We start from the raw sequence: 50,240 nt of genomic DNA, 5'->3' as shown, positions 1-50,240 counted from the left end.
ATGAAGCCCTCAAAGAAGGCCCACTCATCGTCGGATATCAGGTTGCGCGCCAAGCCCATCTCCCAAGTAGAGATGAGCTTGAATCATAGGACGCCTGCCAGCGGAATCCCTTTTGTCAACATAACCTAGCAATGACGGCCACCCGGTTCCAGACAGCAGGCTTTTGTCCATACCAGTGCTCGTCGACAATGACAGGGCAGCTGTTTCGCCAGAAAATCGTCTTTTTGTTGACGTGATCCATACCGCGCTTGTCAGAGCGTTCGAAGGGCAAACCCCGCTCGCCCCTGACGCATTCGTCGTGAACCTCTCGATTGGCATCGTGAACGGGCACTTTAACGGTCGCTTGAGCGCGTTGGCCCGATTGCTCGATTGGTGGGCCTATCGCGCGGGAGTCCTCTTTGTCGTATCGGCTGGAAATGTAGACAGCCTACTGACTATCCCCGGAATCAACGCGACCGCGTTCGAAGATTCAGTAATTGAAGCCCGACAGGCTTTAGTCAGCGAGGCTCGGCTGGCTCAACGACACAGTCGTACGCTGTTGGCCCCCGCAGAGGCCATGAACGTCCTGACAGTGGGCGCCGCGTCGATCACTGGTGGCACAGGGCGGGCGGGCGCTCTGCCTACCGGCGTACTTCCCGTCCATGATCAAGCCGCGATGGTTCCTGCGGTTTCGTCAGCCGCTGGTCCGGGAGCCTACCGAGCGATCAAGCCCGATGTATTGGCTGTGGGCGGGCGTCATGATGTGCGCATTTCTTCCGCCGGCGGGGACCTAAATCTGCGCGTCGCAAGCGCGCTTCCCACGTCCGGCCTGCTTGTTGCCGCGCCAACACAAGCCGGCGGGGCTACGGGACTTCGAGCTTGGGCGTGCGGCACAAGTTGCGCCGCTGCGATGACCACGAGATCCATTTTACATGCGGCCGCAGCCCTTACGGGGCCGGACGGTGCCTACAATGGGCAGGAGATTCCCCGGCGTGACATGGCGCTTCTGACGCGAGCCCTCACAGTGCATTCGGCACGCTGGCCGGAAAGCGCGCGCACACATCCCAGCTCTCAAATGGCGTCTGGCCGTCATTTCGAACATGCCGACGCGGAGGTGCTTTCTGCATATGGCTATGGCCTCGTAAGCGATGACCTTATGAGCGAAGGGCCTCCGAAGGGTACGACGCTAGTAGGTCTTGGGACTGTTCGTAAAGATGGCGCCCGAGTATTCGAGCTGCCGCTTCCACAGTCATTATCGAATGACCGGGTCCACCGGTCCTTTTTGGTTACGCTGGCTTGGTTCTCTCCCGTAGATATTTCGCGCGCTAGGTATCGTCTCGCTCAACTTGAGGCCGTCGCCGCAGATGATAGCGATGAACCTGATACTGAATGGCGCCTCAAGATGAAGGGTGATGCGCCAAGTTCGAATGCCATTGCCAAAGGAACCGTGTGGTCGCGTCGGTTGAAGCACGCGCGGGTATTGGCACCCACCTTCGGTGCTGACGCAATCATACCGATCCGCGTACAGTGCAGCGACTCATCTGGCGGCGGGTTAAGTCCTGACGATGATATTCGTTTTGCAATCGCAGTAACACTACAGCTGGCGATCGATACTCGATACGACATACAAGCAGAGATTGAGAACCGCCTACGAATACGGCAAGCCCAATAGACCTTGGGATACTGGACACAATAGGTGCCGGCCGGCGCGTCTCGCTAGACGAATGTCCGATCCGATGAAATGCTGCGAGTGCCACGTCGCACCGCCATCAGACGGCCGTCCGCCCTCGGCTACCGGCGTGGCCGTATGCCTCGACCGGCCGCCTTCCACCCTGCATGCCTAAACAACCGGCCATCGCACTACCCCCAAACCGCCAGATTCGGCTGCACCACTTCATCGCAGAACCGCCGGAAGGTCAGCACGTTCGCGTGTCCGGCGTATTCGGTCTCTTTGGTGTCCATAAGGCTCTCGGGGATCACCAGTTGTACGCCGATGCCTGCCATGTCCTGAATGGCATTGCCCGCGATGTTTTCATCGACCGTGGTCAGGTAGAGCCTGCGCTCGCCTTTCTCCCGCTCAACCTGCTTCCAGCGTTCGCGCAGGGTGGTCTTCGCACTCAGTATCAGACCGGTTGCGGCGATGACTTCGCCGCTGCTGATGAAGGCCAGTGAGGGAAGAATGAAATCAGGGCGCTTCTTCGCCTCGATTACGACCTGTTTTTCGAACGGGATTTTTCCCCCACTCAGCATCGCTTCAATATGGTGTTCGTAGGAGGAGCCAGCCCTGGATTTCCGCTGCTGGCTGGCCGACAGCATCAGCGCGTCGATCCGGGGCAGTTCATTGATCAGCTGACGGATGATATCCGCGATGGTCATGTCGCGCGGTGCGTCGCCAAGGACGATGCGTACCAGCTCGACGGCCCTCTCGCGGCGCTGGAAGTCTCGGAACATATCCCATTCGATACTGCGGCTGATCTCGCGGAGCGCATTGCCCGGGCGTTCGATGGCAAAGGGATCGAGGCTGTTCAGTCCGTAGATCTCGAGGTAACGGTCGCGCGCCAGCCCGGCCAGTTCTTCGGTTTTCGGCATGGCAGCACGGGCAAGGCCGAACTCGACGATCGTACCAGCCTTCCAGGCCGCGATCAGTTCTTCCGCGAAATCAAGAACCCGGTCCTGTTCCTTTGCCCTGACCTCAGCGGGTTCAAACTCACCAATCAGGAAATCCGGTGTGATGTCGAGCTGCAGGAGAACCAGATCCGCTTCCTCGCTGGCGGAATCAATGGTCAGGCATTCGTAAACAGTATCTTCGCCCTGCCGATACCGCCCCAACATCAGGAAAGAAGCCGGCGAGAGATGCTCAAAGCACTCTTTCGGCAGGCGCGTCATATGCGTCTCAGGGCCCTTACTCGTATAGTGTACGATCCGGGTATGTTTATTGCGCTCATCGCCTGAAGCCTGTGGCCAGAGCGTATCGAACCAGGCCTCCCGGATCGGGGCCGCATCCGGGTCTTTGCGCGGTTTGACCTCCAGCGGTGGAAAAAATCCGCCCTCGCGCTGTTCCGCCGGAATATAAACCCCGGCCTGGTGCTTGTTGGCATAACGCGCCCAGTCACGATCATTGTTCGAGAGCTTCTTGACTAAAACCCGCTCAGCCCGGCTCAGCAGGTCCGTCAGAAGCCCGGCCTGACCGCCGCCGTCCTCGTCAAAATCGAAAATACCTTGCTCGCTCAAATCTGGCCGCCTGTTTCTGTATGCTGACCTTCGAGATCCAGCCGTTGGTCGCCAGAACATATCCATAGGGCGAGGGAGTCAATCACCGCCTCCGACGGCAACCTGCCGCGCCCCTTCAGCGCACATTCCCAGACCGTCGCAACACGCCAGCCGGCAACAATCAGCATGTCGATATTCCGGGCGTCCCGCTCGATGTTGCCGGTGATCTTGGCGCGCCAAAAATCCTGCCGTGTTGCGGGCCATCGAAAAAGTGGGCAAGCGTGCCCATGCCAGAAGCAGCCGTTCACAAAGATCACCGCATCATGCTTTGCCAGCACGATGTCTGGTCTGCCCCGCAGTTTCCGGTCGTGGAGACGGTAACGGTAACCAAGTGCATGAAGCCCGCGCCGGATCAGCATTTCCGGTTTGGTATCAGCCCCCTTGATTGCCGCCATGTTTCTGCTGCGGGTTCTGCTGTCGTGAACGTCAGCCAACTTTCTTAAGCGGTTCAGCTCTCGTCAGTGCGAGGATATGTGGTGCCATGACTTTTGCCACCTCGGCAAATACAGGCACGGCCACCGAGTTGCCGAATTGCTTGTAGGCCTGAGTGTCAGACACCGGAATCCGGAAGTCATCGGGGTAGCCCATCAGCCGCGCACATTCACGAGGCGTGAGGCGTCGCGGATTGTTGCCTTCGCCCCGACTGATCAGAATCTCGGAACCGTCTTTGTAATAGCGGGCCGACAACGTGCGCGAGATACTGTCACCATCGACCATGCCAAAGCCGAACCCATTCCCCTTGGCCTTATGCTTTGCAGCATAGCCTTGCAGATAGGCCCAAAGTTTGTCGGTCAGGGTGTATTTATCGCTGACCACAGCATCCGGCCCGACGGTGAAATGCCCCTCGGGCTGTTCCGTGCCATTTTCAGGGTGCAGAACATGGCGCATCCGCTTGGTCCCGTAGGTCGGAAGATGCACGTCATCGAAGCTGAACCCGGTCGCTTCACGGAAGCCGACCATCACAATCCGTTCGCGATGTTGCGGTACGAAATGCCCGGCATCAATGATCCGGGTCTCCAGCGTGTAACCGAGTTCCTCGGTCAACTTGCGACGGATCACCTCGAAGGTGCGGCCTTTATCGTGGCTTTTCAGGTTCTTGACGTTCTCCAGCATGAAGGCCGCAGGACGGTGGTGCATGAGGATGCGTAGCACATCGAAGAACAGCGTTCCCTGGGTCTCATCGTTAAAGCCATGCGCGCGGCCGAGTGCGTTCTTCTTGGACACCCCGGCGATCGAGAAGGGCTGGCAGGGAAAGCCCGCAACCAGCACGTCATGCGCAGGGATGTCCTCGGCGTCTACCTCCCGGATGTCGCCCACCGGAAGCCGGTTGTCAGGAAAATTCGCCATATAGGTCTGCTGGGCGTATTTGTCCCATTCAGAAGTGAAGATGCAGCGCCCACCCGCGCTCTCCATTGCCCGCCGCAGGCCGCCGATCCCCGCGAACAGGTCGATGAACGTAAAGGTCTTTTCCGCATCGCCTGCATCCCTCCGCCGCTCGATCTCCAGGTTCAGAAGGCGGATCACGCTGTCACGGGGGATTTCCTCACCGCGTTTCCAACGATAGATGTGTCCTTCTGAATAGCCAAGCACGCGCGCAGCCTCAGGGACAGAGTATCCGGCCTGCGCCAGAAGTGTGGAAAAGTCAGCCTGCATATGTCAATGCACCTCCGGGAATTATTCTGACACAGTGTCTATATGAGTCACCTTAATCAAGAACAAACGACGAATTTGTACGGCTTTTCTCGCTGTCCAGCCCGTCGGATTGCTCCGATCAGGCCTATGCCTCCTGCGGGGCGGGTTCGCGCTGCAAATGCCGGGAACTCCATGTCCTGCCATCAGGGATAGCGACTGCCACCCCTGCCTTCCCCTACTAGGGGGGTACCAAGCGTTCCCTGCGCAGACCGGACTTAGGCGCCAGGCGCAGTGAATAACAATTCTCCGCCCTTTTAGCCGATCTGAAGAAAAGCGTCACACAGGGGCAAACCGTCGCCCGCTATGAATGCTTCGCTCCCAGCAGCATCGTGAGGCGTGATACGGCGGTCCAAGTCAATAGTCGACGAGGTAACGCTTCTTTAGAGGCCACAGGCCGCGCGCGGCACTATCACTTTTCAATTCAATAGTTTGGATGGAGAGGGTTCGTTGCAAGAGGCAATTTCTGTGATCAAAAAGGCAGAACTATCTGCTTCTTTTCAACTGACTTGACACCCGTCGCTGCGCCGTTTAGCGACGCCGACCCTGCGGAGCACAAGGAATTTCAGCATGGCGCAAAGATCGCTAGGGCTTGGGGTGGATTTCGGGACCTCAAACACCGCCGCAGGCTACTTCCGCGATGAGCGTCCGCATCTCATCCAGTTCGCGCCGGGCCAGAACACGATTCCGACGACCTTCTTCTTTGACTATGACGCGCGCCGGATGCTGATCGGCGAAGCCGCCAATCACGCGCTGCTCGCAGGCGCCGAAGGGCGCTTCATGAGGGCGCTGAAGCGCATCCTTGGCACCAGCCTTATGCATGAGCGCCGCCAGATCCTGAATGAGCGGGTCACCTTTGTTGACATCATCGCCCGCTTTCTGGCCGAGGTTAAAATGCGGGCCGAGGCCGAGGCTGGCGTCACCTTTGATCGCGTCCTCTCGGGGCGGCCCGTGGTATTTCACGGTGTCGGCGATCCCCGCGAAGCCGCAGCCGAGGCGGATCTTCGCGCCTGCTATCTCGCGGCTGGTTTCCGCGAGGTCGAGTTCATGCCAGAACCGCAGGCCGCCGCTATCGCCAGCGGCGCTTTGGAACAGAAGGGATCGATTGGCCTGATCGTTGATGTGGGCGGCGGAACCTCTGACTTCTCGTTGTTCCAGTCCGACCACGACGGTCTCACCATCCTCGCCAATCACGGCGTGCGCATCGGCGGGACGGATTTCGACCGCTCAATCAGCATCGACCGGATCATGCCGCATCTGGGCAAAGGAACCGAGCTGCGCAAGACCATGGGTCCCGGAAGTTCGCCCGCGCCGAACGCCATCTTCAACGATCTGGCGACATGGGAGAAAATCTCGTTTCTCTACACGCCGCAAAACCGTCGGCTGGTGGCCGAGATGGTTCGGCTGGCGCAAGAGCCAGTAAAGATGGCCCGCTTGGCAAGGGTTCTGGAGGACGAGCTTGGCCATGATCTTAGCTTCGCGGTGGAACGCGGCAAGATCGCCGCCAATGCCGGAGCTGATAAGGCCTCTATCCTGCTTGACGACATAGAGCCAGGCTTGGCAATCCCCCTGTCAGCAGAGGCCTTGGCCGACAGCCTCGCCAGGCATGCTGAGGCACTGGCAGAGGGCGCGCGTGAAACGCTGAAGATCGCTGGCCTGGACATCACCCGTGTTGAGACGGTGGTTTATGTCGGGGGCTCCAGCCTGATGTCGATGGTTTCGAACACCATGAGAGAGCAGTTCCCACATGCCGTTCACTCGTTCAGCGAAGTTTTCACCGCTGTAGCAGACGGGCTGGCCATCGCCGCACAGGCGCCAAGGTAAAAACTGCCGGTTTGGTCTGAGAAATTAGGCGATTTCTGGCAGCTTAGTCCAAGCTGAGCATTAGAGGCCGACTGTGATTCCGCGCTTTTCGTTAAGAAATTCGCGAATGAGGTTGGCAGGTGACGCCGCTACCCCTCACCCCCGCGCTGCATCTTCCACCAGCGGCGATAGGGGCCGTTTTCGCGGATCAGGGTGTCGTGCGGGCCGCGGGCGGTGATCTGACCTTGATCCAGCATCAGGATCTCGTCGGCGGCCTGAACCGAGCTTAGCTTATGGGCGACCATGATCAGCGTGCGGCCCTCTGCCAGACGCGCAAGGGCAAGGCGCAGGGCGCGGTCGGTATGGGGGTCGATGGCCGATGTCGCCTCGTCCAGCAGCACAATCGGTGCGTTTTTCAGGATCGCGCGGGCAATCGAGATACGCTGACGCTCGCCGCCAGAAAGCGTGGTGCCTCCTTCTGCGACCGGCGTGTCGTAGCCCTGAGGCAGAGCTGCGATGAAATCATGCGCCTGTGCTTGGCGCGCGGCGGCGATGATGGCTTCGTCGCTAGCATCCACTGACCCCAAGGCGATGTTGTCGCGGATCGTCCCTGAACAAAGCCACGCGTCCTGAAAAACCACCGTCACCAGATCCGTCAGTTGCGCGGCATCCAGATCGCGCAGATTGACGCCGCCCAGCAAAATCTGCCCCCGTTCCACATCCCAAAAGCGGGCGATCAGGTTCAGGATGGTGCTTTTGCCCGCACCCGAGGGGCCGACAATTGCAGTCGTGGATCGTTCCGGCACGGTGAAATTCGTGTCCCTCAGGGTCGGGCTGCCCGGCGTATAGCCAAAGCTCACTGCTTCGAACCGCAGTGCGAATCCCTCCGGGGTCCGGGGCGTTACAGGTTGCGGCAAAGGTGTCGCGTCCAAGATACGGTCCACGCGGATCAGCGCGGCCTCGGCCAGACGGGCCAGTTCCATCACCGACAGCATCGCCATCAGCGGTGCGTAGAGCGACAGGATCAGCACCAGAACCGCGATCAGCGCCATCGGTTCAATCGCCCCGGCATGAAGCCGCCAGCCGCCAACCGCGATGACCAATGGCACGCCCAGCATCAGAACGACACCCACCAGCACCATCGGCCTGACCAGTTGCACCGTCAGCGTGATCGAGATGTCACGAAATTCCGTAAGCGCCGTGTGAAACCGCGATTCCGCATCAGCCGTGCGGTTGAATGCACGGATCACCGCAAGACCCTGCACATATTCGATCATATCGGCAGAGGCCTGCGCCTGCCGGTCCTGCCGGATCAGGCCCAGACGCGCAAGCCGCTGGCTGGACAGCACGAAAAGCGGCAAAGCCAGCAGGATCGTCACCGTCGCAGTCAGCGCAAGAACCCAATCCTGCAACGCCAGAAAGGCCAACATCGCCAGCGGCAGGCCCAGCGATTGGGCAATCTGTGGCAAGGCGTCGGACATGAAGGAATCGATCACCTGCATATCGGATGTCACGGCGGCCACGCTGTCGCCGTTATGGCGCGACAGATGAAACCCCATCGGCAACCGTCCCAAATGTCGCAGCAGCGTCAGCCGCAACGAATGCGCAGCGCGAAAGCTGGACAGCCATGCAAGCCGCGCCGACAGATAGCCAAAGCCGATCTGTGCCATCAGCGACACAGCCAACGCCAGCGTGATGCCCCCTGCCCGCTCTACGCTGATCGTCCCGCCCGCCGCCAGTTCGGTGATGACCGCAACGACGATAGCGAAGGCTGCCCCAAGCGCCAGTGATTGCAGGAACCGCAGCCCAATGCCTGCCAGCATCATCGGACGCGACGGGCCAAGCAGCGACCAAAGCCTGCACAGACTGCCCCAGTCAGAGCGTGGGATCACAGGGTCGCTCATCCATGCCTCCGTTGCGTCAATTGCGGGTCTTCGTCATCGGATCGGTAATCGCGCCAGAGGCGTGCATAGGCACCGGTCCCCGCCGACAGGCTTGCGTGATCGCCGCGTTCCACAATCCGACCACCTTCGACGACCAGGATTTGATCGGCATGGCGGATCGTGTGCAGGCGGTGGGCGATCACGATCAACGTGCGGCCGCGCGCCAGCGCCGACATGGCCGCGTGAATCGCTGCTTCGTTTTCCAGATCGGTGGCGGCGGTTGCCTCGTCCAGCAAGATCACCGGCGCGTCCTTCAGAATGGCGCGCGCAATTGCCAGACGCTGCCTCTCGCCGCCAGACAGCATGCGGCCCTGCGCACCGATCCGGGTCGCATAGCCTTCGGGCAGCGCCTGAATGAAATCATGCGCCTGCGCCGCGCGGCATGCCGCGATCAGTTCGGCCTCTGTCGCCTGCGGTTTTGCCAGACGCAAATTCGCCTCGACCGTGTCCGAGAACAGGAACGTCTGTTGAAAGACGACGGCAACGGTCTGCATCAACTGATCCACCGCCATGTCACGGATATCGACGCCACCGATCAGGATCTGGCCGTCCTGAATGTCGTGGGTGCGCAAGATCAGCCCGGCAATGGTGCTTTTGCCCGCCCCCGAAGGCCCGACCAGCGCCGTGACCTCGCCCGCCGGCGCGGTGAAGCTGACATCGTGCAGCACCGTCCGGTCGTCATAGCCGAACCGGACATTGCCAAAGGTCACCGAATGATCGCCTAGCGGAAGATGCCGCCCCGTATCGGGCTGGGCAGGTGCGCGCATCAGGCGCAGCACCTCGACCGCGCCCAGCGAGATATGGGACAACTGATGCAGCAGCCCGAACAGTTTCAGCAGCGGGCGGCTGTAATTCGCACCGACGATGACGAAAAACGCAAGCGTCGCCAGATCAAGCTGCCCTGCCTGCATCAGCCAGACACCCACGGTCAGGATCACGCAGATCGACGCCATCGCCAGCGGTAACGCACTGCCGCCCAGCGGCAGATAGCGCAGCGCCCATGCGGTCTGTGCAGCGGCTTGTTCGCGCACTGCATCGCTGGCCCTTGCAAGCGTCAGATCGGTGCGGTTGAAAATCTTGGTAACCGCCATTCCCGCCAGATATTCGACCACCGCCGCGTTCATCTGCGCCTGACTTTTGCGATAGCGTTCGGTCTCGGCCCGCGTGCGCGACATCGCATAGGTGATCGCCACCGCCGCCAGCGGCGTCAGGATGATCGAGGCCAGCGCCATCCGCCAATCGATGACGAACAGCCAGACCGACAAGGCCAGCCAGTTGACGGCGGCGCTTGTGCCTTCGGGAATGGCATGGGCGATCAGCAGTTCAAGCTGTTCAGGCTCATCAATGACCAGCTTCTTTGCCATGCCCGTCGGGCAGTCGGCGAACCAGCCCAAGGGCAGCATCGCCATATGCCGCGCCATCATCAGCCGGATCCGCAGGATGCTGTCAAAGGCCAGTCTGTGCGACAAAGCCATCGCCAGCCCAAAGGTCAGGCCATAAAGGGCCACTGCTGCCAACCCGCCAACCGCAGCCTGAAAAAACAGGCCCGGACTTGCCCGCCCCTCGATCAGCGACAGAACCAGCCGCCACGTGATCCAGACCAGCAACAGTTGAAAAAACACCGATGCCGTCGCCAGCGCGACCGAGGCTGCCAGCTTCCGCCAGTCGCCGCCCAGCCCAAAGCCGATGAGCCGCAGCGCCGCCATCCGTTCGGGGAAGACGCTTTTGTCAGTGCCGGTCTTAGCCATGCCCATAAGCCACATTCCTGCTGGCTGAGGTAACGACCACATGCGGCCGTTGTGCATGTTCCGTGCCCAGATCCACCACCTGCGCGGCGACGCCGAACAGGTTCTGGATCAGCGCAGGCACCACCACCTGATGCGGCGGGCCGTCCGCGCAAACCGCGCCGTCCTTTATCGCGACGATCCGGTCGGCATAAGCGGCGGCGTGGTTCAGATCGTGCAGCACCATGACGATCCCCAAACCGTCCTGCCGGTTCAGCCTTCGCAGCAGCTCCAGAACCTCGATCTGGTGGCCGATATCCAGCCATGTCGTCGGCTCATCCAGAAGCAGCATCCCGCTTTGCTGCGCCAAGGCCATCGCGATCCAGCCACGCTGACGTTCGCCGCCCGACAGGCTGTCGAACGCCCGTCCGGCAAGTGCCGTCAGCCCGGTTTGCTCCAGCGCGTGATCGATCGCGGCTTGATCGCCCCTGCCGGTCCGAAAGAAGCCCCTATGCGAAAACCGCCCATGCGCGACCAGATCGCGCAGCGTCAGCCCATCAGGCGCTTGCGGTGATTGCGGCAGAAAGGCCAGCCTGCGCGACAGCTTGCGGGCGGGCCAGTCGCGGATCGCGCGCCCATCCATGCTGACGCTGCCCTGACTGGGCGCACATAAACCCGCCAGACAGCGCAGAAGCGAGGATTTCCCCGACCCGTTTGGCCCGACGATCCCGGTGATCCCGGTGGGGTCGAAATCCAGACCGACATCCCGCAGGACGGCGCGTCGGCCATATCGCAAGGTCAGATGGCTGGCTTGCAATGTCATGCCCGTCTCCTCGATTGTCGTTGAAGCAGCAAGAGGAAGATCGGGACGCCGATCAGCCCGGTAACGGCCCCGACGGGGATTTCCAGCGGCGGGGCGATAGCGCGTCCGACAACGTCCGCCATCAATGTCACGGCCGCTCCGCTCAGCGCCGTGACCCAGATCAGCGGCGCAATGGCCGCCCCCGTCAAAAGCCGGGCGAAATGCGGCACGACCAGACCGACGAAGCCGATGGGACCGGCTGCGGATACGGCGCTGGCCGCCAACGCCATCGCCAACAGCAGCGCCGCTGGCCGCCAGATCCGCACCTCAAGCCCGGCGCTGCGGGCCTGATCGTCGCCAAAGCGCAACAGGCCCAGCGGACGCACGAAGGCGGGCAGCAGCAGCGCCGCAACGCCGCCGCAAGCCAGCACCGGCCAAAGCTGATCATAGCCCCGCCCGTAAAGCGAACCCGTCAGCCACAGCAATGCCAGCTCGGCCCGACCCGCGCCGAAGCCCACGATTACCGCCATGACCAGCGCATTCAGCGCCATACCAAAGACCACACCGCCCAGAACCAGACGCCGCGGATCGCCGCTGCCTCCGCAGAGCCACAGGATCGCCGCGCCTGCGGCAACCGCACCGCCAAACGCCACCAGCGGCACGCCAAGGCTGACCGACAGCGCGCCATGCGACAACAGCAGCGCCGCGACGACCGCAAGGCTTGCCCCGGCGGACACGCCCAGGACGCCCGGCTCGGCCAGCGGGTTGCGCAGAACGATCTGCACGATCAGCCCGGCCAGCCCGAAATTCGCCCCGACCGCCAGCGCCAGGAACAGGCGTGGCAGACGTAAATGCCAAAGGATTTGCAGCGCCGCCGGATCGCCCCTGCCGGTCAGCACCGCGAACGGGTCCACGGAAGCCGCGCCCAATGTCAGCGACAGGATCGCCAGAAACGCAATCAGGACCAGCAACGAAAGGCCGATCAGAGCAACGCGCCCGCTCATCGCCCGACCCTCAGGCCGTTGCGGAAGAGCAGCAGGAACATTCCCGCGCCGATCAGGATGGCGGGGATGCCGGTCGGAATCTCGGTCGGGAAGATGAGACGTGAGGCAGCCAGTGCATCGGCCACCGACAGGATCGCCGCCCCGGCAAGCGCACTGGCCGGGATGAGCAGACGATGCGAAACCGCCCCACCAAGCCCCATCCGCGCCACATGCGGGGCCAGCAGACCGATGAAGCCGATCGGCCCGCAGGTCGCAACGCAACCCGCCGTCAGCACGACGCTGCACAGCCCGAAGATCAGCCGCCAGCGCCCGGCATGAAGCCCGATCCCCCGCGATGTATCGTCATCCAGCAGCAGCAAATCCAGCCGCCGCGAGGTGAGCCAGACCAAGACCAGAACCGGCAGCACCATCGGCCACAGATGACCCACATCCTGCCATGTCCGATTGGCCAGACCGCCCACCAGCCAGAACCACGCGCTGTTCATCGAGGTCGCGCCCAGAAGCAGCAGCACATTGATCCCCGACAGACAGAAGGCCGCAACCGCGACACCCGCCAGAATCAGATGCGCCGGATTGAACCCGCGCTGCGCGGCAAGGGCGAAGGTCAGCGCTCCGCTTAGCGCCCCGCCGACCGTGCCCAGAACCAGCAATCCCGCCTGCGAAACGCCCAGCAGCGTAAAGCCCAGAACCACCGCGAAGGCCGCGCCTGCCGTCACCCCGGTCAGCCCCGGATCGGCCAGCGGATTGCGGGTGATCGCCTGCATCAACGCCCCGGCGACACCAAGCGCCGCACCCGCCAGAACCGCCATCACCGCGCGCGGCAGACGCAACTGACGCACGGCAAATCCGGTATCCGTCACCTCGGCCCGGTCCAGCAACGCGGTGGGCAGATCGGCCAAGCCTGTCGCGAACCGCCCCTGTGTCAGCGTCAGCACCGCGCAGACAAGGATCAGCAACAGGGTCAGCAGAAAAAACGGCAGTATCAGGCGCTGTTTCGGATCGTCCGGCGTCATGCAGGGTCAGTTCTCGAAACGCAGCGGCTCGGCGCGGACCTGATCGGGAAGGGCGGGATCTGCGAAGACATCAGGATACAAAAGATGCGCCATCTCCTGCAAAATGATCTTGCGCGCGACCGGCCCTGCGGGTTGCGAATACTGATAGCCTACATGCCACGCCCGCCCTTCGCGCACGGCGCGCAAACGGCGCAAGGCGGGGTGATCGGGATAGGCGTTACCCTCGGCCCGGAAGACGATCAGCACATCGGGATCCTGCGCCAGAATGTCTTCATAGCTGACCGGACCGCCAAAATTCTCGGGCAATTCCGGCGTCGGATTGCTGCCCATCGTGTTTCGCACCTTCAGGGGGCTAAAGAACGACGCAGGCATGACGTGGTCGTAATAGGCGTAAAGCGTGTCCTGCCACAGCCAGACGAAAACCGCCGAAACGCCCCCCGGCGCCTGTTCGGCCATCTGCGCCTTCATCTGCTCGAACTCCGCATTCAGCTTTTCGCCCGTCCCAACAGCGCCAAGCGCCACCGCGACTGACGACACCGCCCGCGTGGAATCCGCCTCGGTCAGCATGTCATAGGCGATATAGGGGGCAATCGGAGCGAAGGAATCCGCCCAGGGCTCGGTATAGCGGCGGATGCCGATGATCAGGTCGGGCTGAAGTTCGGTCAGACGCTCAAGATTGGGCTGCGGCTCGATCCCCAGATCGGCCATCGTGTCGGGGCGCGCGCCCAGATAGGCGGGCAACTGGCCGTTATAGGTCGTCGTCCCCACCGCGCTTTTGCCCAATGCCAGCATCATATCCGCACCGAACACGCCCAGCGACGCGACGCGCTGCGGTTGCTGGGCGATCTGAACCACCTCACCGCGATCATCGCGCACTTCGGCAAAGATATCTTGTGCCGAAACCGGCAAAGCCAGCCCCACCAAGAGGGCTGATAGAAGAATGCGAATAGGGGATGACATCTTGGCCTCTGAACAACGGATGGGACGGGGCGACCCGCCGCGACGAAACAGAGGAAAGAGCGGGTTTTCAAGCCCCCGCCCAAGGATCGGGCAGAATACTGATAATAATAGTCAGAATCTCGAAAGCCTTCGCGGAACCGTGCTGATATTCCATGCGGACAGGCGCTTGTGGAACTGTGTCCTATTGCCATGCCCTTGCACGAAACATATAGTCTCCGCAGGCAGATCCAGATGCGTCCGATGCCGCTCGGCTGGTCCGAAATGACCACGAAAAGCTGATCCGGGCCACCAGACAGCCCTTCCCATGACACACAGGAGGTCGGCTTGGAGACCATCAACTATCGCGGGTTGGAAGTCGTTCTGGCAAAACTGGATCTGGATCAGGGCGCAAGCTGGACCAGCGCCCCGAAGCCCGGATTGTGGGCATCGGTGCTGGTTCAGGGTGAAATCGATATCACGTCCGAGAATGTCGGCAGCGGCACATTCCGCAGCGGCGATTGCCATTGCCATTTCGTCGATTCGGCTGCCGAAACGCGGCACCTGACCGAACAGAAAACCAATCTTGCGGGCATCTTCATCCGCGTCCACCCCGATGAAATCGATGCCCTTCTGGGCGAGGAATGGGCCGCCAGCTATATCAGCCATCCGTTCCGGGACCACGTCTGCAACGGCGATCCCACGATTTCGGCGCTGGCGTGGCAGATGCTGGGCTGCCCGATGACATCGACGCGGCGACAGCTTTACATCACCGGCAAGGCGCTGGAGCTTCTGTCCCTGCTCACCCCGCATGACACGGCGGAGACGACGGGCAACTCTCCGCTGGCCGCCCGCTCGTTCGAGGTCAAGCGCGTCCACGACGCCCGTGCGATGCTATTGGCGGATCTCCAAAACCCGCCCGCGATCCCGGACCTTGCACGTGAGGTCGGCCTGAACGCCCGCCGCCTGAGCGAGGTGTTCCGCGAAGTGTTCGGTGCCACACCCTATGCCTTGCTGAAGGCCACCCGGCTGGATCATGCGCGCCTGTCGCTGGAATCGGGCGCGCTGACCGTCGCGCAGATCGCCCATCGCTACGGCTATCAGCCCGCCCATTTCTCGACCGAGTTCAAACGCCGCTTCGGGGTCGCCCCGGCAGCCCTGCTGCGGCGCGGACGCCCGGCGGGAATGCGCCACTAACAGGGGCCGCACAGGGGCGTCAGAGACCCTTCGCGCAAATCCGAAAGAAATAGTCGGAAATACCGAACGCTGCCACATTGCGGCCCCAATCCCCGACGTTATCAATGTTCGCACTGTCTCCGATCTCTGTTCGGAGAGGCTTACCCTGCATCCTCCGGCCGCCAGTCGATTCCTCCGATCAGCCCGTCGCCCAACTTCGCCTGTCAGGCGGGGCATTGCCGGACCCGGAACCAGAATGAAGAAGGAAGGTGCGCAATGACCGCCTTAGAAAAAGATGGGTTCACGGCTTGGCCGGACGATTTTGCGGAACGATACCGCGAACTGGGTCACTGGCAGGACGAGACCTTGGGCGGGCTGCTGGCGCGGCTGGCCGCGACGCATGGCAACCGAACCGCCATCACCGACCAGAATGGCACCACCAGCTACGCCGCGCTGAATGAACAGGCCGACCGGCTGGCCGGTGGGTTGCAAGGGCTTGGCATCCGCAGGGGTGATCCGGTTCTTGTGCAACTGCCGAACGGCGCAGCCTTCGTCGCGGTCAGCTTTGCCCTGTTCCGGCTGGGCGCGCTGCCGATCTTTGCGCTGCCCGCGCAACGGTTGCACGATCTGGACGCCCTGTCGCGGCTGGCACAACCCGTCGCCTATATCTGCCAAAGCAGTTTCATGGGCTTCGACTATCGCGCGATGGCGGAAGAGCTTCAGTCGCGCAACGATTGCCTGCGCCACATCATCATTGACGGCGATCACGGCACGCATATCGACCTGTCCACGCTGGAAGGCCGCTTCGATCCGTTGAACCCGCCCGTCCCTACAGACATCGCCTGTCTGCTTCTGTCCGGCGGCACCACCGGCACGCCGAAGCTGATCCCGCGCACCCATGCCGATTACGCCTATAATGCGCGGATGGCCGCGCAGACTTGCGGCGTCGATGCGAACAGCGTCTATCTTGCCGTCCTGCCTGCCGCGCATAACTTCACCCTGTCCTGCCCTGGCATTCTGGGCACTCTGACCAATGGCGGTCGAGTGGTGATGTCGCAATCGCCATCCCCGGACGAGGCTTTCCCGCTGATCGAAGCCGAAGGCGTCACCATTACCGCGCTTGTCCCGGCTTTGGTGCCGCTGTGGCTGCAACAACGCGAATGGGACAGCAGCGATCTGTCCAGCCTGAAGCTGCTGCAGGTTGGCGGCGCGCGTCTTGACCCGGTCACCGCAGAAAAGGTCACGCCGCTTCTGGGATGCGGGCTGCAACAGGTCTTTGGCATGGCCGAAGGTCTGATCTGCATGACCCGCCCCGACGACCCGGTCGAGGTCGCGATCAACACCCAAGGCCGCCCGATCAGCGCCGATGACGACCTGCGCATCGTCGATCAGGATGGCAATGATCTGCCCGATGGCGCGGTCGGCGAATTGCTGGTGCGCGGTCCCTATACCATTCGCGGTTATTTCCGCGCCGCGACCCATAATCTGACCGCCTTCACCGGCGAAGGCTATTACCGCTCTGGCGATCTGGTCCGCCGCCGCGCCGATGGAAATCTGGTGGTCGAGGGGCGCGCCAAGGAACAGATCAACCGCGCGGGCGAAAAGATCGCGGCGGCCGAGATCGAGGATCTGCTGCGTGAATATCCGGGCGTCGCCGATGCCGTGGTCATGGGTGTGCCTGACCCGATTCTGGGTGAGAGAAGCTGCGCGGTCCTGATCGTCAACGGCGAACGCCCGACGCTGGCACAACTGCGCGATGCCCTGCGCGCCCGCGATCTTGCGCAATTCAAGCTGCCGGACGAGTTGCGCTTCGCATCCTCGTGGCCGTTAACGCCGATCGGCAAGATCGATCGCCGCAAACTGGCACACATCACTGCACCTGCGACAGCGAAACAGCAAGCTTTTCTGGAACGAACCGTATCGCTTGATACCGACCCGCTTGCTGTCGCAGCGGCGCTTGCGGCGACCGCCGGGGCAGAGAACGCAACCGTCTATGAACATCAGGGCGAGTTCAGCGTCGGTCTGGGCGAGTTAGCCCGGATCCAGTTGAACGGCGAAAAACTGACCCTCCAGCAGAAGGATGACCGGCGCGACTGGCCCGCATCCGATGCAATCGACCTGCTGGAAACCGTGCTGCAAGACATCGCGGTGCAGGGCTGGCGCGCCTATGGGATGGCGGAATTCGAGCTGACCCGACATTTCCATGACCTGCCGTTACAGGATGACAGCCGCCCGCTGCTGATCCTGTCGGTCCCCCGCGCCGAATATCGCCTGCGCGCCGATACCGCAGTCCTGCGCGCATTGGACGAAGACGAATTACAACGCATGGCCCGCATTCTTGAACAGGTGCAGGCATCCGTGCGTCAGCCTGGCAGCCAGAAGACGAAACCCACCGACATCCTTGCAGGCGCGGAAGATTACAAACACAGCGTTGCGCGCGGCGTTGCAGAGATCCATGCGGGCGATTACCAGAAGGTGATCCTGTCGCGCCCGGTTCCGCTGCCATTCCCGCTGGACATGACAGCCACCTATGTCGCCGGTCGCAGGGCCAACGACCCTGCTCGCTCGTTCCTTGTCCTTAGGCAAGATTTCCAAGCCGCAGGCTTCAGCCCCGAAACCGTGGTCGAAGTGACCTCAGACGGCGTTGTCGCCACCCAACCCCTCGCAGGCACCCGTGCATTGCTGGGCGAGCCGATGGCCGATATGGCCTTGGGCCGCGAACTGCTGTCCGATCCAAAGGAAATCGCGGAACACGCCGTCTCGGTAAAGCTGGCGCATGAAGAGCTGATGCCGATCTGTCAGCCGGACTCAATCGGGCTCAGCTATTTCATGGACATTATCCATCGCGGCTCGGTCCAGCATCTGGCATCGCGGCTTGGCGGCCGACTGACCGGCGATACGAACCGCTGGCATGCCTTCCGCGCCCTGTTCCCCGCCGTCACCGCCTCGGGCATTCCAAAGCGTGAAGCGGTGGACGCGATTGGCCGTCACGAACAGGGGCCGCGTGGGCTTTACAGCGGCGCCGTGTTGATCGCCGATCAGGATGGATTGCTGGATGCCGCGCTGGTGCTGCGATCGGCCTATCAGCAGGACGGTCAGGCATGGCTGCGGGCGGGCGCGGGCATCGTCGCCCTGTCCGATCCTGAACGCGAACTGACCGAGACTTGCGAAAAGCTGGCAAGCGTCGCCCGCAATCTTGTGCCCGCGATCCCTGTCGATGCCGCGCATGATCCTGCGCCCGCCCAAGCAGCCGCCGAAGAGACCACGGCGACCGAGCCCGCAGAATAGGTTTGCAGATGAACAAAATGATCCCTTCCTCCGCCGCTCGTCCGAATGCACTGCCCGACCGGCAACAAATGCGCGACCAGATCATCAGTCTTATTCCGGCGATGGATCGCGAACTGCGCGACAGTGACAACCTGTTGGAATGCGGTCTGGAATCGCTGCACATCATGCGACTGGCGGGAACATGGCGGCAGGCAGGGGCCAAGGTCACCTTTTCACAGTTGATCGCCGATCCAACCATCGAAAGCTGGGATGCGCGCCTGCAAAGCGCGCCCCCCGCGCCTTCGCAACCCGTGATCCCGACGCCGGTTCCGCCACAGCGCGACGATCAGCCTTTTGATCTAAGCGATGTCCAATATGCCTATTGGATCGGCCGCCGCGATGATCAGCCGCTGGGCGGCGTTGGCTGTCACGCCTATCTGGAACTTGACGGCCAGAATGTCGAACCCGCGCGCTTGCAGGGCGCTTGGCAGACCCTGCTGGACCATCATCCAATGCTGCGCGCCGCCTTCGATGAGAATGGCCAGCAACGGATCACCCCCCGCGCCGCGTCCTTTGACCTGCCGGTTCACGACCTTGCCACGTCCTCGCCCGAGGCGGTGCAGACCGCGCTGACCGCAACCCGCAACCGGCTGGACCATCGCAGGCTGCGGGTGGAGCAGGCAGAGGTTGCGGGCATCGAACTCAGCCTGTTGCCGGGTGGCGCGACGCGCATTCATCTGGATATCGATTTGCTGGTCGCCGATGTGCAAAGCCTGTCGATCCTGCTGCGCGATCTGGCGACCGCCTATCGCGGCGACCCCCTGCCCGCCCCGCCGGTGGATTGGAGCTTTGCAACCTACCTTCAGCAACAGCGCGACCGCCGCGCGGCGGATCGCGACCGGGATCGCGATTACTGGCATCAGCGGCTTTCCGATCTGCCCGAAGGCCCGGCCCTGCCGCTGGCGGTGCATCCCGACCAGATCGGCGCGCCGCGCTTCAACCGCCGTCAGCACCGCCTGGACGCCGAAACGTGGTCGCAGCTTCGCCGATTTGCCGCGACCCACCAACTGACCCCGGCCATCGTTTTGGCAAATGCATTTGCAACCGTCCTGACCCGGTGGAGCGCGCAGGACGACATCCTGCTGAACCTGCCGCTATTCGACCGCGAGATCACGCAGCCCGGCCTTGATGACGTCATCGCCGACTTCACCAATCTTCTGCTTCTGCGCGCCGATCAAAGCCAAGGCGACAGCTTCGTCGATCACGCAAGCAAGCTGCAATCGCAACTGCATGCCGACATTGCCCATGCCGGGTATTCCGCCGTTCAGGTTCAACGCGACATCGCCGCCCGCCGTCAGATGATGGGCGGCATCGCCCCGGTCGTCTTTGCCTGCAATCTCGGCTCGCCTCTGGTCGGTGATGATTGCCGCGCGACCCTTGGCCGGATGGACCACATGATCTCGCAAACCCCCGGCGTCTGGCTCGACCATCAGGTCTATGAAGAAGACGGGGAATTGCTGCTTTGCTGGGACGTTGTTGAGTCTCTTTTCCCTGCCGGTGTGATTGACGCGATGTTTGCGGCTTATGGCAGGCTTTTGTCGTGGCTTGCAGGGGATGCGGCACGGTGGCGTTTGGCGGTGCCGGATCTGTTGCCTGATACTCAGGCGGCGGTGCGGGCAGAGGTCAACGCGACCACGGCACCCCGGCCCGATGGTCTGCTGCATGACGGCTTCTTCCGGCAGGCGGCGGAACGGCCAGACCGTCCGGCCTTGCTGGGACATGGCGGGCCGCAAAGCTATGGCGATCTGGCCCAGCAGGCGCTGTCCGTGGCCGCGCTGTTGCAGGATCAGGGCGTGGTACCCGGCGATCCCGTCGCCATCACCCTGCCGCGCGGGCCGGAACAGATCGCCGTCGTGCTGGGCGTGCTGGCCGCAGGCGCGGTCTATGTCCCGGTCAGCCCGGAACAGCCTGCCGCCCGCGCCACCCGCATCCGCGCCGCCGCAGGCATCCGCCACGTGCTGACTACTCCGGCCCATGCCACGCTGGCCGAAGGCGCCACGCTGATCGACATCACCCGCGCCGCAGATCACGCAGCCCTGCTTGCGCCGGTCAGTCTGACCCCCGACGCCCCCGCCTATGTCATCTTCACCTCGGGCTCGACCGGAGAGCCGAAGGGCGTCGAGCTCAGCCACGCCGCTGCGCTGAACACCGTGGCCGATATCAATGCCCGCTTCGCCATCACCGAGGATGACCGGGTGCTGGCCGTCTCGGCGCTGGATTTCGATCTGTCGGTGCAGGACATCTTCGGCACGCTGGCTGCTGGCGGCGCGCTGGTCCTGCTGGACGAAACCGAACGGCGCGAGGCGACCCGCTGGCACGACCTGATCGATGCCCATCGGGTCAGCATCTGGAACTCGGCCCCGGCGCTGCTGGAGATGCTGCTGGCGGTGCCGGGCGGGCTGCCCTCGCTGCGGCTGGCCATGGCCTCGGGCGACTGGATTGCGCTGGACCTGCCGCAAAGGCTGCGCGAGCGCGCCCCCGATTGCCGCTTCATCGCCATGGGCGGCGCCACCGAGGCCGCGATCTGGTCGAACCTCTGCGAGGTCGGCAACGTGCCCGACCACTGGCGCGCGATCCCCTATGGCACGCCCTTGGCGAACCAAAGCTACCGCGTCGCAGATGCACGTGGCCGCGACTGTCCCGATTGGGTGGCGGGCGAGCTTTGGATCGGCGGGGCGGGTTTGGCGACCGGCTATCGCGGCGATCCGACCCTCAGCGCGCATCGCTTCGTCGAACATGATGGGGGGCGCTGGTATCGCACCGGCGATATGGGCCGCTACTGGCCCGATGGCACGCTGGAATTTCTGGGCCGTCAGGACATGCAGGTGAAAGTCCGCGGCCACCGGATCGAGCTGGGCGAGATCGAGACCGCTCTGGAAGCTCATCCCGCCGTCACCCAGGCCGTGGCGCTGGCCTTGGGCGAACGTGGCCGCCAACGGTTGGCCGCCTTCATCGTGGCTGCCGATGATCTACCGGACCTGCCGCAACATCTGGCGGCGCATCTGCCGTCACATGCGGTGCCGCCGGTCATCGAACGGCTGGACGCTCTGCCGCTGACCGCCAACGGCAAAATCGACCGCAAATCCCTTGCCGCCCGTGCCACCGAACCTGCGCACACCACCACCAGCGCCGACGACGACACTCCCCAAGGCGAAGTCGAAGCCGCCATCGCGCAAATCTGGGCGGACATTCTCGACCTCGACAAAGTCGGACGACAGGATTCGTTCCTCGCCCTCGGTGGCGACAGCCTCATGGCAACGCGGGCGATCACCCGGTTGCGGCAGGCGGGGATCGACAATGCCAGCCTCAGCGATCTGTTCGCCCGCCCGGTTCTGCGCGACTTCGCGAACGGCCTGACCATCGGCGAGATCCGCCCCGATTTCGCCATCCAGCCCGATCCGGCGAACCGTCATCTGCCGTTCCCGCCGACCGAGGTGCAGCAGGCCTATCTGATGGGTCGCGGTGACGATTTCGATCTTGGCGGCGTCAGTTGCCATTTCTACACCGAATTCGAAGCCACCGATCTGGATCTGCCGCGTCTGGAAGAGGTCTGGAACCGCCTGATCGCCCGGCACGAAATGCTGCGCGCGGTCTTTGACGATGCGGGACAGCAACGCATCCTGCCCACGGTGCCCCGCTTCAGTATTCCCGTGACCCATACCGCAGCCGACGAAGCGAACAAGGCGCTGGCCGGATTGCGTGATGCCATGTCCGATCAGGTGATTGACCCGACGCACTGGCCCCTGTTCGATGTCCGCGCAGTCCGTTACGGCAACCGCACGCGGCTGGGCGTCAGCCTTGACAGCCTGATCATCGACGCCCTCAGCACCATGATCCTGTTCACCGAGGCCGAGACGCTTTACGCGGATCTGGACGCCCCGCTGCTCCCGGTCGGCGTGTCGTTCCGCGATTATGTGACGCAGGTGAAACCCGACCCCGAACGGCTAGAGACCGACCGCGCCTATTGGCGCGATTGCGCCAGCGATATGCCCGCCGGTCCGCGCCTGCCGCTGGCCCGCGACCCCTCTACCATCGGCAAGCCGCAGTTTACCCGCCGCGAAACCGTGCTGGCCGCTGATCCCTACAGCAACCTGACGGCGCTTGCGCGGCAACATGGGCTGACAGTGTCGTCGGTGCTGGCGACCGCCTTTGCTGAGGTGCTGGCGGCGTGGAGCGCCGATCCCGATTTCACCATCAACCTGACCCTGTTCGACCGGCAGGAAGTCCACCCGGATATCAACAATATCCTTGGCGACTTCACCTCGCTGATGCTGCTGCCCTATCGGACGCAAGCGGGCGATGACTGGCTGACACGGGCGGGCAAGCTGCAAGCGCGATCGGCCGAAAATATTGCGCATGGCAGCGTTTCAGCCGTCTGGGTCATGCGCGAGATGTCGCGGCAAAGCGGCGCGATGACAGCGAATATGCCGATCATCTTCACTAGTGTGATCGGCATGGCTGACGCGCTGCCGCCGATGCCGGAAAATCCGGTCCTGCAACGGGAATGGGGGATTTCGCAAACACCTCAGGTCTGGCTGGATTGCCAGATCGTCGAGCGCGATGACAGGCTATCGATCACATGGGACGTTGTTGAGTCTCTTTTCCCTGCCGGTGTGATTGACGCGATGTTTGCGGCTTATGGCAGGCTTTTGTCATGGCTTGCAGGCGATGCGGCACGGTGGCGTCTGGTGGTGCCGGATCTGCTGCCTGATGCGCAGGCGGCGGTGCGGGCAGAGGTCAATGCGACCACGGCGCCCCGGCCCGATGGACTGCTGCACGACGGCTTCTTCCGGCAGGCGGCGGAACGGCCCGAGCGACCGGCGCTGCTGGGACATGGCGGCACGCAAAGCTACGGCGATCTGGCCCGGCAGGCGCTGTCCGTGGCCGCGCTGTTGCAGGATCAGGGCGTCGCCCCCGGCGATCCCGTCGCCATCACCCTGCCGCGCGGGCCGGAACAGATCGCCGCTGTGCTGGGCGTGCTGGCCGCAGGCGCGGTCTATGTCCCGGTCAGCCCGGAACAGCCCGCCGCCCGCGCCGCCCGCATCCGCGCCGCCGCAGGTATCCGCCACGTGCTGACCACTCCGGCTCATGCCGCGCTGGCCGAAGGCGCCGCGCTGATCGACATCGCCGATGCCGCAGATCACGCAGGCCTGCTTGCACCGGTCAGTCTGAGCCCCGACGCCCCCGCCTATGTCATCTTCACCTCGGGCTCGACCGGCGAGCCGAAGGGGGTCGAGCTCAGCCATGCCGCCGCACTGAATACCGTGGCCGACATCAATTCCCGCTTCGCCATAACCGAGGATGACCGGGTGCTGGCCGTCTCGGCGCTGGATTTCGATCTGTCGGTGCAGGACATCTTCGGCACGCTGGCCGCAGGCGGCGCGCTGGTCCTGCTGGACGAGGCTGAGCGGCGCGAGGCGACCCGCTGGCACGACCTGATCGATGCCCACCGGGTCAGCATCTGGAACTCGGCCCCGGCTTTGCTGGAGATGCTGCTGGCGGTGCCGGGCGGGCTGCCCTCGCTGCGGCTGGCCATGGCCTCGGGCGACTGGATCGCGCTGGACCTGCCCGCACGGCTGCGCGACCGCGCCCCCGATTGCCGCTTCATCGCCATGGGCGGCGCCACCGAGGCCGCGATCTGGTCGAACCTCTGCGAGGTCGACACCGTGCCCGACCACTGGCGCGCCATCCCCTATGGCACGCCCTTGGCGAACCAAAGCTACCGCGTCGCGGATGCCCGTGGCCGCGACTGTCCCGATTGGGTGGCGGGCGAGCTGTGGATCGGCGGGGCGGGCTTGGCGACCGGCTATCGCGGCGATCCGACCCTCAGCGCGCATCGCTTCGTCGAACATGACGGGGCGCGCTGGTATCGCACCGGCGATATGGGCCGCTACTGGCCCGATGGGACGCTGGAATTTCTGGGCCGTCAGGACATGCAGGTGAAAGTCCGCGGCCACCGGATCGAATTGGGTGAGATCGAGACTGCTCTGGAAGCTCATCCTGCCGTGACCCAGGCTGTGGCGCTGGCTTTGGGCGAACGTGGCCGCCAACGGCTGGCCGCATTCATCGTGGCTACGGAAGATCCCGCCGATCTGACCATACATCTGGCGGCGCATCTGCCATCCCATGCGGTGCCGCCGGTCATCGAACGGCTGGACGCCCTGCCCCTGACCGCCAATGGCAAGATCGACCGCAAATCCCTTGCCGCCCGTGCCATCGAGCCTGCGCACACCACCACCAGCGACGACGACACTCCGCAGGGCGAGGTCGAAACTGCCATCGCACAAATCTGGGCGGACATTCTCGACCTCGACAAAGTCGGACGACAGGATTCGTTCCTCGCCCTCGGCGGCGACAGCCTTATGGCGACCGAGATGGTCGCCAGTGTCGGCAGCAGGCTTGGGGTTGATATCTCGCTGCGCCAAATCTTCGCGGAACCGACCATTGCCGGGCTTGCCGGGGTGGTCGCCGCCAAACTTGCCGAACATCACGAAGACCTTATTGAGGAGGGCGCATTGTGACCGCGACCGAGCTCGTTACCGAACTGGAATCCCTTGGCGTTCAGATCTGGGAGGAAGAAGGCGAACTGCGCTTTCGTGCGCCACGCGGCGTGATGAATGACGAACGCCGCGCCGCGGTGAAGGCCAATCGCGATCAGGTCATCGCCCATCTGCGCAGACAGGCCGAGGCCGCCGCGATCCGCCCTGCGCCGCAGGATCGCAACCAGCCCTTCCCGCTGACGGATGTGCAATCCGCCTATCTGCTGGGCCGTCAGGATCTGTTCGCCTATGGCGGCGTCGGCTGTCAGGTCTATGCCGAATTGCGGCTGGACGATATCGAGCCGGAACGGCTTGAGGCCGCGTGGAACCGGATCATCGCTCGCCACGACATGCTGCGCGCCACGATCCATGCTGACGGTTTTCAACAGGTCGCGCCAGAGGCGCCGCATTACGCGGTGGAACTGCACGATCTGCGAAATGCGGACGCGGGTCAGGTGACCGCTTCGGTCGAGGCGCGGCGCGAGCGGATGGCGCAACAAAGCTTTGCGCCGGATCGCTGGCCGCTGTTCGAACTGGCCGTGACCCGCACCGCAGATCACGCGCTGATCCATTTCGCCATCGATTTTCTGATCGCCGACTATATGTCCGTCCAGCTTCTGCTGAGCGAGCTTGCGCGGCTATACCGCGATCCCACAGCGCCCGCCGACCCGATCGAGCTGTCTTTCCGCGATTACGTGCTGGCCGAACGGGGTCTGCGCGAATCCGGGCAGTATCGGCGTGACCGCGACTATTGGATGAACCGGCTGGACCTTCTGCCCGAAGCGCCTGCTTTGCCGGTGCTGCCCCATGCGGCCGATGGCCCTGCCCGGTTCCGCCGCCTGCAGGACATCCTTGACCGCAAGGACTGGTCCGGGTTCCGCAGCAATGCCGCCCGCCACAACCTGACGCCATCGGTCGCGGTGCTGGCGGCCTATTCGGCGGTCGTTGCCCGCTGGTCGCGCAATGACCGCTTTCTGCTGAACCTGACGCTGCTGAACCGCCAGCCGCTGCATGCCGACGTGCAGGCACTGGTGGGTGATTTCACCACTGTCGGACTGCTGGCAATCGAGACCGAACCCGGTCGCGGCTTCGCCGATGAGGCGAAGGCTGTGCAGGCGCAGTTGTGGTCCGATATGGATCACCGCCTGTTCTCGGGGGTCGAGGTGATGCGCGAACTGTCCCGCCGCCGGGGGCAGGACGCCGCGATGACGCCGGTGGTCTTCACCAGCACCATCGGCCTGAACGAATCCGGGATCGAATTGGGCGAGCCTGTCTTCGGGCTAAGCCAGACGCCACAGGTCTGGCTGGATTGTCAGGCGATCGAACGAGAAGACACTCTGGTTCTGCAATGGGACATCCGTGACGGCGTTCTGCCCGAGGGCATGGCTGACGATATGTTCGCAGCAATGTCCACCTTCCTGAAAGATCTGGCCCGCAATGCGGAGTTGTGGGTCCATACCGATCCCGTGCCGCTGCCCGCCGCACAAGGCACGCAACGGCGTGTGGTCAACGCGACCGAAGCGCCTTTGCCGGAAGGTCGGCTGCACGATGCGTTCTTCGCGCAAGCGGCGGATGCAAGAATGGCGGATCGGGTGGCGGTCATCGATGCCACGGGCCCCATCAGCTATACCGCGCTGGCCCGCGCTGCTGGCGGCATCGCACAGGCCCTGCGCGATGCCGGTTGCCAACCGGGCGATAGCGTGGCGATTGCCCTGCCGACAGGCTGGCATCAGGTCGCCTCGGTTCTGGGGATCCATCTGGCGGGGGCGGCCTATCTGCCGCTTGACGTGAGCCAACCTGCCTTGCGCCGAGACCGAATTCTGTCGAACGCCAATGTGCAGATCGTTCTGGGCCAGCCGGGCGGTGATTGGCCCGCGACGATCACTCTGATCGATCCCGCCACGACCCAGCCAGCCGAACCGCAGGACAGCGGCGCGACGGTGCCTTCATCGCTGGCCTATACGATCTATACCTCCGGCTCGACCGGTGAGCCGAAGGGCGTGATGGTCTCGCATCAGGCCGCGCTGAACACCATCGCCGACATCAATCGGCGGATGCAGTTCGGGCCGGATGATCGGATCTTCGGTCTGGCGAACCTGAACTTCGATCTGTCGGTCCATGATATTTTCGGCCCGTTGGCCGTGGGCGGCTCTTTGGTCCTGCCCGATCCGGCGCTGCGCCACGATCCGGCGCATTGGTGCGATATGGTGATGCAGCATCGGGTGACGCTGTGGAATTCGGTGCCTGCGCAGATGCAGATGCTGCTGCATGTACTGGATGCCGATCCCTCGCTGGAACTGCCCCTGCTGCGCCGCGCCATGCTTAGCGGCGACTGGATCCCGCTCAGCCTGCCGCCGCATTTGCAAAAGCGCCTGCCGCAACTTGAACTCTTCAGCCTTGGCGGCGCGACCGAGGCGGCGATCTGGTCGATCATCCATCCGATGACCGAACTTGCCGCCGATTGGACCAGCGTCCCCTATGGCAAGCCGCTTGCCAATCAGAGTTTCCACGTTCTGGACAACCGGATGCGCGATTGTCCAGAATGGGTCACGGGCGAGCTTTTCATCGGCGGCGCCGGGCTTGCCATCGGCTATATGGCCGATCAGGCGCGCACCGATGAACGCTTCATCACCCATCCTGAGACCGGCGAGCGACTGTATCGCACCGGCGATATGGGCCGCTATCGTCCGGGCGGCGTGATCGAGTTTCTGGGACGCGAGGATTCGCAGGTCAAGATTCGCGGCTACCGGATCGAACTGGCCGAGATCGAGGCGGCGTTGCTGGATTGCGACGGCGTGGCTGCGGCGGCGGCACTGGTCGATGGCGACGATCCGATGGACCGCCGCCTTGCCGCCTTCGTGCAACCGGAAAAACTTGGGGCGATGCCTGCCGCCTGTCAGGTCAGCATCCCGGCCCATGATCCCAAGGCAAGCCGGTTGGCTTTGGCCTATACCGAGGCGCTGAATGATGCCGCCCGTTACGGCTTCCACGACGCCTTGCGCCGCGCGGGCGGTCTGCCCGCGAAAGGCGCTTGGGGCACGGCGGAGGACATCTGCCAGCGGATCGGGATCATCCCCACCTATCGCCGCCTGCTGGGCCGCTGGCTGCATCTGTTGGCCGAGGCGGGCTTGCTGACGATCGCCGAGGACGGTCTGTGTTCCAGTCCCGGCGGCACCTATATCCCGGGTGTCTGGCAACGGGTCCGGGACGCGCGGATCGCGGCGGGCTATCCCGACACGATCGAGCGAAATCTGGAACGCTCGCTTGCGCAGGCAGGCGCGATGCTGCGTGGTGATGCGACGCCAACGGATGTGTTCTTTCCCGGTGGTGATACCAGCTTTGCCTTGGCGGCCTATGCCGACACATTGGTCGGACAGCGTATCAACAGCGCGGTGATTGCGGCGGTGCGCGGCGCTGCGGGTCCGGGCCAGAAGCTGCGGGTTCTGGAAATCGGCGCAGGCGTTGGCGGGACCAGTGCGGCATTGATCCCGGCACTGAAGGATCTGGATTGCGACTACCAGTTCACCGACATCTCGCGGTTCTTCCTGAACCGTGCGGAACAGCAATTCAGCGATTATCCCTTCGTCCGATATGGTCTTCTGGACATCAACCACGACCTGCGCGGGCAAGGTTATCTGCCCAACAGTCAGGACGTGATCGTCGCCTGCAATGTGCTGCACTATGGCCGCGATCTGCCCGCATTGCTGAAAGAGCTGGGACAGGTTCTGCGCCCCGGCGGGCGGCTGGTCGTGGTCGAAACGGTCGAGGAAATCGCCTGGACGATGGGGTCGCTGGAATTTCTGGTGGGCGAAGGCGAACAGGCCGATGATGAGGGCTTCTTCCAAAGCGAAGAGGTCTGGGCCCGGCTTCTGTCGGACGCGGCGGGTGAAGACGCCATCGTCTTGCCCGGCCGTGACGATCCGCTGCATGCCATTGGGCAGCGCGTTTTCACCATCAGGTTCAAGGCCGGACTGGCCCAGATCGACCCGACCCGTCTGCGCCAGCAGCTTCAGGATCGGCTGCCCGCCTATATGCTGCCCCAGCAGATCGAGGTGGTCGATGCCCTGCCGTTGACACCGAATGGCAAGATCGACCGTAAGACGATGCGCGGCTGGCTCAACCGGGCAGAGGTGGGTGCGGATAGTGGCCCCGCCGATCTGCTTGACCCGCTGGAACAGAGGCTGGCTGATCTTTGGTGTTCGCTTCTGGGCATCCCACGCGTCGGGCGGCACGACAACTTCTTCAATATGGGTGGCGACAGCCTGCTGGTTTCGCAGCTTTCAAGCCGGTTGCACGAACAGTTCGAGGAAACCAAGAGCCTGCAATTCACCCAGACGATGCGGCAGCTTCTGCGCCATCCAACCATTGCCGAACTGGCCCTCTTCCTGCGCAAGGCAGGCGAGATCGAAGAGGCTGCGCCTGAAAATGCGGCCCCCGCTTCGCCCATCACGCCGCTGGGCGAGGTGACCGAGGGCGCGGATTGCTTCCTTGTGCATGAACTGGGCGGCACGATGGCGCCCTATCTGGATCTGATCAGCGCGATGAAGCCGCATGTTCCGCTGTCCGGTTTGGCGGTGACCAAGGTGGCGCTGTATCTGGAGCGCGATCCGGCCATGCTGGTGCAAACCATCGCCGACGAATATGCCGAACTGATCGCCGACGCGCCGCCCGCGCGATTGGCGGGTTACGGCATGGGCGGTCTGCTGGCCGTAGCGGTCGCCAGTCGGTTGGCCGAACGCGGAGTGACCCCGCCAGCGGTGACGGTGATCGGCGGTTGCGGCGCTGGTTGCGAGGTTCAGGACGATCTTGCGCTGGAATACGCCTTCTGCCGCTTTATCGGGGTGGACCCGGCCAAGGCAGGCTATCCCGCCGACGATGCCGCGCTGCGTCGGGCGTTGGCAGACGCTGCCGTGCGCGCAGGCATGATCCCCGCAGGCACGCTTGCGGCATTGGCCGAAGAGCCTGAGATGCAGGCTTTGCGCATCCTGCGGGATTCTGCGCCCGAAGAACGGCTGGAACGGATCGCCGAGGCGATGGCCGCGAACCGCCCCGGCATCGACGCCTTGGGCTATGCCCGCGCGCATCTGTCGCTGTTCCAGCACAGCCTTGCTGCCTATGCGGCGTTCCAGCCGGGACTTTACGCGGGCGATCTGCATCTGCTGCTGCCCGAAGAAGACACCCCGTCCCTACCCTGGCTTGACGGCGATACGGTCGGTTTCTGGCAGGGGCTTTGCCTTGGCGATGTCTCGGTCGAGCGGATCGGTGGCAGTCACTTCTCGTGCCTGAAGCCGCCACATGCGGCGGGGGTGGCGCAGAAACTGATCTCGCGGCTTGGCGCATGAAGCGGATCGGCATTGTCGGCGCATCCGGTGCGGTCGGTCGCGCGGTCGCGGAGCATCTGCGGCTTTGGGGGCAGGTCCGCCTGCGATTGGGTGGCAGGCGCGTTCCGGCGCTGCATGAGGTTGCGGCGCCGGGCGATGAGATCATCCATCTTGATCTGACCGATCCGGCCTCGCTTGCCGCCTTCTGCGGCGATTGCGACGTGGTGGTGAACACGGCAGGTCCGACCGCGACGGTGATGGACCGCATCGCCCGTGCGGCCATTGCGGCAGGGGCGGATTACGTCGATGCGGCGGGGGATGAACCTGTCCACGATCTGCTGGCGGCGGTTCCCGCACAAGGACGCAGGCTGGTGCTGTCTGCCGGGATGATGCCCGGCCTGACCGCGCTGCTGCCGCGCTTTGTCGCCCAAGGTGTTGAAGGCCCTTTGCGGCTGACGGCTTTTGCCGGTGGTCTTGACCGTTTCACCGCCACCGCTGCCGGGGATTATGTTGCAAGCCTTGGCAACGGCTATGGCGCGGCGCTTGCGGCATGGCGCGGACAGGTCGCCGCCCGTGCGCTGACCGTTCGTCAGAACGAGGAAATCCCGTTCTTTCCGGGCAGGGTCTGGGCGATCCCCTATCTCAGTCAGGAAAATATCCGCATTGCCCGCGATCTTCGCCTGACATCGGGCGATTGGTATAATGTCTTCGCGGGACAGCATCTGTTCGATGCCTTCGCGCGGATTCAGGAACTGGCGTCCAGTGCAGGCACGACCGCAGCGGTTGACGCCCTTTGCGCAGCGGCGGCGTTGGATATGGCCGGGCGCAAGACCTATCAGCGGATGACCGTCAGGCTGGAACATGCGAACGGCACCCGCCAACTGGTGCTGAATGCCGCTGACAGCTACGGGCTCAGCGGCGCATTGGCCGCCTGCACGGCATTGGACATCTGCGCCGACTCTATCCCCGCCGGGCTGCATTTCGCCGGTGAAATCCTGCGCCCCGATGCCGTGATCGCCCGGCTGCGCGGATCGCCCGCTGTCGCGGCGCTTGAAATCATCGACGACGGCGTCGGTGCAGAACATGAATTTGAAGACGGAGCATTGTGATGGCTCACCCCAAGCGCCGCGCGATCGTATGCGGCACGAAATTCGGACGCATCTATCTGAAAGCGTTCACTGATCCCGACCTTCCGTTCGAACTGGCGGGGATTTTGGGACAGGGCAGCGCCCGAACAATGGCCTGCGCCGAACGCTACGGCGTGCCGGTCTATCAGAAGGTGGACGATCTGCCTGACGATATTCAGGCCGCATGCGTCGTCATCGGCTCGGGCGTGGGCGGTGGTCCGGGTGCGGATCTAGCGCAGGCGCTGATGCGGCGCGGGATCCACGTCCTGCAGGAACATCCGCTGTTACCGGCAGAGATTGCCGCCTGTCTGCGCACAGCCGCCGCCGCGAAGGTCCAATATCACCTGAACACCCATTACGTGACGCTGACGCCGGTGCGCGCCTTCATTGCGGCAGCGCGGCGGATGGTGGCGCATGGCCGCCCGGTTTTCATCGATGCCGCTTGCTCGATTCAGGTCGCATACACACTATTCGATATTCTGGGCGAGGCTTTGGGCGGCCTGAGGCCATGGGCCTTTGCCGCCGCACCGGAATGGAGCGATCAGCTTGCCCGGCTTTCAGCTTCACCCCCGCCCTATCGCAATGTCGAAGGCGTGCTGGCGGGTATTCCGATGACGCTGCGGGTTCAGAATGAACTGGACCCGGACGACCCGGACAACTTTTCCCATATGCTGCACCGGATCACCATCGGCGGCGATGGCGGTTGCCTGACGCTGGTGGATACGCATGGCCCGGTGATCTGGACACCGCGCCTGCATCTGCCGGCCTCTGCCCGGAAAACCGCGACCATCGATGAAGCACCCGACAGCCATCTGGATCTGGCGGCGCTGACGGCTGCCGATCTGTCATCTGCCAGCCATCGGCACATTCTGGGCTCGGTCTGGCCGCAAGGCGTGGCCCATGCGTTGCGCGGACTGCATGAGGCAATCGAAACCGGCGCAAGCCCGATGCAGCGCGGCCAATATCAACTTGCGGTCTGCGAAACATGGCAAAGCCTGACCCGCGCCATCGGCTTCCCGAATCTGCGCACCGGCACCACCCTCCCGCCCCTGCCCGCCACCAGCATCCTTGACCATCCGTTGACCAAGGTGGACGCATGAGTGTTGCTACCATGCAGACCCGGCAGGAACAGTGGTTCCGCTATCCGCGCAAGACCGCCTCGGCTCGCCTGAGGCTGATCTGCTGCCCGCCAGCCGGTTCCGGGGCCAGCTTCTATCGGCGATGGGCCGACCTGATCCCGGCCTCGATCGAGCTGCTGATCGTGCAATATCCGGGCCGCGAAGATCGCGCAGGCGATCCTTTCAGCCGCGATCTTGGCGCGTTGGCCGATGATATCGCCAGTGCTGCCAGCCCGCTATCAGATCTGCCGCTGGCGGTCTTTGGCCACAGCATGGGCGCGGCCATCGCGCATGAGGTCACCCGTCGCCTTGAAGCAGCCGGGCGTTCGGTCGAGCATCTGTTGGTCTCGGGCCGCCCGCCGCCGCACCGTCAGCGCGGCAAGACCATCCATCAGCGCGACGATCAAGGCGTGCTGGACGAAATCGCCCGCCTTGGCGGCACCCCTGATGCGGTGCTGAGCCATGCAGAGCTGCGCGATCTTCTGGTGCCACGCATCCGCGCCGATTTCCAATTGATCGAAACCTATTCGGCTGATCCTGCCCCGCGCCTGCGCTGCCCTGTTTCGGCCTTTATCGGGCAGGACGATACCGAGGTGTCCGAGGATGAAGCCCGCTGCTGGGCCGATGTCACCACCGGCGCCTTCCGCCTGAACAGCTATCCCGGCGGCCACTTTTACCTGATGGACCAACCCGGCGCGTTCATCCGCGATCTGACCGCGCGGCTTGCAGCAGCCGCCTGGCCCTGCACCCCGTAAGAAAGATGACCATGACCGAGCAATCTCCGATTTCTGCCAGCAAACTGCGCGCCCGCCTGCGCCGCGAAGGCGTGGACGCCACCGCCTTGGGCGATGATCCAATGGCCGCCTTTCAAAGCTGGCACGCCGACTGGATATCGACCGCGCCTTTCGATCCGATGCTGGTGACGCTGGCAACAGTGGATGATAACGGCTGGCCTTCGGTTCGTGCAATGGATCTGGTAGCGGCGGATCAGGGCTTCGTCTTCTTTACCCACGGCTTCAGCCCAAAGGCGCGCGATCTGGCCTCCAGTCCAAAGGCTGGTTTGTGCTTCGTCTGGCCGGAAATCGGCAGGCAGGTCCGCGTCACCGGCCATGTCCGCACCCTGTCCGCGGACGAGGCCGATGCGGGCTTTCAGGCCCTACCCAACAGCATCCGCAACGTCGCGCGCCTGACGAAGCAAAGCGAAGTTCTGCCGGACCGCACCGTGCTGGACGGCTGGATGCATCGCGTCCCCGACCCGCTTGAGGACGAACCCGGTCGCCCCGATGGCTGGATCGGCTATCGTCTGATCCCGGTTGAAATCGAGTTCTGGCAGCAGCGTCCCGGCGACTTTCAGGACCGGATTCAGTATCGGCGCGATGTCGCCTCGGCGGCGTGGCGAAATCAGCGACTTTCCCCCTGAAGCGAAAACCTGAAAGAAATAGTCAGGAATACCTAATCCTTGCCAATTGCCGTGCGATCGCGTCCGGGCATTTATGCGCAAGACCGCCAAACCCGAAAGTACACCCATGCGCAGATCCGCCTTTCAGCCTACAAAAACAAAACTTATTGCCCTGCTGATGTGCACCAGCGCGGCGGTTCCGCTTGCGGCGCAGCCGATTGTGGATCAGGCCGAGCCGATCGAACTGGACACGATCACACTGACCGCCGATCAGGCCGATGCACTGTCGGGGCCGGTTCTGGCGTTTCCATCGACCCAGACCACCCTGTCGGGCGATACGGTCGCGCTGACCAACAAGCGCACGCAACGCGATCTGTCGCAGGCGATTCCGAACGTCACCGGTTTTGACGCGGGCGGCAACAGGATGACCACCTTCACCGTGCGCGGTCTTCGTGAGCCGGGCTATCAATCGACGCCGGGCGTCTTCCCCGCGCTGTCCTATTACATTGATGACGTCCCTGCCCTGACCACGCTGGCCCGCGCCTCGGTCTTTACCAATGTCGACAGCATCACCGTGCTGAAAGGCCCGCAGAACACCGCATTCGGCGACAGCCGCCCCGGCGGGGCCATCGACATCCGCACGACAGAGCCGACCGATGAGACCACCGGCTATATCGGCATCGGCGCGGGCAACCACGCCATGAAAGAAGTGCAGGCCGGGATTTCGACGCCCTTGGGCAATGATATCTATCTGTCCTTCGACGGCATCTGGCATGACCGCGACGGCTTTTATGACAACATCGCGACCGGCGACAGCTATGGCGACAAGCGCGCCTTGGCGGGCAAGGCCCGGCTGACCTGGCGCCCGTCGTCCGATACGCAGCTTGACCTGTTCCTGCAGCACGAGCGGTTCAGCGATCAGACCGACCCGTTCATCCCGCTGTCGCAGCTTCGCACCGATCCGCACAAGGTCAGCTACAATGACCCCGGCCACGAAGATATCGGTCAGGATCTGATCGCATTGCGCGCAAGGCAAAGCTTTGACGGGTTCGATATGCTGGCCGTAACCTCTTACCGCCGCTCGACCTGGGAATTCCTTAACGACGGCGATATGAGCGCCGGTGAATTCGATCCGTCCAACCCGTTCTCGCGCGTCATCGGCTATACCGATGAAGAGGTGCGGTCGTTCACGCAGGAATTCCGGCTGAAATCGAACGACGACACCAGCCGCCTGAAATGGTCGGCGGGCCTGTTCGCGGCGGATACCGATTTGGACGTGGTGCCGGGCTATTTCCTGCATGACGGCACCGAAAGTCTGGTCCACGCCAATACCAGTTCGCGCGATCTGGCCGTGTTCGGAGAGCTTCGTTATGCAATCGACCCGACTATCGAGATCGCGGGCGGCCTGCGTTACCAGATTTCGAAACGTGACGCCTCGAACGATCTGACGGCGCCCTACGTTTCCTCGGGCGATGACAGCTACCACGCGCTGCTGCCTTCGGTGTCGATCACCTGGAGTCCGACCAACGATCTGACGGCATTTGCGAAATACAGCCGGGGCTTCCGCGCGGGTGGCTTCAACGCGCATAAATTCGTGACCGATCCGTCGGAGTATGAATTTGAATCAGAGACATCGGACAATTTTGAACTGGGCTTCCGCTCAGCCCATCTGCAGGATCGGTTGCAGCTTTCCGGTTCGGTCTTCTATGCGCGCTACGACGACTATCAGGTGCTGAACCAGTTGAACCCCAACGTCTTCGCCGTGAACAACGCCGAACGGGTGAACAGCTATGGCGCAGAGATTGAGGCGCAGTACGAGTTGAACGACAGCCTGCGCCTGTACGGCGGGGTCGGCGTGACCCATGCGGAATACGACAGCTTCTCGAACGGTTATGGCAACTGGGATGACAAGAAAGTGCCGTTCATCCCGCGCTATACCGTGAATTACGGCGTCGAATACTCGCATGCTTCGGGCTTCTTCACCGCCGTTCAAGGCCGCCTGACCGGCGAATACCAATTGAACGACGCCAACACGTTGCATCAGGGTTCGGCCCATGTCGTCGACGCCCAGCTTGGCTATCGCAAAGGCAATTACGAAGTGGTTGTCTTCGGACAGAACATCTTCGACAAACGCTACGTGGCGAACCTTTACGACTTCAGCAGTTCGGAAGGCGCGGCTATGGGCAGCCTTGGCGAGGCGGCGCACTATGGAGTGCGGGTGAAGTATCGGTTCTGACGGATCGGTTGAACCTGACGGATCTGTCGATCAAATGCAGTCTGCCTTTGGCAGACTGCTCGGCAGTTATCCAGTAGGCATACCCTTCCTCACCCTTTCTGAGTGGTCACGCCCAGGTCAATCGCTCCGCACCTCATCTAACCCATCATCTGCAGCAGCCTTGATACCCGCGTTGGCGCATAGGTAGGAAATTCGGCCAAGAGGTTCCCGGTTTGCCAAGGATGCAATCGGCTCACTCCCAGACAACGAAAAACGGCGCGGGTTTCCCCGCGCCGCTTTTGCTTCATCTTCAGCGAAATCAGACCGCTTTCGCGTCCTGCTGATGCCCGTTCGTCTCGCGACGGTTGCGCAGTTCTTCGGCGACCAGAAACGCCAGTTCCAGCGACTGGCTGGCGTTCAGGCGCGGGTCGCAGGCGGTGTGGTAGCGGTCCGACAGATCCTCGTCGGTGACCGCGCGGACGCCGCCGGTGCATTCGGTCACGTCCTGACCGGTCATCTCGAAATGCACGCCGCCGGGGATGGTGCCCTCGGCCTTGTGGATCTCGAAGAACTCGCGGACTTCGCGCAGGACTGAATCGAAGGGCCGGGTCTTGTAGCCGGTCGCCGATTTGATCGTGTTGCCGTGCATCGGGTCGCAGGTCCAGACGACATTCGCGCCCTCTTCCTGAACCGCCTTGATCAGACGCGGCAGGTGATCGCCGACCTTGCCCGCGCCGAAGCGCGCGATCAGGGTCAGGCGGCCCGCCTCGTTTTCCGGGTTCAGCTTGGCCATCAGCACCTTCAGGTCTTCCGCCGTGGTGGAAGGCCCGGTTTTCAGGCCGATCGGGTTCTGAACGCCACGAGCGAATTCGACATGCGCGCCGTCAGGCTGACGGGTGCGGTCGCCGATCCAGATCATGTGGCCCGAACCAGCCACCGGCAGGCCGCTGGTCGAATCCACACGGGCCAGCGCCTCTTCATATTCCAGAAGCAGCGCCTCGTGGCTGGTGTAGAAATCGACCTTCGACAATTGATGCGCGGTGTCGGAATTGACCCCTGCCGCCTGCATGAAGGCCATTGCATCGCGAATGCGGTCGGCGATGTCGCGGTATTTCGACGCCTCCGGCCCGCCGACGAAATCAGCGATCCAATTCTGCACGCGATGCATATCGGCAAAACCGCCGGTCGAGAAAGCCCGCAACAGGTTCAGCGAGGCAGCCGCCTGCGTATAGGCCGCCAGCATCCGTTGCGGATCGGGGATGCGTGCCTCGGCGGTAAAGTCGAAGCCGTTGACGATATCGCCGCGGTAGCTGGGCAGTTCCACGCCCTCGACCACTTCGGTCGGCGCGCTGCGCGGTTTGGCGAACTGGCCCGCCATCCGGCCGACCTTGACCACCGGCAATTGCGCGCCCCAGGTCAGGACGACCGCCATCTGCAGGATCACCTTGAAGGTGTCGCGGATATTGTCGGCGCTGAATTCGGCGAAACTTTCGGCACAATCGCCGCCCTGCAACAGGAACGCACGTCCTGCCGCCACTTCTGCAAGCTGGGTCCGCAGCCGCCGCGCCTCACCTGCAAAAACCAGCGGGGGATAACGGCGAAGCTGTGCCTCGACCGCCTCCAGTGCTGCCGCGTCGGTATAGTCGGGCATCTGGACGCGCGGATAGGCACGCCAGCCGGCCTTGTCCCAGGTTTGGGTGGCGGTCTTGCGGATCTGCTGCGTCATGGCTTTCGCTCCTTGGAAAAACTGAAGAGGATATAGTCGCTAACATGACCAAGGGAAAGGCCCGGATCGGGGATAGGTGCAAGCCGGGCTGCGAGCGCAAGCATCACATGCTGTTGCAGAACTGTCAGATGCTCTTGCAACGCCGTTAATTCCCTGTTGATGTAGGTAAATACACTTGCAAGACAGCCCGATGCCATCAGACAAGCCACGCCGCTTCACATTCCTTCTTCTGAACCGTTTCACGATGCTGTCCTTTACGGCAGCGATCGAGCCTCTGCGCCTTGCAAATCGCGTGACCGGGAAAGAGCTTTACACATGGCGGCTGGTCGCGCCGGGCGGGGAATATGCCGTCTGCTCGAACGGAACGCGGGTGGTTCTGGATGCGGGGCTGGACAGTGAATCGCCGGTTGAACATGGCGAGATCGTCGTGGTCTGCGGCGGCACCGACATTGCCAAAGAGACCGGCAAAAGCACGCTGAACTGGCTACGCAGGCTGGCCCGCAGCGGCGCCTCGATGGGCGCTGTCTGCACCGGCTCCTGGGTTCTGGCCGAGGCGGGCCTGCTGGACGGACGCAAGGCGACGATCCACTGGGAAAACCATGACGGCTTTGCCGAGGCTTTCCCCGAGGTCGATCTCTATCGTTCGGTCTTCGTGCATGACGGCAACCGGCTGACGGCAGCGGGCGGCACTTCGTCCATCGATCTGATGCTGCATCTCATCGCCGAGGAACATGGCGACGCCATTGCCGCCGAAGTCGCCGATCAGATGCTGCACACCGCGATCCGCACCGATCAGGACCGCCAGCGTCTGTCGATCCCGACCCGGATCGGCGTCCGCCATCCGCGCCTTGCCACCGTCATCGCCCGGATGGAGGCCAATCTGGAAGAGCCGATCAGCCCGGCCCAGCTTGCCTCGGATGCGGGCATGTCCACCCGGCAGTTGGAGCGGCTGTTCCGCCGCTATCTGAACCGCAGCCCCAAGCGCTATTACATGGAAACCCGGCTGGCCCGCGCGCGCAACCTGCTGATGCAGACCGAGATGTCGATCATCGAGGTGGCGCTGGCCTCGGGCTTTTCCAGCCCGTCGCATTTCTCGAAATGCTACCGGGCGCAATATGGCGGCACGCCTTACCGTGAACGCGGCACCGGTGCGTCAGCCTCGGTCGGGCGCTGATCGATCTGAACAGATCGGTCTGCCTTCGTCTAAAATCCTCCGCTAAGCCTTTCTTTACGCAAGTTTACGCTTTCTTAACCCTTGCCTCGTAACGATGAGGCACAGGGCAAGATCGCTCCTGTCAAGTTCGGCGCAGACCGGACAGGCCCAGCAGGCGGGAGGGACAGGCGATGGAATATCAGTTTACGCTGTTGATGGTCAGCCAGACGATCACGACAGGCACGGGCGGCAACCGCTCGATCGCGCCATGGTCGAATACGACCGGCGCGATCACTTTCCCCGATGCCAGCCTGTCCACGATCACCATCACCGACGACGACGACCGCTTTCAAAGCGGCCGCTACACCGCCTCGGAAAACGGCCAGACCCTGACCGCCCCTGCCGTCTTCGAACCAAACGGAACCCCGGTTCCCGCCGGAACAGGGATCACCAACTTCACCGGCTCGGTGCTGCGCGACATGACGCAAAACCCGGATGGAAGCTGGAACGAGTTCATCGTCATTTTCCCGCGCACCATCGTTTCGGGTCAGTTGGGCACGGAACTGGGCGCGCGTCATTCGGTGCTGGTCATTCCGAAGCCGCTGCCAAATGGCAGTTTCCCGACCTTCGATCTTTCGCATTCCTACAAGTTTCAGGACACCTATTCGATCAGCGTCTCGAACGACGCGATGCCCTACCGCCCGCTTGCAGCGCCGTCATCGGTCCCCTGTTTCGCCAGCGGTAGCCTGATCGAGACGCCGAAGGGCATCAGACGGATCGAGGATTTGCGCGCGGGCGATCTGGTCCTGACGGCCGACAATGGCGCGCAGGAAATCCGCTGGATTGGTCAGACCCATGTTGATGCGGCGCGGCTGGATCTGCAGCCGAACCTGCGCCCGATCCTGATCCGCGCCGGTGCGCTTGGCTGTGGGCTGCCTGCGCGGGATCTGACGGTCTCACCGCAGCACCGGGTTCTGGTCCGCTCTCGCATCGGCAGGCGGCTTTTTGATGAGAATGAGGTGATGCTGGCGGCCAAGCATCTGGTCGGTCTGCCGGGGATCGAGGCGATCAATCCCGCCGAAGGCGTGACCTATCTGCACCTGCTGTTTGACCGGCACGAACTGGTCCGCTCGAACGGCTGCCTGACGGAAAGCCTCTTCACCGGACCACAGGCCATGCTGGCTGTCGGCCCGGCAGCGCGGCGCGAGATCCAGTCGCTTTTCCCGGAACTGATCCGGCCTGATCATCGTCCGACCGGCGTGCGCCGTTTCCTGACCGGGGCCGAGGCGCGGACTTTGTCGGAACGCCATCTGCGAAACCTGTCGCGGCGACAATTGGTCGAGACGCTCTGACCGGGCTTGCACCGCCCGCGCCGCAACCGTAACTCTTGCGGCATGACCGATATCCTCATCCGCCCTGCCCGGTTTCCCGAAGATGCCGAGACCGTTCGCAAGCTCTTTCGCGACTATACCGACTGGCTGAACGTGCCACTGGATTTTCAGGATCTGGAAACCGAGCTGGCAACCCTGCCGGGAAAATATGCTGCGCCGGAAGGCGTGGTGCTGCTGGCTCTGTCAACCGATGGCAGCGCGCTTGGCTGTGTTGCGTTGCGCCCGCTTGACGGTGTGACCTGCGAGATGAAGCGGATGTATCTGCGCGACGAGGCGCGGGGTCTGGGACTGGGCCGCGCGCTTGCCGATGCGATCCTGCAAAGCGCGCGCGAGGCGGGTTATCGGCGCATGGTTCTTGACACATTGGCGCGGCTGACCGAGGCGGTCCGGCTGTATGAACGCTTTGGATTTCAGCAAGTCCCAGCCTATTATGAAAACCCGCTACCGGGCGTGATCTATCTGGGCCGCGACCTTTACTGAAATGAAAAACCCCGGCCGAAGCCGGGGTTTCTGTTTCATAGGGTCCGTAGATCACTCGGCGACGGTGATGCGACCGTCCAGATACGGCTCATACGGGGCATCCTTGGCGCCCAGATAATCCGCCACGACTTCGGCCAGATCGGGGCCGAAATCATAGGGATTTTCAGCATTGGTGGCGAAAATCTCATAGCCGTCACCGCCGCCGCGCATGTAGTTGTTCGACACCAGACCATAGGTTTCTTCCGGGTCGATGGGCACCCACTCACCGTCCTTCTCGACCAGCACATCGCTGATCCGGGCACCGGATTCAGCGCTTGGCGTGACAGTGTATTTCAGCCCCGACACCTGCGAGAAACGACCGGCGACTTCCTCATACTGGCTGGCCCCGTTCTCCAGCGCCGTCACCACATCCGCGCCTTTAAGCTGGAACGTGGCCAGCGTGTTCTGGAACGGCAGAACGGTATAGACCTCGCCCATCGTCACCGGCCCGGTATCGATTGACGCGCGCAGCCCGCCGCCATTGGCAATCGCGATGGTCACGCCCTGATCCTTGACGCGGTCCACCATCGCATCGGCCACCAGATTACCCATGGTGCATTCCCGCGCCCGGCAATTGTTGCGGTCACCATCGATATCCGAGGCGCTTTCGGCCACGACTTTCTCACGCAATTCAAGGATCGGCTGGGCCATTTCCTTGACCCGCGCCGCGATAGCCTCATCCTCGGGGACCGAGCTGTCCAGCAGGATCGGCTCACCCTCGACCTTGGTCAGGTTGCCGTCATCATCGAATGTCAGGATAAGGTGGCCCAGATATTTCGAGTAAGCATAGGCCTGTGCGACAGGAACCTCGACACCGTCCGGGTTCGCCACCATGGTCGGATAGGCGCCAAGCGCACCCTCCATGCTCCCCAGAAGCGTATGCGAATGACCGCCGACGATCGCGTCGATCCCCGAAATTTGCGCGGCATATTCCTGATCGCGCAGATAGCCGACATGGGTCAGCGCGATGATCTTGTTCACCCCCTGATCGGTCAGTTCCTGCACATCGGCCTTCAGGCTTTCAATATCGTCTTGAAAAATCACGTTCGGACCGGGCGACGAAGTCTCAGGCGTGTCCATCGCAAGGGCCGAGATGATGCCGATCTTCTCGCCGTTCACATCCAGCGTCAGCAGATCGCCGACCTTGCCGTTCAGCACATTCGACTGCGACAGGTCCAGATTGCCCGAGATCACCGGAAACTCGACCCCGTCCGCCAGCAGCGCCAGCCCCTCGGGACCATCGTCGAATTCGTGGTTGCCCACCGCCATCGCGTCATAACCGATCGCAGTCATGAACTCGATCACGTCCTCGCCCTTGTAGGTCGTGTAGAACAGACTGCCCTGATATTGATCACCCGCATCCAGAACCAGCACATTGCCACCGTCTGCGGTGATCTGATCGCGCAGTTCCTTCACCTTCGCCGCCACCCGGGCCACGCCGCCAAAGCATTCGCCCGCCGCAAGGTCTTCCTCGCCGCAAGTGCTGTCGGATTTGTTGATCGACTCGATCCGGCTGTGCAGGTCGTTGGTATGCAGGATATGCAGCACCGTCTCGGCCTGTGCGGTGCCTGCGAACAGCGCAGCAACCGAAACAGCCGTCAAAAGGCGGTAGGTCATTCTGATTCCCCTCTTGTCCCGTTGGGTTTGTCGGACCAGATTGGCGCAGCCTTCCCAGAGGGTCAAACGAAGGTTGCGTAAAACGACCAGCCGGGTAAGACCGTCGCAAACCCGAAACGCGCGATTACGACGGATGCCCATATGCTGATCTACAAGATACTTCGCCCCGCCGAATGGGACGCATTGCAGCGCGACGGCCAGACCGATGGCGCGCCAGTCGATCTGGCTGACGGCTATATCCATTTCTCGACCGCCGATCAGGTCACGGGAACTCTCGCCAAGCATTTCGCGGGCGAGGGAGCGTTGCATCTTCTCGCCTGCGATCCCGCAACGATGCAGCAGGATCTGAAATGGGAAGAGGCGCGCGGCGGTGTGCTGTTCCCGCATCTCTACCGCCCGCTGCGCATGGCCGATGTCATTTGGAACCGGCCGATTCCGCATGTCGATGGCCACCACGATGCAGGATCGCTGGAATGAAGCTGATCGAACGCCTTGGCCTCAGCGCCCTGCACCGCCTCGACCCCGAGCGGGCACACGATCTGTCGATCCGCGCACTGTCACTTGGCCTCGTGCCGCTGCCCGGTGCGCCGGTGACATCGGACCGGCTGAAAACGCAGATTGCCGGACTTAGAATGCCCAATCCGGTCGGACTGGCGGCTGGATATGACAAGAACGCCAAGGTAGTCGCGCCGCTGATGCGCGCGGGTTTTGGCTTCATCGAACTGGGCGCGGCGACCCCTCGCCCGCAACCCGGCAATCCGAAACCGCGCCTGTTCCGACTGACAGCGGATCAGGCGATCATCAACCGCTTCGGCTTCAACAATGAAGGCGCCGAAACCATCGCCACCCGCCTTGCCGCCCGCCCGAATGGCATCCCCGTCGGCCTCAATATCGGCGCGAACAAGGACAGCACCGACCGCGCCGCCGATTTCGCCGCTGTCGTCCGCATCGCCGGCGCCTCGGCCGATTTTCTGACCGTCAATGTCTCCTCGCCGAATACCGAAAAACTTCGCGACCTTCAGGGCCCCGAAGCCCTCGCCGCTCTGCTGCAGGGCGTGATGGAAGCGCGCGACAGCCTGCCCGAACGCCGTCCGGTCTTCGTCAAGATCGCCCCCGATCTCGACCCGAAAGACATCTCCGACATCGCCGCCGTAGCCCTGAATGCCGGGATCGACGCGATTATCGCCACCAATACGACGCTGTCCCGCGACGGTATCGGCGATCCGCAGGCGAAAGAGGCAGGCGGCCTGTCAGGCAAACCCGTCTTTGACCGTTCGACCCGCGTGCTGGCCCAGCTTTACCGTGAGACGCAGGGGAAAATCCCGCTGATCGGTGTCGGCGGAATTGGCTCGGTCGAGGATGCATGGGCGAAACTGCGCGCCGGAGCCAGCGCGGTCCAAATCTACTCGGCCCTGATCTATCAAGGCTTTTCGCTCGCCCCCAGAATCGCACAGCAGATCAATGCGCGGCTGGAACGCGAAGGGATCACGCTGCAAGAGCTGACCGGCAGCGGCAACGGTGATTGGCGCTAACCGCGACAATCACCCTCACCCGCAGCTTACGGAAATTCGCTCATTCCCAGCAGTTGGTTCATGCTGTGCGAGGGTTCAGGACAACCCGCATCCCCGATCACCTTCGCCGGAACCCCCGCCACGGTCTTGCAGGGCGGCACATCGGTCAACACGACCGAGCCCGCCGCAATCCGCGAATGGTGCCCGACGCTGATATTGCCCAAAACCTTCGCCCCCGCGCCGACCAGCACACCGTCGCCGATCTTCGGATGGCGGTCGCCATCTTCCTTGCCGGTCCCGCCAAGCGTTACCGAGTGCAGCATCGACACATCATTGCCGACCTTTGCCGTCTCGCCAATGACGATGGAATGGGCGTGATCGATCATCACGCCGGTTCCAATCTCTGCCGCTGGATGAATATCCACCCCAAAGCATTCCGAGCAGCGCATCTGCACGAAATAGGCCAGATCGCGGCGATCCTGTCGCCACAGCCAATGCGCCATGCGATAGGCCTGCAACGCCTGAAAGCCCTTGAAGAACAGGATCGGTTGTAACAGCCGGTGCGTCGCCGGATCGCGGTCATAGACCGCCAGCAAATCTGCCCGCGCCGCATCACCCAGTTCCGGGGCGCTGCGATAGGCATGGTCCGAGATCTCGCGCAGGATCTGCTCGCTCATCTCGGGGCTGGCCAGCTTCATCGAGAACCGATAGGCCAAAGCCGCCTCGAGGCTGTAGTGATGCAGCAAGCCCGCATGAATCAGCGACCCCAGCAGCGGCTCATTCTGAACGGCCTCCTTGGCCTCGTCACAGACCTGCGCCCAGATGGCATCTCGATCCAGATCGATGGGCTTCTTGGTTGCGCTTTGCATATTCATGGGGGGCTAAGCCTGTGTCGTGGAGTTACCTCATAACGCATATGGGGGTGGCAGAAAAGATATCGAGGAAAAATCCGCCTCAACTTGGCAATCTCAGCGCCAGCCAATGCACGGCCAGCCGGACCCGCCCCCCGCCGAAAACGCCGCCTTCTGCCGTCATCAGCAGATTTGCAGCCTCATAATAGGTCATTGGCGCCCCCAACAGCCCGCGTGCCCACGACCCGGCACCCTTGCCCAAGCCCTGCCCAAAGCGATCCACCGCGCCGACTGTCCCCAGTTTCCAACTATCCAAAGATCCGGCCAAAGGCTCGACCACCCGCGCCACCGCGCCGATCACCATGACATTCGCCGGAATGGTGATGCCGGTATCGAAACTGGCACCACTGCCGACCTCGACCTCGGCCTCGACCATCCCGGTCATAAGCCCCGAGCCGAAGCCGCCAAGGCTCAGCGCGCCCGGCACCCAGCCTGATCCGTCATGCACCGCCACAACCCCGCGATCCGCCACAAAACCCCGCATCCCGGCCGAGGGTTGCACGAACACCCAACCACCGTTCGAGCCAATGGCGATCTTGCCCGCCTGCCCGGCCCAGTCACCACTGGCCCCGCCCGGCACTCCGTAACAGCGCCCGTCGATGACCGAAACCGGCGGCACTCCATGGTCAAGGCTTTGCAGCACCAGATTGCTGACCCCGTCCAACCGCATCAGCGCCTCGTTCACGGTCACATGCTTCTGCGCCTGCGCGCCCTGCACCAGCGGCATCTGCAACCTTGCCGTTTCATTCGACATCGAAAATCCTCCTTGCTGAAAGGCCCGCCCCGTAGAGGTCCGAAAGCTGCGCGACCGTCACCCCGAACGGCCCCGTCCCCACCAAATCCGCCCAGACCGAGCCGGGAATCTGATATTCCGCCGCCCCGACTTCCGCCGAATGCAGCGCCACGCCACCCCGCGAAATCCGCAGCAGATAGCTTTCCCGAGCCTCTCCCAAAGGCACCTCGGCCCCGTCCCAGCCATCGCCCTCGATCCGCGTCCGCCGCACCCATGACAGCCGGTCGCCCGTCAATCGCAAATGGCACGGCGCATAGGGTCGCAGCCCGACACCCCGCGTCACCGTCACCCGCGCCCGATAGCTTGGATCATCGACCGCACGGCTTGACGGCCCGATCCGCCAGAACCGCTCCTGCCCGCGACTGCCCGGCGCGGCCTTCACCTGCACCGGCCCGCCATCCAGCAGCACCACATGGCTTCCCGCGGGCCAGACATCCGGCATCAGCGCATCGGTGCCCGCCTGTCCCCGCAGCAGTTCGGACAGTTCCCAGACCCCGCTGCCGACCGGCACCGCCTTCTGGAATTGCACGATCTCCCAGTTTTCCATCGAGCCGTCACCGATTGCCAGCGCATTCCCCCCGGCCAGCAAAGCCCGCCGCGTGACCGAGCGCAGACCTGCATCCTTCAGCCTGACCCGCAAGGCAGGCCCGCGCGCAATCACCCCCGGACGCGCCCGTGGCAGATCCTCCAGCACCCGCCCGATATACGACCTGCGCGACAGCAGCAGGTTCAACTCATACCCGCCCTCATCCTCGACCGATTCATAAACAGCCACACTACCCGGCCAAGGCTTCGCCGCCACCGCGAGCCAAGGCGCATGCGCCACCTCATCGCCGCGCAGCAACGGCAAATCCATGAACATCGGCAGAACCGGCATCGGCGGCACATGAGCGCGGATCGGCCCCTCATCCTCGACGCTCAGCGCCGGCAGATAGACCCCCGGCTCGACCCGGACGGCATCCACCGTCACCGCGCCCCCGCGCTCCACCCGGTCAATCCGCCAGCGTTTCGCCTCGACGCCTTCCACAGCCACCCGCAGCACATCGCCCGGCCCCAGATGTGCCAGTGACGGCGGCAACGCGAACCGCGCCGCATCCCGCGCCACCGCCGCCTCGGCCAGCCACCGCTCGACCACCGCCCGTCCCTCGGATCGGGTCAGGGACAGCGCGAATTCGGTATCCGCCACACTCTCCTGTGCCGCATCCGGCAGCGATCCCTCGGCCGTCGCAACCGCATAATCCGCGCCCGCCTCGACATGGCTCAGCCGCAGCCGACCGGCCAGTTCCGGCACCGGCGCGCGCATCGTCTCGAAACCCGCGACCTCATCCGTCAACGCCAGATGCTCCGGCCCGATCTCGGCCTGCACCCGCCCATCGCGATGCAGAAAGCGCAGCACCCCGTCGCGCTCGACCGCATCGAAACCGTAAGCCAGCATCAGCGGCTGCAACGCCGCCCGCGCCGTCTCACCGCCGCTTGTCAGATAGCCGCGCACCACCCCACTCAGCGCACTCACGTCGTAATCCCGCAACCCCGCCTCACGGCAGATGTCGCCGACGACTGAGGCCAGCGTCACCGCCCCCGTCCGCCCGTTCAGCCAATGCCCCCGCTCCCATGCCGGGCCATCCGACCACAGATCCGGGCGGCGCGGGAAAGCCGGATAGGGCCGCGCATCCCAACACCAGACATGGGCACGCGCCAGATCCACCATCCGCCCGCCGCCCGCCATTGCCGGATTGCGCCCCGGATGGCGCCAATATGCCGTGACCGCCGCGATATAGGCTGCCTGAATCGCATCATCCCGCCGCGCATTCGAATAGAAAGGCAGCGTGCTTTCAGAACTCATCGCGTCCAGAAACTTGTTCGGCTGGTTCGTCGCCTTGTCCAGCGCGGCGCAGCCATATTCGGTGAACCAGAACGGTTTCGACCCCGGCACCCAGTCCGTCGCATTCGCCGCCCGAACCCCGCCCGGACGGTTGTAATGCAGGTTCTGCCACCAGCCGGTCAGATCCTTGTAACGCCAGACCCAGGCCTCGTCATAAGCCCCGTCGGTGATCGGCGTCCTGACCTGCGCATCGCGGTCGGCATCGCTGGCATAATACCAGTCATAGCCCTCGCCGCCCTCGACATTCGCCATCAGGTAATCGGGATTTCCGATCCGCCCCCAATGCGCGTCCAGATGATCCTCACCCTCGCGCCAGTCGGACAGCGGCATGTAATTGTCGATACCGACGAAATCGATCGCCTCATCCGCCCAAAGCGGATCGAGATGAAAGAACAACTCACCACCGCCCGGATGATGCCCGAAATATTCCGACCAGTCGGCGGCATAGGAAAGCTTCACCCCCGGCCCAAGGATCGCCCGCACATCATGCGCCAGCCGGATCAACTGCTCCACCGCCGGATAGCTGTTCCCCGCCCCGCGGATCTGCGTCATCGCGACCATCTCGGTCCCGATCAGAAAGGCATCCACGCCCCCCGCCGCCGCGCAAAGATGGGCGTAATGTAGAATGAACCGCCGATAGGACCACTCCTCCGGCCCATGATAGCTGACCACCTCGCCATCAACGCTGAAATCCCCGGCCTCTGCCGCCCCAAAGAACACCGCCACTTCATCCGCAGCCGCCGCCGTCCCATCCGGCGATCCCTCCTGCCCCGGAGCCTTCGAGGTCGTCACCCGCCCCCGCCACGGCATCACCGGCTGCCCGACCCCACCATAAGGGTTCGGCAACCCGTTCCCGCCCAACTGCTCCATCAGGATGAACGGATAGAAAACCGCCTTCCGCCCCGATGCCGCCAGCGCCCGCAACGCCTCGATCACCGACTGGTCCGAGGGCGTGCCGCCATAGATCGGGCGATCCTCGACCCGCGATACCGCCATAGCCTCGGCCCGCGAGATCCCACCCGCGCGCCACGGCATTTCAGAGCCTTCGATCTCGACCTGCTCGACCTTCGGCCTGACCGTGCAATGGTTGATCCGCAGATCATCGCCGAACCACGACACCACCAGCGAGACCGAGCCGACATTCGGCAATTCCCGCCCCATGATCTCCATCGAGGCGGCGAAATCCGTCCCGCCCATCGGCGTATTCACATTGACCGACCGCGTCTCGCCCAAACCAAGATCCTGCGTCACCGGGGTCATCGCCAGCGAATATTCCCCCGTCCCGGGAATCAGCGCCACCGCCTCGACATCGCGGCAAAGACCGCTGCCATCCCGCGCTGCAGCCGTGACCTCGAAGGTCAGTTGCGGCATCCGGTTGCCCCATGGCTCAAGGTTCAGCCCCTCCAGCACAACATAGGCGATCCCGCGATAGGCAGGCGCATCCTCGCCCTCATGCGCGGCAATCGCCGGGTCGGGCATCTGCCCCTCATCCCCGCGATAGACCCGCATATTGAGATCCGAGGCCGGAACCTCTTCACCATCGGCCCATACCCGACCGACGCCCAGCAGCGGCCCCTCGCACAAGGCCAGCGCCACCGACAGCCGGTAGCTGATATGCGTGACCTTGGCCTTCGGAGCACCCTTGCCGCCGCCCGCATCCTCGGACCGCGTGACCTCTTCCAGCGGAGACGCCCAGATCACATGCCCCGGCACCCGCAACTGCCCCCACAGCTTCGGGATCGCCAGCCCCTCGCCCGCGCTTTGCAGCCGCAGCCGGTCGATCCGCCCGGTCTCGACAGCCTTCGCACCACCGCCCAGCAGGCGCTGATCGAATACCCGGCCCACGGTCGCACCGATGGCCCGACCAATGACCGCGCCCGAAAGCCCCAAAACAGCGCCGCCAAAGCCGCTGCCAATCGACGCACCGACGGCAGAGAGGACGATTGTGGCCATGACCGGCCTCCTTGATTACGGAATTTCAGGAAAGACGAACCGGGCGACGACCCGGTTCTGCCAGGGCAGGCTCAGCGGACTTTCGATCACCCCGTGCCCATCATAGGCATGGATGAACCGCGCCGCCTCGCCACCGACCGAGACGACGCCAAGATGCTTGGCAATCGCCCCCGGTCGCATTCGAAAAAGCAGCACCTGCCCCGGCACCATCCCGGCTTCGCGCAGAACCGGCACCAGATGCCGCGCCGCGCCAGCCATCAGCAATTCGCGCTGCCCGACCTCGCCCCAGTCGGGCGAATAGGCGGGCGGTTCTTCCGGTTCGCGCCCATAAAGCTCGCGCCACAGCCCGCGGATCAGCCCCAGACAATCGCAGCCCGCGCCCTTGACGCTGGCCTGATG

General features: G+C 63.3%; 31 protein-coding genes (1 of these 31 running past the window's edge). 16 read left to right on the top strand and 15 right to left on the bottom strand.

Going from position 1 to position 50,240, the window contains the following annotated elements:
• Window positions 1-175 precede the first annotated feature (175 nt).
• Window positions 176-1,651 (top strand): S8 family serine peptidase, encoded by a 1,476-nt coding sequence (locus JJJ17_RS18270; protein WP_200689058.1) that lies wholly within the window; start codon window positions 176-178, stop codon window positions 1,649-1,651.
• A gap of 188 nt (window positions 1,652-1,839) precedes the next feature.
• On the opposite strand, the gene JJJ17_RS18265 is transcribed toward JJJ17_RS18270, so the two are convergent.
• Genes JJJ17_RS18265 through dcm form a run of 3 tightly spaced genes read right to left on the bottom strand, consistent with a single transcriptional unit; the run spans window position 1,840 to window position 4,902 of the window.
• Entirely contained in the window at window positions 1,840-3,210 is a 1,371-nt protein-coding gene (locus tag JJJ17_RS18265; protein ID WP_200689054.1) for a type II restriction endonuclease, read from the bottom strand.
• Window positions 3,207-3,644 (bottom strand): very short patch repair endonuclease, encoded by a 438-nt coding sequence (locus JJJ17_RS18260; protein WP_325168836.1) that lies wholly within the window; start codon window positions 3,642-3,644, stop codon window positions 3,207-3,209. Before JJJ17_RS18260 ends, JJJ17_RS18265 begins: the two co-directional genes overlap by 4 nt.
• Before the next feature lie 31 nt (window positions 3,645-3,675).
• Window positions 3,676-4,902, bottom strand: coding sequence for a DNA (cytosine-5-)-methyltransferase (gene dcm, locus JJJ17_RS18255; protein WP_200689042.1), 1,227 nt, complete (start codon window positions 4,900-4,902; stop codon window positions 3,676-3,678).
• 606 nt (window positions 4,903-5,508) lie between these two features.
• Here dcm and JJJ17_RS18250 point away from each other — a divergent pair.
• On the top strand, window positions 5,509-6,762 hold the full coding sequence (locus tag JJJ17_RS18250; RefSeq protein ID WP_200689041.1) for an Hsp70 family protein: 1,254 nt from the start codon (window positions 5,509-5,511) through the stop codon (window positions 6,760-6,762).
• Window positions 6,763-6,890: 128 nt separating this feature from the next.
• Here JJJ17_RS18250 and JJJ17_RS18245 read toward each other — a convergent pair whose 3' ends face one another.
• Genes JJJ17_RS18245 through JJJ17_RS18220 form a run of 6 tightly spaced genes read right to left on the bottom strand, consistent with a single transcriptional unit; the run spans window position 6,891 to window position 14,187 of the window.
• The gene (locus JJJ17_RS18245) at window positions 6,891-8,645 is read right to left on the bottom strand and encodes an ABC transporter ATP-binding protein (RefSeq protein ID WP_200689040.1); all 1,755 of its coding nucleotides are present in this window, start codon (window positions 8,643-8,645) and stop codon (window positions 6,891-6,893) included.
• Complete coding sequence (locus tag JJJ17_RS18240) at window positions 8,642-10,432, bottom strand: ABC transporter ATP-binding protein (RefSeq protein ID WP_200689039.1); 1,791 nt, start codon at window positions 10,430-10,432, stop codon at window positions 8,642-8,644. The genes JJJ17_RS18245 and JJJ17_RS18240 overlap by 4 nt, the downstream gene beginning before the upstream one ends.
• Window positions 10,425-11,231 (bottom strand): ABC transporter ATP-binding protein, encoded by an 807-nt coding sequence (locus JJJ17_RS18235; RefSeq protein WP_200689038.1) that lies wholly within the window; start codon window positions 11,229-11,231, stop codon window positions 10,425-10,427. The genes JJJ17_RS18240 and JJJ17_RS18235 overlap by 8 nt, the downstream gene beginning before the upstream one ends.
• On the bottom strand, window positions 11,228-12,214 hold the full coding sequence (locus JJJ17_RS18230; RefSeq protein ID WP_200689037.1) for a FecCD family ABC transporter permease: 987 nt from the start codon (window positions 12,212-12,214) through the stop codon (window positions 11,228-11,230). Before JJJ17_RS18230 ends, JJJ17_RS18235 begins: the two co-directional genes overlap by 4 nt.
• Window positions 12,211-13,227, bottom strand: a complete 1,017-nt coding sequence (locus JJJ17_RS18225) for a FecCD family ABC transporter permease (RefSeq protein WP_200689035.1) — start codon at window positions 13,225-13,227, stop codon at window positions 12,211-12,213. Before JJJ17_RS18225 ends, JJJ17_RS18230 begins: the two co-directional genes overlap by 4 nt.
• Before the next feature lie 6 nt (window positions 13,228-13,233).
• On the bottom strand, window positions 13,234-14,187 hold the full coding sequence (locus JJJ17_RS18220; RefSeq protein ID WP_200689033.1) for an ABC transporter substrate-binding protein: 954 nt from the start codon (window positions 14,185-14,187) through the stop codon (window positions 13,234-13,236).
• A gap of 324 nt (window positions 14,188-14,511) precedes the next feature.
• Between JJJ17_RS18220 and JJJ17_RS18215 the strand changes: the two genes are divergently transcribed.
• The 9 genes from JJJ17_RS18215 to JJJ17_RS18175 all read left to right on the top strand — a co-directional run bounded on the left by JJJ17_RS18215 (window position 14,512) and on the right by JJJ17_RS18175 (window position 36,406).
• On the top strand, window positions 14,512-15,360 hold the full coding sequence (locus tag JJJ17_RS18215; RefSeq protein ID WP_200689031.1) for a helix-turn-helix transcriptional regulator: 849 nt from the start codon (window positions 14,512-14,514) through the stop codon (window positions 15,358-15,360).
• 255 nt (window positions 15,361-15,615) lie between these two features.
• Window positions 15,616-18,627, top strand: a complete 3,012-nt coding sequence (locus JJJ17_RS18210; RefSeq protein ID WP_200689029.1) for a salicylate synthase — start codon at window positions 15,616-15,618, stop codon at window positions 18,625-18,627.
• An 8-nt stretch (window positions 18,628-18,635) separates the two neighbouring features.
• The gene (locus JJJ17_RS18205; protein ID WP_200689027.1) at window positions 18,636-25,187 is read left to right on the top strand and encodes a non-ribosomal peptide synthetase; all 6,552 of its coding nucleotides are present in this window, start codon (window positions 18,636-18,638) and stop codon (window positions 25,185-25,187) included.
• Window positions 25,184-30,547: a non-ribosomal peptide synthetase gene (locus tag JJJ17_RS18200; RefSeq protein WP_200689026.1), complete on the top strand. Its 5,364-nt coding sequence runs from the start codon at window positions 25,184-25,186 to the stop codon at window positions 30,545-30,547. Before JJJ17_RS18205 ends, JJJ17_RS18200 begins: the two co-directional genes overlap by 4 nt.
• Window positions 30,544-31,635, top strand: coding sequence for a saccharopine dehydrogenase NADP-binding domain-containing protein (locus JJJ17_RS18195; RefSeq protein ID WP_200689024.1), 1,092 nt, complete (start codon window positions 30,544-30,546; stop codon window positions 31,633-31,635). Before JJJ17_RS18200 ends, JJJ17_RS18195 begins: the two co-directional genes overlap by 4 nt.
• On the top strand, window positions 31,635-32,753 hold the full coding sequence (locus JJJ17_RS18190) for a Gfo/Idh/MocA family oxidoreductase (protein ID WP_200689022.1): 1,119 nt from the start codon (window positions 31,635-31,637) through the stop codon (window positions 32,751-32,753). Before JJJ17_RS18195 ends, JJJ17_RS18190 begins: the two co-directional genes overlap by 1 nt.
• Entirely contained in the window at window positions 32,750-33,526 is a 777-nt protein-coding gene (locus JJJ17_RS18185; protein WP_200689020.1) for a thioesterase II family protein, read from the top strand. Before JJJ17_RS18190 ends, JJJ17_RS18185 begins: the two co-directional genes overlap by 4 nt.
• Window positions 33,527-33,537: 11 nt before the next feature.
• Window positions 33,538-34,191 (top strand): pyridoxine/pyridoxamine 5'-phosphate oxidase, encoded by a 654-nt coding sequence (locus JJJ17_RS18180; protein ID WP_200689019.1) that lies wholly within the window; start codon window positions 33,538-33,540, stop codon window positions 34,189-34,191.
• Between the two features lie 157 nt (window positions 34,192-34,348).
• Entirely contained in the window at window positions 34,349-36,406 is a 2,058-nt protein-coding gene (locus JJJ17_RS18175; protein ID WP_200689018.1) for a TonB-dependent receptor, read from the top strand.
• Between the two features lie 298 nt (window positions 36,407-36,704).
• Here JJJ17_RS18175 and JJJ17_RS18170 read toward each other — a convergent pair whose 3' ends face one another.
• A complete protein-coding gene (locus tag JJJ17_RS18170) occupies window positions 36,705-38,111 on the bottom strand; it encodes a class II 3-deoxy-7-phosphoheptulonate synthase (RefSeq protein WP_200689017.1) in 1,407 nt (468 codons plus the stop codon).
• A 190-nt stretch (window positions 38,112-38,301) separates the two neighbouring features.
• Here JJJ17_RS18170 and JJJ17_RS18165 point away from each other — a divergent pair, with 190 nt between their 5' ends.
• From JJJ17_RS18165 to JJJ17_RS18155, 3 genes are all read left to right on the top strand, one after another.
• Complete coding sequence (locus JJJ17_RS18165; protein WP_200689016.1) at window positions 38,302-39,285, top strand: GlxA family transcriptional regulator; 984 nt, start codon at window positions 38,302-38,304, stop codon at window positions 39,283-39,285.
• A gap of 170 nt (window positions 39,286-39,455) precedes the next feature.
• Complete coding sequence (locus JJJ17_RS20420) at window positions 39,456-40,616, top strand: Hint domain-containing protein (protein WP_234464186.1); 1,161 nt, start codon at window positions 39,456-39,458, stop codon at window positions 40,614-40,616.
• Between the two features lie 42 nt (window positions 40,617-40,658).
• On the top strand, window positions 40,659-41,135 hold the full coding sequence (locus tag JJJ17_RS18155) for a GNAT family N-acetyltransferase (RefSeq protein WP_200689015.1): 477 nt from the start codon (window positions 40,659-40,661) through the stop codon (window positions 41,133-41,135).
• Window positions 41,136-41,186: 51 nt separating this feature from the next.
• Here the strand turns inward: JJJ17_RS18155 and JJJ17_RS18150 are convergent, their stop codons facing one another.
• Complete coding sequence (locus tag JJJ17_RS18150; protein ID WP_200689014.1) at window positions 41,187-42,791, bottom strand: bifunctional metallophosphatase/5'-nucleotidase; 1,605 nt, start codon at window positions 42,789-42,791, stop codon at window positions 41,187-41,189.
• A 141-nt stretch (window positions 42,792-42,932) separates the two neighbouring features.
• Here JJJ17_RS18150 and JJJ17_RS18145 point away from each other — a divergent pair, with 141 nt between their 5' ends.
• Together JJJ17_RS18145 and JJJ17_RS18140 are read left to right on the top strand one after the other, a co-directional pair.
• Window positions 42,933-43,268: a DUF952 domain-containing protein gene (locus JJJ17_RS18145; protein ID WP_200689013.1), complete on the top strand. Its 336-nt coding sequence runs from the start codon at window positions 42,933-42,935 to the stop codon at window positions 43,266-43,268.
• A complete protein-coding gene (locus tag JJJ17_RS18140) occupies window positions 43,265-44,323 on the top strand; it encodes a quinone-dependent dihydroorotate dehydrogenase (RefSeq protein ID WP_200689011.1) in 1,059 nt (352 codons plus the stop codon). Before JJJ17_RS18145 ends, JJJ17_RS18140 begins: the two co-directional genes overlap by 4 nt.
• A 26-nt stretch (window positions 44,324-44,349) precedes the next feature.
• Here JJJ17_RS18140 and cysE read toward each other — a convergent pair whose 3' ends face one another.
• The 4 genes from cysE to JJJ17_RS18120 form a co-directional block, all read right to left on the bottom strand.
• Window positions 44,350-45,177 carry a serine O-acetyltransferase gene (gene cysE / locus JJJ17_RS18135; RefSeq protein WP_200689009.1) on the bottom strand — a complete coding sequence of 276 codons (828 nt, stop codon included), beginning with the start codon at window positions 45,175-45,177 and terminating at the stop codon, window positions 44,350-44,352.
• 79 nt (window positions 45,178-45,256) lie between these two features.
• Window positions 45,257-45,967 (bottom strand): DUF2793 domain-containing protein, encoded by a 711-nt coding sequence (locus tag JJJ17_RS18130; protein WP_200689007.1) that lies wholly within the window; start codon window positions 45,965-45,967, stop codon window positions 45,257-45,259.
• Window positions 45,957-49,841: a baseplate multidomain protein megatron gene (locus tag JJJ17_RS18125; RefSeq protein ID WP_200689004.1), complete on the bottom strand. Its 3,885-nt coding sequence runs from the start codon at window positions 49,839-49,841 to the stop codon at window positions 45,957-45,959. Before JJJ17_RS18125 ends, JJJ17_RS18130 begins: the two co-directional genes overlap by 11 nt.
• 15 nt (window positions 49,842-49,856) lie before the next feature.
• Window positions 49,857-50,240, bottom strand: the 3' portion of a protein-coding gene (locus JJJ17_RS18120) for a C40 family peptidase (protein ID WP_200689002.1). Its footprint extends 51 nt past the window's final position; 384 of the gene's 435 nt are visible here — the last part of the coding sequence; the start codon falls outside the window, past its right edge; its stop codon occupies window positions 49,857-49,859.

It is taken from the genome of Paracoccus caeni, from assembly GCF_016629665.1.
Classification (GTDB): Bacteria; Pseudomonadota; Alphaproteobacteria; order Rhodobacterales; family Rhodobacteraceae; genus Paracoccus; species Paracoccus caeni.
The sequence above is the reverse complement of the archived record's forward strand: the minus strand, read 5'-3'. Positions and strand labels throughout refer to the sequence as shown.

Excerpts from the sequence above, each read along its gene's own strand:
- JJJ17_RS18195 (WP_200689024.1), top strand. The coding sequence starts at position 30,544 with ATGAAGCGGATCGGCATTGTCGGCGCATCCGGTGCGGTCGGTCGCGCG.
- JJJ17_RS18250 (WP_200689041.1), top strand. The coding sequence starts at position 5,509 with ATGGCGCAAAGATCGCTAGGGCTTGGGGTGGATTTCGGGACCTCAAAC.
- JJJ17_RS18155 (WP_200689015.1), top strand. The coding sequence starts at position 40,659 with ATGACCGATATCCTCATCCGCCCTGCCCGGTTTCCCGAAGATGCCGAG.
- cysE (WP_200689009.1), bottom strand. The coding sequence starts at position 45,177 with ATGAATATGCAAAGCGCAACCAAGAAGCCCATCGATCTGGATCGAGAT.
- JJJ17_RS18145 (WP_200689013.1), top strand. The coding sequence starts at position 42,933 with ATGCTGATCTACAAGATACTTCGCCCCGCCGAATGGGACGCATTGCAG.
- JJJ17_RS18130 (WP_200689007.1), bottom strand. The coding sequence starts at position 45,967 with ATGTCGAATGAAACGGCAAGGTTGCAGATGCCGCTGGTGCAGGGCGCG.
- JJJ17_RS18165 (WP_200689016.1), top strand. The coding sequence starts at position 38,302 with ATGCCATCAGACAAGCCACGCCGCTTCACATTCCTTCTTCTGAACCGT.
- JJJ17_RS18230 (WP_200689037.1), bottom strand. The coding sequence starts at position 12,214 with ATGAGCGGGCGCGTTGCTCTGATCGGCCTTTCGTTGCTGGTCCTGATT.
- JJJ17_RS18225 (WP_200689035.1), bottom strand. The coding sequence starts at position 13,227 with ATGACGCCGGACGATCCGAAACAGCGCCTGATACTGCCGTTTTTTCTG.
- dcm (WP_200689042.1), bottom strand. The coding sequence starts at position 4,902 with ATGCAGGCTGACTTTTCCACACTTCTGGCGCAGGCCGGATACTCTGTC.
- JJJ17_RS18175 (WP_200689018.1), top strand. The coding sequence starts at position 34,349 with ATGTGCACCAGCGCGGCGGTTCCGCTTGCGGCGCAGCCGATTGTGGAT.
- JJJ17_RS18205 (WP_200689027.1), top strand. The coding sequence starts at position 18,636 with ATGAACAAAATGATCCCTTCCTCCGCCGCTCGTCCGAATGCACTGCCC.
- JJJ17_RS18125 (WP_200689004.1), bottom strand. The coding sequence starts at position 49,841 with ATGGCCACAATCGTCCTCTCTGCCGTCGGTGCGTCGATTGGCAGCGGC.
- JJJ17_RS18220 (WP_200689033.1), bottom strand. The coding sequence starts at position 14,187 with ATGTCATCCCCTATTCGCATTCTTCTATCAGCCCTCTTGGTGGGGCTG.
- JJJ17_RS18245 (WP_200689040.1), bottom strand. The coding sequence starts at position 8,645 with ATGAGCGACCCTGTGATCCCACGCTCTGACTGGGGCAGTCTGTGCAGG.
- JJJ17_RS20420 (WP_234464186.1), top strand. The coding sequence starts at position 39,456 with ATGGAATATCAGTTTACGCTGTTGATGGTCAGCCAGACGATCACGACA.
- JJJ17_RS18185 (WP_200689020.1), top strand. The coding sequence starts at position 32,750 with ATGAGTGTTGCTACCATGCAGACCCGGCAGGAACAGTGGTTCCGCTAT.
- JJJ17_RS18210 (WP_200689029.1), top strand. The coding sequence starts at position 15,616 with ATGACCGCCTTAGAAAAAGATGGGTTCACGGCTTGGCCGGACGATTTT.
- JJJ17_RS18240 (WP_200689039.1), bottom strand. The coding sequence starts at position 10,432 with ATGGCTAAGACCGGCACTGACAAAAGCGTCTTCCCCGAACGGATGGCG.
- JJJ17_RS18235 (WP_200689038.1), bottom strand. The coding sequence starts at position 11,231 with ATGACATTGCAAGCCAGCCATCTGACCTTGCGATATGGCCGACGCGCC.
- JJJ17_RS18190 (WP_200689022.1), top strand. The coding sequence starts at position 31,635 with ATGGCTCACCCCAAGCGCCGCGCGATCGTATGCGGCACGAAATTCGGA.
- JJJ17_RS18170 (WP_200689017.1), bottom strand. The coding sequence starts at position 38,111 with ATGACGCAGCAGATCCGCAAGACCGCCACCCAAACCTGGGACAAGGCC.
- JJJ17_RS18150 (WP_200689014.1), bottom strand. The coding sequence starts at position 42,791 with ATGACCTACCGCCTTTTGACGGCTGTTTCGGTTGCTGCGCTGTTCGCA.
- JJJ17_RS18260 (WP_325168836.1), bottom strand. The coding sequence starts at position 3,644 with ATGGCGGCAATCAAGGGGGCTGATACCAAACCGGAAATGCTGATCCGG.
- JJJ17_RS18180 (WP_200689019.1), top strand. The coding sequence starts at position 33,538 with ATGACCGAGCAATCTCCGATTTCTGCCAGCAAACTGCGCGCCCGCCTG.
- JJJ17_RS18140 (WP_200689011.1), top strand. The coding sequence starts at position 43,265 with ATGAAGCTGATCGAACGCCTTGGCCTCAGCGCCCTGCACCGCCTCGAC.